The following is a 57671-nucleotide window of genomic DNA, read 5'->3' on the forward strand; positions in this document are numbered from 1 at the left end:
CTCTGTTTAATTAGTGTTATTTGGTACGGTCTTTCTGCTAAAGAGCATGTTATTCCTGCGGCGATTGAAAATAAATATCGATCATAAAAAGGCAGTGAAATAGCTAATAAAAACGCCGATAAATATAACTCTATCAGCGTTTTTTTTATTCAATTTAAAATCGAACTTTAATGAAAGTATTTTTACTGTAAATCTTGTGTAATAACAGCATGAGGACCAAAACATTCATAATGAAGTTTGTCACTATTAATACCTAATTCAATAAGTTGCTTAGCAACAGATTGCATAAAAGGTAAAGGGCCACAAAAATAGAAATGCATATCAGGAATAGTTAACCAATCTTCAACTTGTTTTAATGTCATTAAGCCTTCGAATTGATAATCTTTATTTTGCACGTCTTCCGCTCGTGGCGTGCGATACCATATCGCTTGTTGATAATGTGAAAGTTGATTGCCGACTTGATTAACTTCATCTTTAAAAGCATGAACACCACCATGTTCAGCCGCATGTAACCAATTGATATTAGCTTTATGAGCTGAAAGTGTGTGTAACATAGATAGCATTGGCGTTAAACCCACACCTGCTGAAATTAAGGTTACAGGTGTTGTTGGTGACACATCTAAATAGAAATCGCCCCCTGGTGCGGCGACGTGTAAAGTATCACCTTCTTGAATATGGTCATGCAGAAAATTCGATAAAATACCTTTATCTTCGCGTTTTACTGCGATGCGATAGGTTTTATTATTTGAAGAGTGAGTTAATGAATATTGACGTATTTCTTGGTTTTCAAGATGTTCATCACGGATATAAAGGCTTAAATATTGCCCTGCTTGATAAGGAGTAACCGCAAGTCCATCTTCAGGCTCTAATTCAAAACTGGTAATTACATCACTTTGTTTTACTTTATGTTTAACTTTAAAGTTTCGTAATCCTCTCCAACCACCATTTGTTTGTTCTTTTTGTTGATAAATTTGTTCTTCGCGATTGATAAAGACATCAGCCAATATTTGATAAGCCTCCCCCCAAGCATCTAGCACTTCTTGCCCAGGACTAAACATCTCATCAATTGTTGCTAATAAATTTTCACCGACGATGGGATAGTGTTCAGGAAGAATATTTAAACTGGTGTGTTTTTGTGCAATTTTTTCAACGGCAGGCAAAATAGTAGCTAAGTTTTCAATATTCGTCGCATAAGCGCATATTGCATTAAATAAGGCTTCACGTTGCGCACCACTGCTTTGATGGCTCATGGTGAAAATATCTTTTAATTCTGGGTGGCGAGAAAACATTCGATCATAAAAATGGGCAGTTAACGCAGGACCTGTTTTAGCAATGAGGGGAATTGTTGATTTAATTGTCGCGATAGTTTGTGCATCTAACATAATTGCTCCTGAAAAATTTTCAGTTTATTGTGAATTTTTATAAATTGCATTTTATATGCAACTTATCTCTTTTTGAGTATTTTGTAAATCTCTGTTTTTATTTTTTAACAAAAAATCTCAATTCTTAGAGAATGATGCGGGGTGTTTGCAAAATAAGGCGAGATGCACCTCAAAAAGAGGAATAAGTACAGGATAAAATGAGGTTGTTAAAAAGTAATAATATGCTGTTATAGTTGGATGGCAAACGATTGCGTATTTTTTCATTAGGGGCTATCTCAATGAAGAAAAAGAGTTTACACTGTATGCCATTCTTTCTCCCGCATGGGAGTTTGTCTTTAGTGAAGTTAGCTGAGTCAGGAGATGTGAATGTTAAAACGTGAAATGAATATTGCTGATTACGATCCAGAATTATGGAATGCAATGGAAGGTGAAGTGACTCGTCAAGAAGAGCACATCGAACTTATTGCTTCTGAAAACTATACCAGCCCTCGTGTTATGCAGGCGCAGGGATCTCAGCTGACAAATAAATATGCTGAAGGCTATCCGGGTAAACGTTACTACGGTGGTTGTGAGTATGTGGATGTTGTAGAGCAACTGGCTATCGATCGTGCAAAAGCATTATTTGGTGCAGATTACGCTAACGTACAGCCTCACTCAGGCTCTCAAGCGAATGCCGCTGTCTATATGGCATTATTAAAACCAGGTGATACCGTTTTAGGTATGAACCTAGCGCAAGGCGGTCACTTAACTCATGGTTCACCAGTTAACTTTTCTGGTAAACTGTATAATATCGTACCTTATGGTATTGATGAATCAGGTAAAATTGATTACGAAGATATCGCTATTCAGGCTAAAAAACATCAACCAAAAATGATCATCGGTGGTTTCTCTGCTTATTCTGGTCTGGTTGATTGGGCTAAAATGCGCGAAATTGCAGATAGCATTGGTGCATTCTTATTTGTTGATATGGCACACGTAGCAGGTATGGTTGCAGCGGGTGTTTATCCTAACCCAGTTCCTCATGCACATGTTGTTACAACAACAACCCACAAAACTTTAGCGGGTCCACGTGGTGGTCTTATCCTTGCTAAAGGTGGCGACGAAGAGTTTTATAAAAAACTGAACTCTGCTGTATTCCCTGGCTCTCAAGGTGGCCCTTTAATGCATGTTATTGCAGGTAAAGCGGTTGCATTAAAAGAAGCTATGGAGCCAGAATTTAAAGTTTATCAGCAACAAGTTGCGAAAAACTCGAAAGCAATGGTAGAAGTTTTCTTAGATCGCGGTTATAAAGTAGTGTCTGGCGGAACTGAAAACCACCTGTTTTTATTAGATTTAGTCGATAAAGATATTACAGGTAAAGATGCAGATGCTGCACTGGGTCGTGCAAATATCACTGTTAACAAAAACAGCGTACCAAATGATCCACGTAGCCCATTTGTCACTTCTGGTGTTCGTATCGGTTCTCCAGCGATTACACGTCGTGGTTTTAAAGAAGCGGAAGCTCGTGAATTAGCCGGTTGGATGTGTGATGTCCTTGATAATATCAATGATGAAGCGAACATTGAGAAAGTGAAACAAAAAGTCTTGGATATCTGCGCTAAATTTCCAGTTTACGCATAAGTTTGTAACGATATAATAAAACCCGTTGTACAAGCCCGCTTCGAGAACTTGTTCTTGGCGGGTTTTTTTGCATCTTAAAAATGGGGGATTGGATGGTTATTCCATCAACATTGTGGCTTGCCTTAGATTATTTTACTTATTTCTTTTCATACGGCATTTTTTTACCTTTTTGGTCCATATGGCTAAAAGGAGAGGGTGTCGATCCGGCAATGATAGGTCTGTTATTAGGTGTAGGTTTAACTGCACGTTTTGTTGGTAGCCTAATTTTAACGCCTGCGGTAAAGGATCCGTCAAAACTTATCACTGCATTGAGATTATTTGCTTTTCTCTCATTACTTTTTACTGTTGCATTTATGATGGGTAGCCATTGGGCATGGTTATTCTTTGTAATGACAGGATTTAACGTTTTCTTTTCACCAATGGTGCCTTTAGGGGATTCCCTAGCGGGAACGTGGCAAAAACAGTTTCCTTTTGATTATGGAAAAATTCGCGTTTGGGGTTCAATCGCTTTTATTATTAGCTCATCATTGCTAGGTGTTTTAATTGATGCTTTTGGGCATCCCATTATTCTTTATGGATTGATTGCCAGTACTTTTGCTCTATTCCTGACATCTATGCTCCGCCCTAAAATTATGCCACAGGGTAAAGTAAAAAAAGCAGAACACAGCAATGTGTCCTTTATGAAACTCATTTCAGATGGGCCAGTTTGGCGTTTTCTGTTATGTGTCTCTTTACTGCAAGGCGCACACGCAGCTTATTACGGTTTTAGCGCACTTTATTGGGAAAAAGCAGGGTATGACACTGCAACAATCGGCTATCTTTGGTCATTAGGTGTGGTTTCAGAGGTAGTTGTTTTTATGCTGAGCCATCGTTTATTCCGTCGTTGGAGCGCAAGAAATTTACTTTTGCTTTCTGCTTTTGCTGGATTTTTACGTTGGGGATTAATGGGGAGTTTTACCGCATTACCCGCGCTTATTGTTGTTCAAATCTTACATAGTGGTACGTTTACAGTGTGCCATTTAGCCGCTATGCGCTTTATTAGTGCGCGTCAAGAGCATGAAATTATTCGCCTGCAAGCCGTTTATTCTGCTTTAGCAATGGGAGGAAGTATTGCGATTATGACGATAGTATCAGGTTGGCTATATGAGAAACTGCCAAATCAAGAATCATTAATTTTCTGGTTAATGGCGGCATTAACTATTCCTGCGATGTTTATAAGACCTCAAGTTAAACCTCAAAATAGTTAACTTGTTCTACATAAGAAAAAGTGCAATAAAAAAGACCATAATATTATGGTCTTTTTCGTTTATATTTTTTATTCGTATCAACGAAATTAACGTTTTAATGCATCTGTTAATTCGCTACGAATTTCAGCTAATAATGCTCTGACAACACGAGGGTTACCTGCAACAATATTACCTGTTTGTAGGTAGCCATGGTTACCTGTAAAGTCAGAAACGATAGCACCTGCTTCACGAGCGATTAATTCGCCACCTAAGAAATCCCAAGGTTTTAAGCCAATCTCAAAGAAACCATCAACACGACCTGCGGCAACATAAGCTAAATCTAATGCCGCTGAGCCTGTGCGACGGAAATCAGCACAAGGTACAAACAGTTTGCCTAACATGTTCATGTAAGCAGCTGAATGTTGCTTGCTTTTGAATGGAAAACCAGTCGCAAGAACAGCACCGTCTAAATCGCGAGCATTAGAGCCACGCAGACGATAACCATTTAATTGTGCGCCTTGACCACGAACGGCTGAGAATAATTCGTTACGCATAGGATCGTAAACAACAGCCACTTCAGTACGGCCTTTAATGCGTACAGCAATAGAAACAGAGAAGTGTGGAAGACGTTTAATGAAGTTAGTCGTGCCATCAAGTGGATCAATAACCCATTGTATGTCGTGATCTTCACCGAGTAACTCGCCACTTTCTTCCGTAATAATGGTGTGTTTGGGATAAGATTTACGGATGATTTCAATGATTGCTTGTTCTGCGTCACGGTCAACGTTAGTGACAAAATCATTGGTACCTTTCTGATTAGTTTCTACAGATTCAGGATTTTCGTAATTTTTGGCGATTAAATTACCAGCCTTACGTGCGGCACGTATGGCAATATTCAGCATCGGATGCATGGTTATCTTCCACAAGATGTTAAAGAACGGGGATAAAAAACGTGCCAGAGTATAACAGGCATTCGTGTTTCTGGCTACAATTGTGATAAAATAGATAGATCACAAAGCAATTAACAAGAAATCAATGTTAGAAAATATTCGCATCATCCTTGTAGAAACCTCGCATACAGGCAATATGGGCTCTACAGCTCGAGCTATGAAAACTATGGGATTAACCAATCTTTATTTTGTTAATCCAAAAGAAAAACCAGATTCGCATTCTATTGCCCTATCCGCGGGTGCAAGTGATGTTATTGGCAATGCACATATTGTTAATAGTATCGATGAAGCGATTGAAGGCTGTGGTTTAGTCATAGGAACAAGTGCCCGTAGCCGTACACTTTCTTGGCCAATGCTTGCACCGCGTGAATGTGGTGAGCGCTGTGTCATGGAAGCTAAAAATAAGCCTGTTGCTATTATTTTTGGTCGTGAACGCACAGGTTTAACCAATGAAGAATTACAAAAATGTGATTTTCATCTGTATGTTCCGACTAATCCAGAATATGGTTCTTTAAATTTAGCAATGGCTGTTCAGCTTGTTAGTTATGAAATTCGTATGGCAGCACTTGCCCAAGAAGAAAAACAAGAGGAAAATAACCCATCAGAGATTGATTATCCACCAGCTGATGATATAGAACGTTTTTACGTTCACTTAGAACAGGTGCTTAATGAATCTGGCTTTATTCGCCCTAAACATCCGGGACAAGTGATGAGCCGTTTACGCCGTCTATTTACGCGTGCGCGCCCAGAAACACAAGAGCTTCATATCTTACGTGGTATTCTGACGTCAGTTGAGAAATGGGCTAAGAAATAGAGGGCAAAGTTGATTAACTTAAGTCAACTTTGGGCTGAGTATAATACTTGACTAAAACACTCGGATAAATAGTTGACTAAATTACTCGGGAATGACACAATTTGATTATTGTTCACCACGGAGTATTTGTTATGAGACTGACATCAAAAGGGCGTTACGCAGTTACTGCAATGCTTGATGTTGCATTGCATTCACAGCAAGGCCCTGTCCCCCTCGCTGATATTTCAGAGCGTCAAGGGATTTCCCTTTCTTATCTTGAGCAGCTTTTCTCACGTTTGCGCAAAAATGAATTAGTCGCAAGTGTTCGTGGTCCTGGTGGCGGCTATTTATTAGGTCGTGATGCAGGGCAAATTTTTGTTGCTCAAGTTATTTCTGCGGTTGATGAATCTGTCGATGCTACCCGTTGTCAGGGTAACAAAGAAGGTTGTCAAGGTGGCGATCGTTGCCTGACTCATACTTTGTGGCGTGATTTAAGTGATCGTATAACCAGTTTCCTAAGCAGTATCAGCCTTGAAGAGTTAGTCAATAACGAAGAGGTTATGGATGTCGCCGATCGTCAAGACAATGAAAAACGCCATGCTATCAATGGTCGTTTACAAGAAACCATTGTTAATATGCGAGTTTAACGGCGATCTCTAGGTAGGCAAAAACAAAATTATTAAAGAAGATCCGTCGTCTTTGGAGTTAGTGAGCAATGAAATTACCCATTTATCTAGATTATTCAGCAACCACTCCCGTTGATCCACGAGTTGCTGAAAAAATGATGCAATGCCTGACTATTGATGGCATTTTTGGTAACCCAGCCTCTCGTTCACACCGTTTTGGTTGGCAAGCAGAAGAAGCTATCGATATTGCACGTAATCAGATTGCTGATTTAATCGGTGCAGATCCTCGTGAAATTGTATTCACATCAGGCGCAACTGAAGCTGATAACCTCGCACTAAAAGGTGTTGCTAACTTTTACCAGAAAAAAGGTAAGCACATCATCACTTCAAAAACTGAACATAAAGCCATTTTAGACACTTGTCGTCAACTTGAGCGTGAAGGTTTTGAAGTGACTTATTTAGCACCAAAAAGTGATGGTCTGATTGACCTGAAAGAGCTTGAAGAAGCGATGCGTGAAGACACTATTTTAGTTTCTATCATGCATGTAAATAACGAAATTGGTGTTGTTCAAGATATTGCTGCTATCGGTGAATTATGCCGTAGCAAAGGTATTGTTTACCACGTAGATGCAACACAAAGCGTGGGTAAACTACCGATTGATCTCTCTAAGTTAAAAGTTGATTTACTTTCTCTTTCTGCGCATAAAGTTTACGGCCCTATGGGTATTGGTGCGCTTTATGTTCGTCGTAAACCACGCATTCGTTTAGAAGCTCAAATGCATGGTGGCGGACATGAGCGTGGTATGCGTTCAGGTACATTAGCCGTTCACCAAATTGTAGGTATGGGCGAAGCTTACCGTATTTTGAAAGAAGAAATGGCTGATGAAACTAAACGCTTAAACGAATTACGTTTACGTTTATGGAATGGCATTAAAGATATCGAAGAAGTTTATATCAACGGTTCTTTAGAACATACTGCGCCAAATATTCTTAATGTGAGCTTCAACTATGTTGAAGGCGAATCATTAATGATGGCACTGAAAGATCTTGCTGTATCTTCAGGCTCTGCCTGTACTTCAGCTAGTTTAGAACCTTCTTATGTACTGCGTGCTTTAGGTTTAACTGATGAACTTGCACACAGTTCTATTCGCTTCTCTCTGGGTCGTTTCACCACTGAAGAAGAAATAGATTATGCAATTGAACAAATCCACAGTGCCATTGGTCGCTTACGTGATCTTTCGCCACTTTGGGATATGCATAAACAAGGTGTTGATATCAACAGCATCGAATGGTCTCACCATTAATCAGACGTTTTCAGGAGTTAAATCATGGCTTACAGCGAAAAAGTAATTGATCATTATGAAAACCCTCGTAATGTGGGATCATTTGATAATAATGACCCTACTGTAGGGAGTGGTATGGTTGGCGCACCTGCTTGTGGTGACGTTATGAAACTGCAAATCAAAGTTGACGATAATGGCGTAATTGAAGATGCGCGTTTTAAAACTTATGGTTGTGGTTCAGCAATTGCATCAAGTTCACTGGTAACAGAATGGATGAAAGGCAAAACATTAGATGAAGCCGAATCTATTAAGAACACAGCAATTGCAGAAGAATTAGAATTACCACCAGTGAAAATTCACTGTTCAATTCTTGCAGAAGATGCAATAAAAGCAGCGATTGCAGACTATAAAAGCAAACGCCAAGGCAAGTAATTGTCTTTTATAATAAAAAAATAAAATATTGGCGGATGCTGAAACTTTTTTTCAGTATCCGCTTTCGTTCTTTATGAGTGAGGTGTGCCATGTCAATTTCCCTTACAGAATCCGCCGCTAATCGAGTTCGCTCTTTCTTATCTAATCGTGGAAAAGGTGAAGGTTTGCGTTTAGGCGTAAGAACATCTGGTTGTTCTGGAATGGCTTATGTTCTTGAGTTTGCTGATGTCATCAATGACGAAGATACTGTTTTTGAAGACAAAGGTGTGAAAGTTATCGTTGATGGTAAAAGCATGGTCTATTTAGATGGAACAGAGCTTGATTTCGTCAAAGAAGGATTAAACGAAGGCTTTAAATTTAACAACCCAAATGTATCGAATGAGTGTGGTTGTGGTGAGAGCTTCACTGTGTAATTTGTGTTAAAACACAGTATTAACGTTAATTAATCCAAGAGTAGATGTATGGACTATTTCACACTATTAGGCATGCCTAATCGTTTTGATATTGATAAACAGCAACTTGCTACACGTTATCAAGATATGCAGCGTCAATATCACCCAGATCGTTTTGCAGGTCAGTCTGAAAAAGAACAGGCTCAAGCAATCTCGCTTGCTTCAACCATCAATCAGGCTTATCAGACCTTAAAAAATCCACTCTCAAGAGCTGAATACATGCTCTCATTACACGGTATCGATATTGCTAATGAGCAACAAACGATGCACGATACTGCATTTTTAATGGAGCAACTCACATTACGTGAAGAGCTGGATAACATCGAACACAGTGCTGAAGCCGAAAGTTTGTTAGCCGATTTTTCTGCGCGTTTAGAAAAAATGTACACAGTACGCCATGATGAAATGGTCAAAACGTTAGATAATCAAACTTGGGATATTGCTGCAGATAATGTGAGAAAATTGCGTTTTCTCGCAAAATTAAAAGAGCAAGTAGAGCAACTTGAAGAACGCTTGTTTGATGGTTTTTAAGGGAAATAGTTATGTCATTATTACAAATTAGTGAACCGGGTCAAACGCCTGCACCGCACCAGCGCCGACTTGCAGCGGGTATTGATTTAGGTACGACACACTCATTAGTTGCCACTGTACGTAGTGGGCAAGCCGAAGCGCTTTCAGACAGCGAAGGTCGCTATTTATTGCCATCTGTTGTGCAGTATCAAGTTGATAATATCAATGTTGGTTGGAATGCTAAAAAAGAAGCAGAAAAAGATCCTGCTAACACGATAAGCTCAATAAAAAGAATGGTGGGTCGCTCACTGAGTGATGTGACAAGCCGTTATCCAAACCTTCCTTACCATTTTCATGAAAATGACAACGATCTGCCATTAATTAAAACCGCAGCAGGTATTGTCGATCCTATCCAAGTCTCCTCTGACATATTAAAAACATTAGCAGAGCGCGCGATACAATCATTAGGTGGCGAACTTGATGGTGTTGTTGTTACTGTGCCTGCTTATTTTGATGATGCTCAACGTCAAGGCACAAAAGAAGCGGCTCGTCGTGCGGGTTTACATATTCTACGTTTATTAAATGAACCAACAGCGGCAGCTATTGCTTATGGTCTAGATTCAGGAAAAGAAGGCACCATCGTTGTTTATGATTTAGGTGGTGGTACTTTTGATATCTCTGTTCTGCGTTTAACTAAAGGCGTTTTTGAAGTCTTAGCGACTGGCGGTGATACTGCCTTAGGTGGCGATGATTTTGATATGATGCTGGCAGACTGGATAAGAGAACGTGCTGGTTTTGGACATCAAAAAGATGCTGTATTACAACGTCAATTACTAGATGTTGCATCAGAAACCAAAATTGCATTGAGTGATAACGATGTTGCAGATATCAACATTAATGGATGGAAAGGTGAGATCACTCGTGCTGAGTTTGAATCATTAATTCAATCATTAGTGAAACGTACATTATTATCTGTTCGCCGCGCATTAAAAGACGCGGATGTTGAAATAGATGAAGTTCTAGAAGTGGTTATGGTTGGTGGTTCAACACGAGTGCCATTAGTTCGTCAAATGGTGGGTGATTATTTTAAACGAGAACCGTTAACCTCTATCGATCCAGATAAAGTGGTTGCCATTGGTGCTTCAATCCAAGCTGATATTTTGGTGGGCAATAAACCGGATAGCGAAATGCTATTGCTAGATGTTATTCCACTTTCTCTTGGTCTTGAAACAATGGGCGGATTAGTTGAAAAAGTGATCCCTCGCAATACCACTATTCCTGTTGCCCGAGCGCAAGAATTTACGACATTCAAAGATGGTCAAACGGCAATGAGTGTTCACGTTGTTCAAGGTGAACGTGAAATGGTGAGTGATTGTCGTTCTTTAGCACGTTTCACATTACGTGGAATTCCTCCAATGGCTGCGGGTGGCGCACATATTCGTGTCACTTTCCAAGTTGATGCTGATGGTTTACTCAGTGTCAGTGCAATGGAAAAATCAACGGGTGTTGAAGCCTCAGTACAAGTCAAACCGTCTTATGGTCTTAGTGATACTGAAATCGCTAAGATGATCCAATCTTCGATGGAAAATGCCCAAGAAGATTTACAAGCTCGCCGTCTAGCTGAGCAAAAAGTCGAAGCAGCTCGCGTGTTAGAAAGTTTAACTGCAGCATTAGAAGAAGATGCTCATCTGTTAAATGAAGATGAGAAAATGGCTATCGACAAAGTTGTAGATACCTTAATAGAGAGCGTTGAAGGAACAGATCCTGTTGCTATTGAAAACGCGATTAAACTACTGGATAAGCAAACTCAGGATTTTGCAGCGCGTCGTATGGATTCATCTATTCGACAAGCGTTGGCAGGTCATTCTGTGGATGAGATATAACTATGCCTAAAATTGTATTTTTACCCCATAGCACACTGTGCCCTGAAGGTGCTGTTGTTGAGGCAACAGAAGGTGAGTCTATTCTAGATGTTGCATTACGCAACGGCATTGAGATTGAACATGCTTGTGAAATGTCTTGTGCATGTACAACTTGTCACTGTGTAGTGCGTGAAGGTTTTGATTCACTAGAAGAGAGCTCTGAGCTTGAAGACGACATGTTAGATAAAGCATGGGGTTTAGAGCCAGAAAGTCGCTTGAGTTGCCAAGCAAAAGTGACTGACGAAGATTTAGTTGTTGAGATCCCTAAATATTCGATTAATCACGCAAGAGAGCATTAATTTTAGGAGCCGAGCATGAAATGGAGTGACACGCGTGAAATAGGGGAAGCATTATTTGATCTTTACCCTGACACTGATCCTAAAACGGTACGCTTTACTGATATGCATCAGTGGATTTGTGATTTAGAAGATTTTGATGATGATCCACAGAAATCCAATGAAAAAATTCTTGAGGCTATTTTACTTGTTTGGCTTGATGAATTTGAATAATTGCTGACATCGTAAATTTAAAAGACTAGCTTATTGCTGGTCTTTTTGCATTATGGCCTTTCTCACTTTGCTTTATCAGTGATTTAAAAATAACCATAAAGAGGGAAGTATGGGGATTTTATTGTGCGATCTTCTTCGAGGAATATCATGTAAATACGTAAGATCACTGGATGATAATGGTGACCTCTTTGTTTTTGCAGTAAATTGATCACGCTAAACGGTAAATATCTGGTAGTCTGAATAGGTTAACTGCCACCAGTAATAATAAGTGAGACAATAAATGAATAAACAAATTATGCCTATCATGCTGTCAAATGAACCTGCTGCTGCATGTTGGGGTGAAAAAGCACTAATTAGCACTAGCGAAACCGGCATGACAATCCACTTAACGGAAGAAAACCGTTTAGGCGCTATTCAGCGTGGTGGACGTAAAGTTGATGGCCAAGGTATTCGTAATGTTGCACTTGTTGGCGAAGGCTGGGATTTAGAACGTAGTTGGGCTTTCTGGTTAGGATTTAGAGCACCTAAAGGCGCTCGTTCAATCGAATGGCCACAATTAAAGGATGCAGATAAACACGAACTAGAATCACGTATTCGCATCGTTGATTGGGTTAGAGATACCATCAATACACCAGCTGAAGAATTAGGGCCTGAACAACTAGCACAACGCACAGTTGATCTGTTCTGTGGTCTTGATAAAGAAGATATTAGCTATAAGATCACCAAAGGTGTTGATCTGCGCGATCAAAACTATGCCGGTATTTATACAGTAGGACGAGGCTCTTCTCGTGATCCTGTCTATTTAGCATTAGATTTCAATCCAACAAAAGATAGCAATGCCCCTGTATTTGCTTGTTTAGTCGGCAAAGGTATTACTTTTGACTCAGGTGGTTATAGCATCAAACCTTCATCATCCATGAATTCAATGAAAGCCGATATGGGTGGTGCAGCAACCTTAGCAGGTGCTTTAGCATTAGCGGTTACTCGTGGTTTAAATAAACGCGTAAAACTACTGCTCTGCATCGCAGATAATATGGTCAGCGGTAATGCCTTTAAATTAGGTGATATTATTCGTTACCGTAATGGCAAATCAGTTGAAATCATGAATACAGATGCTGAAGGCCGTTTAGTTTTAGCTGATGGTTTAATTGATGCAAGCAATATTGCACCAGAGCTGATTATCGATGCAGCAACATTAACGGGTGCAGCTAAAGTTGCAGTAGGTAATGACTACCACTCTGTATTAAGTTTTGATGATAAATTAGCAGCAGAGCTACTGACTAGCGCTGAACAAGAAAATGAATTGTTCTGGCGTTTACCATTAGCGGATTTCCATCGTAGTCAATTACCTTCTAGCTTCGCTGATTTAAATAATATCGCAGCACCTTCTCATACTGCAGGTGCAAGTACTGCGGCTGCATTCTTATCGCACTTTGTCACTAACTACAAAAAAGGTTGGGTACATATCGACTGTTCAGCAACGTACAGAAAATCTTCTGTAGAGCAATGGGCGGCAGGTGCTACGGGTTACGGTGTACGTTCTATCGCGAATCTGTTATTAGCAAAAGCAAAATAATAAACGTTATTTGATTTGGAGTTTGTAATGGGTGTATCTGAACAATTTGAGACACAAGAAATTGTTTCTGTTGAAGGTTCTTCTTTAAAGTTGAGTGTTCTAGAGCCACAACCTGAAAAATTAATAACCGCGCTTAGCGAGTTTTTTGGTGAACATAAACCGATCCGCCGCGCCTTTATTGTTAATGCTCAGGAGCAAGATGATGAAGAGTCATTTTATCTTATTGGTTTAGAAATAACGGGTGAAGAAGATGTGATCATGCAGATACTCCCACAAGCGGCTGAATCGGCTTTTGAATATTTAGAAGAAGGACAATCTCTAGATTTTTGCTTTGTGAATAAAGATGAAAAAGGCGTGAGTCATTTTATGATCCACCATGTATCACCTTTTTATCAACGCAAACTAGGGGGATTCTTAAGAAAAGGCATCCCAATAGTTAATTTGGATAGTTAATACAGCCCTCTAAATTTAGGCGATATCTCATCAGATATCGCTTTTTTTTATCTTATAATAGAAAATTGATTAAATTAGCAAATTGTTTGCATTTTTATATAACACTTTGTTTTAGATAGGTTTTATTTTTAAAGTAAAAATAAGACGACTTTGTTTTGTAATTTATTTCGTCTTACGCGGTAAAAGATAGCTTATTAAGTTATTCTTTATCTTATTAGCATAAAAAAATACATATATTATCTCTGCCTGCATAGAACATCGCATTATTCAGGGGTTGAATTAAAGGAAATGGATATGAACCAAAACCAATTTAGACAATATACAGAAAAGAGAGGCTATCGTTGGAGCTCTCTTGCTGTTGTATTGGCATCAGCATTGGCTCTTACAGGTTGTGATGATAAAACGGATGAAAACACATCATCTGCTGATAAGACGCAAAATACACAAGTGACAGAGCAAAAAGATACCGCTCAGAGCACATCAGGTACTGCAACTCAAATAAGCGAAAAACCAGCAGTTACAACAAAAACGAATAACGAAACTGCATTAAAAAGTAAAGAAGTCCGTGATGAGTTGGCAATGCGTTTTGCTGGAAAAGAAGTCACCGTATTAGATGCATCAGAATTACAGCGTGATGGTGCGAGCACAATGGTTGTGACTTTCTCTGTACCGCTTGATCCTGACCAAAAGTTTGATGATGTTATTCATCTTGTTGATACCAAAAAAGGGAAATTAGAAGGTGCGTGGGAGCTATCTGATAACCTAATGGAACTACGTTTCCGTCATTTACCACCATCAACAGAATTAAATTTAACTATTGATGAAAAAATAAAAGGTATTAATGAACGTACATTAACGACACCTTTTAGCCAGAAACTAACAACAGAAGAAATTTTCCCATCTGTTGGCTTTACCAGTAAAGGATCGTTACTGCCACTTGAAGCGGCTGAAGGTCTACCCATCATTGCGTTAAATGTGGGGCAAGTTGACGTAAACTTTTTCCGTGTTAAAGATGAGCAATTAGCCCAATTCTTAACGCAATGGGAAAGCCGTTCTAATATTAACTATTGGGAATCAGATGAGTTTTTATCTCAAGCTGATCTGGTTTATACCGGTCGCTTTGAATTAAACACAGAAACAAATACCCGTGAAAACGTGTTGTTACCGCTAAAATCAATAGATGCCCTGAAAAAAGAGGGTGCCTACATTGCGGTTATGCAACAAGCGGGTAAGTATTCTTATACGGTGCCAGCAACGGTATTTACATTTAGTGATATCGGACTGTCGATGCACAGTTATCTTGATACGTTAGATATCTTTACCCAATCACTTAAAAATGGTTCTGCATTAGATAAAGTAGAAATTCGCCTATTAGATGAAAAAGGTGGATTGATTTCTAAAGCACAGACAGATAGCCAAGGGCATGCCACACTTGAGAAAAGTGATAAAGCACGTTTATTAATGGCTATTCGTGATGGGCAAACCAGTATGATTGACTTGCGTAAACCTGCGCTTGATCTGTCTGAATTTGATATTGGTGGCCCACAAGGTTATAGCAAACAGTTTTTTGCTTTCGGCCCACGTGATCTCTATCGTCCCGGTGAAACATTGATCGTTAACGCATTGCTACGTGACGGTGATGGTAATCCTATTAAAGAGCAACCTGTTAAAGTCGATCTGCTTAAAACAGACGGGCAAGTGTCTCGTAGTTTTGTTTGGCAACCTGAAAAGGGGCTTTACCAATTAAAATTAGTTATTCCTGCGGATGAAAATACTGGTACACGTACCTTACGTTTTGATGTAGGCGATGGTACACCTCGTTTCTATGAGTTTCAGGTCGAAGATTTTATGCCAGAACGTATGGCATTAGAAATCACTGGTAAGAAAGGCATTTTATTGAGTGGTAATGACGCTTATTTTGACATTAAGGGTCGCTATCTTTATGGCGCACCAGCTGCCGATAATCGCTTACAAGGGCAAGTCTTCTTAAAAGCCTCTCGTGAAGCTGTCAGTAAATTACCTGGATATGAATTTGGTACTGTAAAAGATGAAAACTTCAGCCGTCTACTGGATGAGTTTGAACTTAATTTAGACTCTGATGGTGAAGGTGAGTTAAGTGTTGATAGTGAACGCTACGCTGAGTTGAAATCACCTATCAATATTATTCTACAAGCAAGCTTACTTGAAGCGGGTGGACGTCCTGTTACTCGTCGTTATCAACAAGCAGTTTGGCCTGCCACTCATCTTGCGGGTATTCGTCCTGTCTTTCCTAAAAAAGAAGTCTACGATTATCGTACAGACAAATATAAATCAGGTTATAGCGTTGATGAAAACTCAATGGCTGAATTTGAAATTGTCTATACAGACCAAGACGGCAAAAAACTACCTGCTAATGATCTGAAAGTGAAGTTTATCTATGAACGCCATGATTATTACTGGCGTTGGTCTAGTTCGAATGGCTGGGAATCTGGCTATAACGAAAAAGATCTGCAAATGGATGAGCAAACAATTAAGATTGCGAAAGATGGCACCGCAAAAGTGGCATTCCCTGTTGAGTGGGGCTCTTATCGTATTGAAGTTGTTGATCCTAAAACAGAATTAGTTAGTAGCCTACGTTTCTGGGCAGGTTATTCTTGGATGGATAACACTGGTGGAACAGGCGCGGTAAGACCAGACCAAGTTAAATTGAAACTGGATAAAGATGGTTATTTACCGGGCGAAAAAGTTAAGTTAAACATTGTTGCACCTCATCCGGGTAAAGGTTATGTGTTACTTGAATCAAGTAATGGACCTTTATGGTGGCAGGAAATTGATGTACCAGAAAAAGGGCTTGATGTTGAAGTGCCTATTAATAAAGAGTGGGCAAGACACGATCTCTATCTGACTTCTGTTGTTGTAAGACCAGGAGATACTTCAAAACAAGCGACAGTAAAACGTGCTGTGGGTATTTTGCATTTACCATTACAGGATAAAAACCGTCGGATTGATATTTCACTTGATGCACCTGAAAAAATTCGCCCTAACCAAGATTTAAAAATTCGTATTAAAGCGAATCCAGTTGCTGGTCAGCCATTACCTGAAAATATTAATGTATTAGTTTCTGCGGTTGATACTGGTGTATTGAATATCACAGAGTATAAAACCCCTGATCCTTACGATGCCTTCTTTGGTCGTAAACGTTATAGCATTGACCAATATGATGTTTACGGTCAATTAATTGAAGGGCAAGGTCGTTTAGCTAACTTGCGTTTTGGTGGTGATGGTGGTGAAGCTGCCGCATTATCTCGTGGTGGCAAAAAGCCATTAACTGATGTGCAAATTATTGCTCAACAAACAGCTCCTGTAAAATTAAATGCTCAAGGTGAGGGCGAAGTTTCTTTGCCTATTCCAGAGTTTAATGGTGAAGTTCGTTTAATGGCGCAAGCTTGGACTGCGGATAAATTTGGTAGTCAGGAAGGTAAAGTTGTTATTGCTGCACCTTTAGTGACTCAGCTTTCATTACCTCGCTTTATGGCTGGTGGTGATAATGCACTTTTATCGTTAGATTTAACCAATCTGACAGATGATGCACAATCTATTACCTTAAATTATACCGCTTCAGGGTTGGTGGGGTTAGGTGGCGCTGAAAGCAAAACTGTCTCGCTAACGAAAGGTGAACGTACTCAAATTCAAATCCCAGTAAAAGCGAAACATGGCTTTGGTCAGGGGGAATTCTCACTGTCTATTTATGGTATTAAAGTACCAGGTGAAGAGATTAAACCTTATCACAATACATGGAATATTGGTGTTCGCCCTGCATTCCCAGCAGAAACTATTCATTATGCAAGCACATTGCAAGATGGTGATACTTGGCGCTTACCATCAGAAATTTTAAGTCGCTTTAATAGCTCAACGCTTGAAGGTGAGTTATTACTAACAAGCCGTCCTCCGTTACAAGTGGCGCGTTATGTTAGAGAGCTATTTGCTTATCCTTATGGTTGCTTAGAACAAACAGTCAGCGGGCTTTATCCTTCACTGTATTCAACAGAAAAAGAGTTGAAACAGTTGGGAATTAAAACGCAAACTGATGCTGATAGAAAAGCGGCTATTGATAAAGGTATTGCTCATCTGCTGACGATGCAAAAGTCAGAAGGCGGATTCTCTTTATGGGATCAGGGGGGACGTGAAGAATATTGGTTAACCGCTTATGCGACTGACTTCTTATTCCGTGCGTCACAACAAGGTTATTCAGTTCCAACTGATTCATTAAAACGTGCGAATGATCGTTTATTACGTTATTTACAAGATAAAAGCTTAGTTAACTATGAATATGCGGTTAATCAAGATGCAGCACGTTTCTCAGCAAGGGCTTATGCCGCGTTAGTATTAGCTAATCAGCAAAAAGCACCTTTAGGTGAATTACGTCGTCTCTATCTTGAGCGTAATCAAGCAGGAAGTGGTTTAGCCTTAGTTCAGTTAGGTATCGCATTAAAACTGATGGGGGATGGCAGCCGCGCTGAAAGCTTGATTGCTGAAGGTGTGACAACAACGCGTAAATATAATTATGGATTGGGCGACTACGGTAGCACCATTCGTGACCAAGCATTAATTATTGCATTGTTAAGTGAAAATAACCTTGAAACACAATCTCGTGATGCAAGTGTGATGACACTATCTGATAACTTAACAAGCCGTGAATGGTTCTCAACCCAAGAAAGTAACTCGTTATACCTTGCTGGGCGCTTCTTTATTAATATGGCAGAACAGCCTTGGGAAGTTGCTGTTAATCGTCAAGTTCCCGCAATCAGTAGCGATCGTGCAGTCAATGAGACATTAACATCAGCACAATTACAAGAAGGCTTAGAGCTAAATAATCGTGGTGGTGCCGCGATTTATTCTCGTATGAATATCGTGGGCTATCCTAAAGTGGCTCCTGCTCCTTATAGTAATATATTAAATATCCATCGCAGTTATTATGATTTGAAAGGAAACCGCGTTCATCCTAATCGCTTACAAAGTGGTGAAATGCTGGTGGTTAAACTGGAAGTTTCTGCTGATAGAGACGTACCTGATGCATTAGTTGTTGATTTATTACCAGCTGGTCTTGAAATCGAAAACCAAAACTTAGCATCAAGTAGTGCAAGCTTAAGTGATAGTGCTGCAGACTTGCAGGAATTTATCGACGATATGGGACAAGCGAATATCAAACATCTTGAGTATCGAGATGATCGCTTTGTTGCTGCTATCTCTGTTGATAAATATCGCCCTACGACATTGCTCTATTTAGCAAGAGCTGTAACACCAGGTAACTATCAAGTACCACCACCACAAGTTGAATCCATGTATGTGCCTTATTGGCGTGCAATAGGATCAACAGAAACCAAGATTGACGTTGTTCCTTAAATCTTGTAGCCCTTTCTTCGGAAAGGGCTTTTTCCTTTGAGTGATTGAATGAAACTAGGATATAAACGGCTTATTGCTGTTATCATTATTTTTTTGCTAACAACGCCAATTTTAGTCTGGATCGCAGATAAAATTTGGCCTCTCCCTGATCCTGAACCTCAAATTGCGACTATTGTTACAGCGCAAGATGGTACTCCTCTTTGGCGCTTTGCCGATAAAGAAGGGGTATGGCGTTATCATGTCAAACTTGCTGATGTCTCTCCTGAATATTTAGAAGCTTTAATCACTTATGAAGATCGCTGGTTTTATCAGCATCCTGGTGTTAACCCGATGGCGATATTACGTGCGGCGTGGCAAGATCTAAGTTCAGGAAGAATTGTGTCAGGCGGAAGCACGTTATCAATGCAAGTGGCTCGCCTTATTGATCCTCACTCCCATACTTTAGGGGGAAAAATCAAACAGCTTTGGCGCACCTTGCAATTAGAGTGGTATTACTCAAAAGATGAAATTCTGGAAATTTACCTCAATAGAGCACCCTTTGGCGGTACGTTAGAGGGCATTGGTGCTGCAAGTTGGGCTTATTTAGGCAAATCACCCGCTGATTTATCTGCGGGAGAGGCGACATTAATGGCTGTATTGCCACAAGCACCAAGTCGTTTACGACCAGATAGATATCCTGAACGTGCTCAAGCTGCCAGAGATAAAGTATTAGATAGATTGGCTGAGTATCAAATATGGCCACAAGAAAAAGTTGATGAAATCAAAGAAGAGCAGGTTTTATTAGCGCCAAGGCAAACACCGCAATTAGCACCACTGCTGGCTCGTCGTATGTATAACGAAAAGCGAGAGCCTGTTATTACCACCACGATTGATATCAATATTCAACGACAACTCGAAGATATTGCGAATCAATGGAAGTATCAATTAGCGGATAAAACATCCTTAGCCATCCTAGTTGTTGATCATACGGATATGAGTGTGAAAGGGTATGTTGGTTCTGCTGATTTTAATGACAATTCGCGCTTTGGTCATGTCGATATGATTAGCGCATGGCGTTCGCCAGGTTCAACATTAAAGCCATTTATTTATGCACTCGCATTAGATGAAGGGCTTATTCATGCAGAATCACTCTTACAAGATGTTCCTCGTCGATTTGATAATTATCGTCCTGGTAATTTTGACTCTGATTTTAATGGTGCGGTCAGTGCCAGTGAAGCACTAAGTCGTTCTTTGAATTTGCCAGCAGTACAACTTATCGAAGTGTATGGTGCAAAGAAATTTGCAGCGAAATTGCGTCATAACCATCTTGAAATGCGCTTTCCTTATGGTTCAGAGCCAAATTTAGCGCTGATCTTAGGAGGAACTGCAACACGAATGGATGAGCTCGTTTCCGCCTTCAGTGCATTAGCAAGGCAAGGAAAAACAGCACCGTTGCGTTTTAAGCCGGAACAAATAATAGAAAACCGAGTGTTGATGTCACAAGGTGCAGCATGGATTGTCAGACGCATATTAGCCGGAGAAGCCAGACCTCGCCCAGATAGTGCAATTTCACCCGTTGTTCCTTTAGCTTGGAAAACAGGGACAAGTTATGGCTATCGGGATGCGTGGTCTATCGGTGTGAATGCTCGCTACACCATTGGTGTTTGGGTGGGCAGACCTGATGGAACACCTGTTGCAGGGCAATTTGGCTTTGCAACGGCTGTCCCTATTATGAATCAGGTCAATAACTTATTAACTGGCTATTTCTATCAAAATAAACAAAGACCACCTACTGATTTACGTCCTAATAGTGTAACAGCAGCAACAATCTGTTGGCCGACAGGTAAGGCATTACCTAAAGAAGATAGTAACTGTCGAGTTAGTCGTCGAAGCTGGATCTTAGATAACACTATTCCGCCAACTTTATTGAATGATAGCCAAGAAGGTATTTTGGGGATCAACGAAAAAATTTGGTTAGATGATGAAGGTAAACGCACTGGGCCTAATTGTCCTAATGCAGAGTTAAAAGATATTGCTTTATGGCCGATAGCATTAGAAGCATGGTTGCCTGAAAAAGAGCGCAGAGCAAAACGACTGCCACCGATTTCTGAAACTTGCCCACCAATTAAAGAAGATATTATTCCCTTGTTTATCTCGGGTATTCGTGCGGGTGATTTATTAAGGCCATTACCTGGTGAAACTAATCTCGAAATAACAGTTTCTACGCAAGGAGGAAGTGGTATGCAATGGTGGTTTTTAAATGGTGAGCAAATAGGTAAAACAGAAAACGGAGAAACATTCTCTTATTTATTAGAAAAACGAGGTAAATATCAACTTTCTGTGCTTGATCTAAGTGGTCAAACGGATATGGTTAATTTTATATTTCGTTAAACTAAATCAATGGAATAAATGAGAACTGAGAGATTTTTCACTAAAATAGGTTTTTTAATAAAGATAATTAGACTATTTATCGAGTGTCATTTCGGTTCTTTTTTATTCTTATTTTCAAGTTTGAACATGGAATACGTCAAAAATGTGATTAGATCGATAATTTATAACTTTTTTGCCACAGTTTCTTAAAAAAAAGGATATTCAATCTGTGCAATTTATTTTTATCCTCCTATAATCGAGCCCTATTTTTTGCAGGGAATGCGGTTTTTGATTCGTTTTTCCATGATCTGCGATAAAAGAAATAACAAAAGTTATCATTAATAAAATAATTTAGAGGTAAGACATGGCTATTCAGCGCACATTTTCTATTATCAAACCAAACGCAGTGAAAAAAAATGTTATCGGCGCTATCTATCACCGTTTTGAAAGTGCAGGTTTTAGCATCATTGGCGCTAAAATGTTGCATTTAACGCGCGAACAAGCTGAAGGCTTTTATGAAGAACACAAAGGCCGCCCTTTCTTTGACGGTCTAGTTGAATTTATGACTTCTGGTCCAATCATGGTTCAAGTGTTAGAAGGTGAAAATGCGATTCAACGTCACCGTGATCTGATGGGCGCAACTAACCCAGACAACGCATTAGCAGGTACATTACGTGCTGACTACGCTGATAGCTTTACTGAAAACGCGGTACACGGTTCAGATTCAGAAGCTTCTGCTGCTCGTGAAATCGCATACTTCTTCACTGAAAACGAAGTTTGCGCGCGCTAATTTATTAGCATCTCTACGCGAAAAACAGTACAATGCGACGCCCTGTTTGATAATTAACAGGGCGTTTTTTATTATTGTTTATTATACAAATATATAAGTATCCCATTAGCATCAATGCTAATGCAGGCCGCATAGTGTAACAACGAGGCAATGTCATGACCCAATCTACCACTCCAGCGCCAAGCGCTTCTGTCGCTGTTTCTAAAGAAAATACTGTGAATCAAAAAACTAAAATTAATCTGTTAGATTTAAATCGTAAACAGATGCGTGAGCTTTTTGTCTCTATGGGCGAAAAACCTTTCCGTGCTGACCAAATTATGAAGTGGATGTACCACTACTGTTATGACGATTTTGATCAAATGACAGATATCAACAAGGTGTTACGCAATAAATTAAAAGAAATTGCTGAAATTAAAGCACCTGAAGTTTCTGAAGAACAACGTTCAACAGATGGCACGATTAAGTGGGCAATTAAAGTTGGCGATCAACAAGTAGAAACTGTGTACATTCCAGAAGATGATCGCGCAACATTATGTGTTTCTTCACAAGTGGGTTGTGCTTTAGAGTGCAAGTTCTGTTCAACTGCACAGCAAGGTTTTAACCGTAACTTGAAAGTGTCTGAAATTATTGGGCAAGTTTGGCGTGCAGCTAAAATTATCGGTTCATTAAAAGAGACAGGCCGTCGTCCTATTACTAATGTCGTGATGATGGGAATGGGTGAGCCATTACTAAATTTAAATAATGTTATTCCAGCACTTGAAATCATGATGGATGATTTTGGTTTTGGTCTATCTAAACGTCGTGTCACTGTCTCTACATCAGGTGTTGTACCTGCATTAGATAAATTAGGTGATGCTGTGGACGTGGCTTTAGCTATTTCATTGCATGCACCAACTGATGAAATTCGTGATGAAATCGTTCCAATTAACAAGAAATACAATATTGAAATGTTTCTTGAAGGTGTTCGCCGTTATATTGCTAAATCAAACGCGAACCAAGGGCGAGTGACTATTGAATATGTCATGCTTGATCATATTAATGACAGCACAGACCAAGCACACCAATTAGCTGAGCTTTTAAAAGACACGCCGTGTAAAATTAACTTAATTCCATGGAACCCGTTCCCAGGTGCGCCATATGGACGTAGTTCTAATAGCCGTATTGACCGTTTCTCTAAAGTATTAATGGAATATGGCTTTACGACGATTGTACGTAAAACCCGTGGCGATGATATTGATGCGGCTTGTGGACAATTAGCAGGTGATGTTATTGACCGTACAAAACGTACACTGAAAAAACGCCAACAAGGTGAACTAATTTCAGTAAAAGCAGTCTGATACAGTTGGATATCTCTTTCTTTGTGAAGTGTATTACATAATTACAATGTAGAGAGAACAAGGATGAATATATTTGAGGAATAAAACGATGATAAGGATATCATCAGTAGTTATAACTATTGGCTTGATGCTATTGACACTTGGTTGTCAATCATCAGCCAATCAAGAACGTGTTGCAGTGTCTACACGTTTACAATTAGGTGATGCTTATTTAGCTGAAAGACAATATCAAATAGCGCAATATCATTTCCAAAAAGTGTTATCAGTGATGCCAAATCATCCTGATGCAAATTTAGGAATGGCATTAACATCGCAGTTATTAGGAAATTCTATTCAAGCGTTAGATTATTACAAATTAGCGATGAACTCGAAGCCAGTAAATGTTAATGTATTAAGGCTTTATGGTAATTTCCTTTGTGAACAAAAACTATTAAACAATAATAGTGTGTTAATTGAGGATATACCGCCAGATTATTTGGTCTGTCAGCAAAGTGATAATAAAATATCAAAAAATTCGCGGTGATATACGTTAAGGTACTTTGTGCTTTTGCGAGTTCATCAATGTTAAACATCCAATAGCCACAGTGCCTAGATTGCTAATGAATACTGAAAACAAAACCGAAGAAGTGAAATTAACAGCAGGTCAACTTTTACGTCAGGCACGAGAAAAAGTAGGGCTAACACAACAAACTGTTGCTGATCGACTTTGTTTGAAGTTATCAACAGTGCGCGACATTGAAACAGATTCTGTTTCTTCTGATATTGCACCCACATTTTTACGCGGATATATGCGTTCTTATGCCAAGCTCGTTGGTGTTCCTGAAAAAGACATCCTTGGTTTTATCGACCAACAAGCGCCTGTTAAACAAATTAGAATGACAACCACACAAAATTACTCATTAGGCAAACGTCATAAAAAACGTGAAGGTTGGCTGATGAAAATCACTTGGGTGATTTTGATTGTTATGATTGCATTAGTAGGTGTTTGGTGGTGGCAAGGTCATCAGGCGGATCAACAAGAATTAGTCTCTATGGCATCTCAAGACGTAGGGCAAAATAGTACACAAGAAAACACCAACACGATAGATTCTCCTTTAGCAACCTTAGATAATACGTCAACATCTGAAGGTGATAATTTACAAGTACCTGCGTCGCCATTAGTTGATAATCAGGCGAATAATGTCGCTACATCACCAACGGCTGAAACGACGTCACCAGCACCAACAGAAGTGAGAACGGTTCCATTACCAGTCTCACCACTAACAACATCAACAACTTCTCGAGCAAATTCAACGCAAGAATCTACTTCATCGGAAGCTCCTGCTATTGCGAATCAATTGGTTCTTATGTTTGATGGTGAATGTTGGTTAGAAGTTCGTAATGCTCAAAATAAAGTCTTATTTAATGGTATTAAGAAAGCGGGTGATCGTTTGGAATTTGATGGTGAGCAACCTTATAAACTAAAAATAGGCGCACCTTCTGTTACTCGCTTACAGTTTAATGGTGAATCTGTTGATTTAAGCCGTTTTACTGGAAAAATAGCGAAAATAACAGTACCGAGCGCTTAATCTGACTACACCTTTGAGCAAGCATGGAAGCATGGGAGAATTAATCAATGCATAAAGAATCACCTATTATTCGTCGTAAATCGACACGAATTTATGTGGGCAATGTACCTGTTGGCGATGGCGCTCCTATCGCGGTACAGTCGATGACGAATACACGAACAACAGACGTAGAAGCGACTGTTCGCCAGATAAAATCTCTGGAACGTGTAGGGGTGGATATTGTTCGAGTTTCTGTACCCACAATGGATGCTGCGGAAGCATTCAAATTAATTAAGCAACAAGTTAATGTGCCTTTAGTCGCTGATATTCATTTTGACTACCGTATCGCATTAAAAGTCGCTGAATATGGTGTTGATTGTTTACGTATCAATCCAGGTAATATTGGTAGTGAAGAACGCATTCGCCAAGTTGTTGATTGCGCCCGTCACAACAATATTCCTATTCGTATTGGCGTAAACGGCGGTTCACTTGAGAAAGATATTCAAGAGAAATACGGAGAGCCAACACCTGAGGCGTTAGTTGAATCGGCGATGCGCCATGTGGATATCCTTGATAAGCTGAATTTTGAACAATTTAAAGTCAGTGTAAAAGCTTCTGATGTTTTCCTTGCTGTTGATTCTTACCGTTTGCTAGCAAAAAAAATAGATCAACCATTGCATCTTGGGATCACCGAAGCGGGTGGTGCAAGAGCGGGATCTGTTAAATCTGCGATTGGTCTTGGGATCTTATTATCAGAAGGTATCGGCGATACATTAAGGATCTCATTAGCTGCAGATCCGGTTGAAGAAGTTAAAGTCGGTTTTGATATTCTCAAATCCTTACGTATTCGTTCTCGCGGAATTAACTTTATTGCTTGCCCAACGTGTTCTCGTCAAGAATTTGATGTTATTGGAACAGTCAACGAATTAGAGCAACGTTTGGAAGATATCATCACACCTATGGATGTTTCTATTATTGGTTGTGTTGTTAATGGACCAGGCGAAGCTGAAGTTTCAACGCTAGGTGTAACTGGCGCTAAAACACGAAGTGGTTTTTATGAAGATGGTGTGAGACAAAAAGAGCGTCTTGATAACGTTAATATGATTGATTTATTAGAAGCGAAAATTCGAGCTAAAGCATCAATGCTTGATGATAGTATGCGTATAAATATAAATCAGCTGGACAAATAATACTCAAAAAACTGGCTCATTAATCAATGAGCCAGTTTTACTATTGATTTCACATTGAATACTGATTGATTTCGCTTCTATAATCAGCCTAACAATCAATTAATAACTATTAGAGAAGAAAAGTGGCACAAAAAATCCAAGCCATTCGTGGTATGAACGACTATCTACCTGCTGACACTCGTGTATGGCAGAAAATTGAAAATACGCTAAAACAAATTTTAGCGGGTTACGGCTTTAGTGAAATCAGAACACCTATCGTAGAGCATACCCCTCTATTTCAGCGAGCAATTGGTGAAGTGACCGATGTTGTTGAAAAAGAAATGTATACTTTTACCGATCGTGGCGAAGATGCTCAAAGTCTGACATTACGCCCAGAAAACACAGCAGGTTGTGTTCGTGCGGGTATCGAGCATGGTTTGCTTTATAACCAAGAACAACGTTTATGGTATTTAGGACCAATGTTCCGTTATGAGCGCCCTCAAAAAGGTCGTTATCGTCAATTTCACCAGTTAGGTGCAGAGGTCTTTGGTCTACAAGGCCCAGATATTGATGCGGAATTAATTATGCTAACTGCGCGTTGGTGGAAAGCGTTAGGTATTGCAGAACACGTAACATTAGAACTTAACTCTATTGGTTCATTAGAAGCGCGTGCTAAATATCGTGAAGCGTTAGTTGCTTTCTTAGAGCAGCACGTAGATAAGTTAGATGAAGACTGCAAACGTCGTATGTATTCTAACCCATTACGTGTTTTAGACTCAAAAAATCCAGAAATTCAGACTTTATTGAATGATGCGCCTGAACTTTTCGATTATCTTGATGACGAATCAAGAGCGCACTTTGATGGTCTTTGTGCTTTATTGGATGCTGTCGGTATTACATATCGTGTTAATCAGCGTTTAGTTCGTGGTTTAGACTATTATAACCGTACTGTTTTTGAGTGGGTAACTAGCGCATTAGGTTCACAGGGAACCGTGTGTGCGGGTGGCCGTTACGATGGCCTTGTGAAGCAACTTGGTGGACACCCAACACCAGCAGTTGGTTTTGCTATGGGGATGGAACGCATGATCTTATTAGTTCAAGCGGTTAACCCTGAATTTGTTGCAGATACTAATGTCGCTGATGTTTACCTTGCTTCATTTGGCGAAAAGAGTCAAAGCGCAGCATTAATGCTGGCTGAAGAAATTCGTGATCAATTACCAACATTACGTTTAATGACGAATCATGGTAATGGTAACTTTAAAAAGCAGTTAGGGCGTGCTGATAAACAAGGCGCTAAAATTGCTCTGATTTTAGGCGAAGATGAAATTAATGCCGGCACTGTTGCAGTGAAAGATTTGCGTTCAGGGGAACAAACAATCGTTGCTCGCAATGAGCTCGCTCAGCAATTGACTCTGTTATTAGGTTAAGGAGAGACTTGTGGAAGTTTATAGCACCGAAAACGAACAAGTTGATGCAATTAAACAGTTCTTTAAAAACTACGGCTTAACTATCGTTTTAGCCGCTGTTATTGGTTTTGGTGGTGTGTTTGGTTGGAAATATTGGCAATCACATCAAACAAATCGTCTGCAAGAAAGCGCAGGTGCTTTTGCAACAGTCAGCGAGGCACTTGCTAAGCCTACGCCTGAAAATATTGCATTAGCTGAAAAATTTGTTACTGAAACGAATGATATTTATGGCGCTTTAGCTTCATTAGAGCTAGCCCAAATCGCTATTGATGCTAATGATTTAGTCAGTGGTGAACGCCATCTAACGAATGCTGTGGCAAAAGTAAAAAATGACGCATTTGCAGATATGCTTAATCTTCGTTTAGCTCGTGTACAATTAGCATTAGATAAAACAGATGCTGCTTTAGTTTCGTTAGAGCAAGTGAAAGGCAAAGCATGGAATGGAATGAAAAATTATATCCGTGGCGATGTCTTAGCGAAAAAAGGCGATAACACGGGTGCTACAACCGCTTATCGTAGCGCATTAACTGATGAAAATGCGGGTGCTATTCGCTCACTGGTTGAACTTAAACTCAATAATTTATCCAATTAAAGGGATCTTCAGACATGCAACTGCGTAAAACTCTCCTGGTTGGTCTACTAGCATCTGCTTTGTTGGCAGGATGTTCTAGTGAACAGGATAATGTGACAATGTCTCCATTGCCTGAGGTGCAAAGCCAATTTACACCTAGAGCTGTTTGGGACAAATCAGTTGGAAATGGTATTGGTAAATACTATTCTCACTTGTCACCAACATGGGATGGCGCAGTTGTTTATGTCGCTGATCGCCATGGTTTAGTGAAAGCATTAGATGTAGAAACAGGTAAAGAGCTTTGGTCGCAAGATCTCTCTATTAAAACAGGTTTTCTTTCATCCAATGAGTCCGCATTACTTTCTGGTGGGTTAACAGTTTCAGGCACTCGCGTTTTTGTGGGAACTGAAAAAGCGAAAGTATACGCACTGAACACTGAAGATGGCTCCATTGATTGGGAAGCAGATGTTGCTGGTGAAGCCATTTCAAAACCTGTTGTTAGTGATGGTTTAGTACTTATTCATACCAGTAATGGTATGTTGCAAGGACTCGACTTGTTAAGTGGTGAGATTTCTTGGACTATTAACTTAGATACTCCATCATTATCTCTTCGTGGCGAGTCTGCACCTGCTGTTGCTTATGGCGCAGCTATTATTGGTGCAGATAATGGCCGTGTCAGTGCAGTTGTTCTTTCTCAAGGGCAGTTGATTTGGCAACAAAATATTTCACAAATTAAAGGCTCTACTGAAATTAGCCGATTAAATGATGTGGATATCACACCGATTATTGATGAAAATACTGTTTATGCAATGGCGTATAACGGTAATTTAGTTAGCCTTGATATGCGTTCTGGACAAATTCTTTGGAAACGTGAGTTAGGCTCAGTCAATGATATGGTGCTGTTGGGTGATAATCTTTACCTTGTTGACCAAAATGACAGAGTTTTATCTGTTCGTAAATCTGATGGTGTGACATTATGGACACAAGAAGATTTATTGCATCGCAATTTAACTGCTCCGGCTATTTTTGATGGTTATTTAGTGGTTGGTGATGCAGAAGGTTATCTCCATTGGATTGATACCAATACAGGTAAATTTATTGCACAAAACCAAGTGAACAGTTCAGGCTTATTAAGTCGCCCTCAAGCGGTACAAGATAAACTGATGATCCAAGCTCGCGACGGTAAGCTTTATCTTTATAGTCGGTAATTAATTGCTGACAAATCTATTTATTTTACGGCTCCTTTAAAGGAGCCGTTTCGTCTTTTTAGTAATTACATGTAAAATACAATCAGGTTTGTGATTGTATTTTTATGAGGCATCAAAAAATGATACCCGTTATTGCCTTAGTAGGGCGCCCTAACGTGGGTAAATCCACGTTATTTAATCGACTAACACGCACAAGAGACGCTTTAGTTGCCGATTTTCCAGGCCTCACCCGTGACCGTAAATATGGTCGAGCAGAGTTAGAAGGCGAAGAATTTATTATTATTGATACCGGTGGTATTGATGGTGCTGAAGAGGGTGTTGAAACCCATATGGCATCACAATCGCTACAGGCTATTCAAGAAGCCGATATCGTACTGTTTTTAGTTGATGCTCGTGCGGGCTTGATGCCAGCAGACCAAGGTATTGCAAAACACCTTCGTGGTGTTGAGAAAAAAACGTATTTAGTTGCGAATAAAACTGACGGTATCGATATTGATACTGCATTAGCTGATTTTTACTCTTTAGGATTAGGCGAAATCTTCCCAATTGCTGCATCTCATGGTCGTGGTGTTGCTCAATTGATTGAACAAGCACTCTTACCAATTACGGGTAAAGTAGTGGAAGAAGAGCTAGAGCTGACTGAAGAAGAAGAAAATGCGGCTTATTGGGCTGCATTAGAAGCAGAACAAGAAGCACAAGCGTTAGAAGAGGAAGAAGACGACTTTGATCCTTCTACATTACCGGTAAAATTAGCGATTGTTGGTCGTCCTAATGTCGGTAAATCAACATTGACAAACCGCATGCTTGGTGAAGATCGTGTGGTTGTTTACGATATGCCAGGTACAACCCGTGACAGTATCTATATTCCAATGGAACGTGATGAAAAAGAATATATCATCATCGATACAGCGGGTGTTCGTAAACGTGGTAAAGTAAAAGAAACAGTAGAAAAATTCTCTGTTATCAAAACATTACAAGCCATTGAAGACTCTAACGTTGCATTGCTGGTTATTGATGCCCGTGAAGGTATTTCAGATCAGGATCTTTCATTATTAGGTTATATCTTGAATGCAGGTCGTTCATTAGTCATTGCTGTTAATAAATGGGATGGCATGACACAAGACGATCGCGAACAAGTAAAAGCCATGCTTGATCTTAAACTAGGCTTTGTTGACTTTGCGCGTGTTCACTTTATTTCTGCATTACATGGTAGTGGCGTGGGTAATCTTTTTGAATCAATTCAAGAAGCCTATGTCTGTGCAACGCGTCGCGTAGGAACTTCTATGCTAACTCGCATCATGAAGATGGCAGAAGATGATCATCAGCCACCAATTGTTCGTGGACGTCGTGTAAAAATGAAATATGCACATGCTGGTGGTTATAATCCACCTGTTGTAGTTATTCATGGTAATCAGGTCACTGATTTACCAGATAGCTATAAGCGCTATTTGATGAACTATTTCCGCCGTACTCTGCAAGTGATGGGTACGCCAATCCGTATTCAATTTAAAGAGGGTGAAAACCCTTATGCGGATAAGAAAAATAAATTAACACAATCTCAGTTGCGTAAACGTAAGCGTTTAATGTCACATTTGAAGAAATCGAAATAAGTTAATTTAACGTCAAAAAATAAAAACTGAGTTCAATTTATAATGAACTCAGTTTTTTTATACCTGGAATTTATTGATTAGCTAACATTTTTTCTATCATGAGTTGAGCAACAATGGCTTGCTCTCCACTTGTCGATGGCTCTGTATTATTCGTAACACATTCAATAAAGTGTTCCACCGCCCCAATAAAACCTCGTTGTAATAAAATGGGGTCCCAATTTTCTGGATGTTTTTCAGTGAGCCTACTTCTGCTTTCACTGCGCCATAAATTCATATTTGTAATTTGATGGATTGCATCTTCATCAACGGCAATAATCTGCTCTTGCTGGCTTCCTGCTTTTCTGTGCATTGATGTTGTTATCCAGCAATCGTTGATTTTTAAATGGTGTTCAGCATAAAAAAGTGCATTTTCTTTTGTTTGGATAATACTACCACTCAATAATTTAGCGTTTGAACCTGCTAACCAAAGCGCTGTATCAACAACATGTAAATAGTCATCAAACAAGGTAAAACGAGTCTCTTTAGGGTCGACACTATCACATCGATGTTTATCAATTCTTAAAGAAGAAAGGTGGGTAATATTTTGTTTCAACTGATGATAAAAGGGGGCAAAGCGGCGATTAAAACCCACCATGAGTTTTTTATTTTTCTTGGCAGCAAGCTCAATAAGTGCCTCAGATTGGTGAATATGTTCTGTTAAGGGTTTATCAACATAAACATGTACACCTGCGTTTAATAAATAGTCTATAACTTCGAAATGACTTGAAGTTGTACTATGTACAAATATCGCATCACACTGTTGAGCTAAAGCACTTAAGCTAGTGAATAAAGGGATACGATAAGTGGCACAAATTATATTCCCTTTTTCCTGATTAGGTGAAAATGCGCCTATAAATTCCCACTTAGAAGCTTTACTTAAAATAGGTAGATAAACTTTTTGTGCAATTGATCCTAAACCGACCATACCAATACGTAATTTTCTCATTATTTACCTTCCTTATTTCTTAGATGGCATGATTAGTTTAAGACAAGAAAAATGATAAATTTTTCAATTTTATATTTTTTCAACATACTTGCATGATGGGAGCTTTGATATATTTTAGTGAGATAAATTATGAAAAATAGATATCACTGTCTTAAATGAGGTGTCACAGCTTATTTAACATTTAATTTGTCGTTTTTTATGCTCAATGATTATTCAATGAGATTAAGCTTCATAAAAAATTAATTATTTCTTTAAAAAAATAGCTAAAATGCAATTGATTCCCATTCGTCTTAATGAGCCATTACTTTGAAAAAAACGATCATCATTGCATCAATTTTTACGCTTTCTGCATGTGCAACACCTGAAAAATGGGAAGCAAAAACTACAAATCCATCACCGTTAGATATTGCTAAGAATATGTGTATGCAAGAAGCTAAAGCGCGATATCCCGCGAGATATGTGGCTTCAAGCCAGCCTTCTTTTGCTCCTATGAGTATAAATGGTAAAGATATTCCTAATTCAGGCGCAGGAGCATCTCTTCCTTCCGATGCTAATGAATGGGAACGTAAAGACTATTTCAATACCTGTATGAGAGCAGAAGGGTGGGAAAACAAAAATAAAGTGACAGGTTTACTGGCTTTTTTGTTTAATTGATTTTAGGAAATATTTGTTATTAAACTTCTCGTTTGATTCTAGTAAAGCCACATTTTTAATGTGGCTTTACTCTCAATGAATGAAGTATTTTATACCCACTCTTTTTGGATCAAAAAGTCACTGTATAACTTTGCTTCTGGGGTATTCGGTTCGGGTGAGTAATTGTACTCAAAACGGACTAAGGGAGGCATCGACATTAAAATGGACTCTGTTCTTCCGCCGCTTTGCAAGCCAAATAATGTACCTCTATCCCACACTAAATTGAATTCAACATAGCGGCCACGGCGATAGAGTTGGAACTGGCGTTCACGCTCTCCCCAAGGCATTGATTTGCGCTTTTCAACAATAGGCAAATAGGCATCAAGATAACCAAGCCCAACCTGTTGGACAAATTCGAAACAATGGTCAAAATCTGGAGTATTTAAATCATCAAAGAAAAGGCCACCTACACCACGAGGTTCATTGCGGTGTTTAATATAAAAATAATCATCACACCATTTTTTATAACGAGGGTAATAATCTTCACTAAAAGGAGTACAAACCGATTTAGCTACTTTATGCCAATGAATAACATCTTCTTCAAACCCATAATAAGGTGTTAAGTCAAAGCCACCACCAAACCACCAAACAGGATCTTCTCCCTCTTTTTCAGCAATAAAAAAACGCACGTTAGCATGAGAAGTTGGAATATAAGGATTAAGAGGGTGAATAACTAATGAAACACCCATTGCTTGAAAACGACGTCCTGCTAATTCAGGGCGATGTGCAGTGGCAGATTTCGGTAATGTGTCGCCATAAACATGCGAGAAATTGACGCCAGCTTGTTCAAAAAGAGCGCCATTGGTTAAAACGCGAGTACGACCACCGCCTCCTTCTTTTCTTTCCCAGTTATCTTGCTGAAAAGTGGCTTTTTGGTCTATGTTTTCAAGAGAGCGACAAATCGTATCTTGTAGTGATAAGAAAAATTCTTTAACGCGATGAATATCAGGCAAATTCATAATAACCTACAATTTTTATCATATTTATTAAAAATAGAACTCCATATTGTCTATGTTCTCATTTTCAAGTTGATTCATAAACTAAACAAGCGATAATAAATTCAGATTTATGTGACCGATAATGGGCAAAACCATGGAAATACGTGTATTTCGCCAAGATGATTTTGAGGCAATTATTACACTTTGGGAGCGTTGCGATTTGATATCGCCTGATAACGATCCTGAAATTGATATTGAAAGAAAAATAAACCACTCACCAGATTTGTTTCTGATCGCCGAAGTCGCGGGTGAACTCGTGGGTAGTGTGATGGGGGGCTATGATGGTCATCGTGGTTCTTTATACTATTTGGGCGTTCATCCAGATTTTCGAGGAAGAGGCATTGCGAATGCATTGATCTCTCGGTTAGAGAAAAAGCTGATCGCGAAAGGGTGTCCTCAAATTACATTAGTTGTACCAGAAGAAAATGATGCAACAATTTGTATGTTTGAGAAGTTATTGTATGAAGATCAAAACCAAGAAAGCACAACTTATACTAAACGATTAATTGTTGATCAGGATTTTGATCTTTAATTGTGTTTAAAACCCCTGATATCTTTAGGGGTTATTTCTCTTCCCTTTCTATTCTTCCCTTTATGCTCATCTCTTTTTTCTTTGTTTCTATTCTTACATTTGTACTTCTTATTTTATGCGTAAAATCTGATATTGCCTTTTCTGTGGAACAAAATGTTATGTTGATGGTCGTAACTAGGCTTTCTTTTCATGTGGTTATCTAAGATCAAATCAGTAAATATTTTGTTATGCTGACTTATCGCAACTGTTTTAGCCTGATGATTGAGACGATACAAAGAGTAAGATAAGGTGTACTTAATAACCTCAATATCTATTTTAATGTGTGACGAAAAAGTTTAACGGAGAAATAAATGATGCCTAAGTTTTGGTTACCCTTGTGTTTAAGCACAAGTGTTTTGCTATTAAGTGGCTGTTCATCCATGGGAGGAATGTCTTTTTCTGCACTAAATCCGATGAATTGGTTTTCAAATGATACGTTAACAATTTCTGCCAATGGATTAGGAAATATTACCAGCTCAACCAAAATAGCAGAAAGTGAAATAAAAAATGAGCTAGGGAGTAGCTTCAATTATCGTGAAGGCATGGAGATGCAAGGTAGCAATATTATTGTTGTAGTCCAAGCGCTTGAAGATAATAAAGTTCAAGTGGCTTTCTATGGCAAAGAAAAAGGCACTGTTGAGAAAATAGAAGTCTTTGATGCCAAGGCTACGACAGATTGGGGTACAACGATGGGTACACCATTTAAAGATATCTATAAAAAAGCATTTGGTGTGTGCAGCAAAGGTTCTAAAGATGAAAAACAGAGAACTATTTTATGTCAATCCACAGAAGCTAAATCGGTGAGTTATGTCTTTAGTGGTCAATGGGATGGTCCTGATGGATTAATGCCACCTGATGAAGTTCTATCTAACTGGACGTTAACGCAAATTATTTGGCAGAACAAATAGCCTTCACGCTATTCCTTATGCTATTCCTTATAAAACAAGGAAGATTTTATAATCAGACTGTCCGATTTTTGTTAAAAGGCAAATCTTCAGAAAAAAATATTCGATATAATTAACATCATTCTAGGTGTTTTGATTATTGATTAGGAAAGCAATATGTCTCATGCACAAAGTGGCATTTTAGTCGCACATAGTAAATTTGGTCTTTTTATCGAAGCAATGGTTGTCGGTGAATTAGAGGCTCTGCGTGAAGGATGTCAGAAATTCATGCAATCATTATCTGATTTACAAAAGCAATTTCCTGATGCATCACTAGGCGCAGTTGTTGCATTTGGTTCTGATCTCTGGAAAAAACTTTCCGATGAAAATAGCGCACCAGAGCTCAAACCTTTTCGCCCTCTAGGTAAAGGTTTAGCGCCTGCAACACAGCGCGATCTTCTTATTCATATCCAATCTATGCGTCATGATGTGAATTTCTCACTAGCACAAGCCGCAATTGCTGCTTTTGGTGATGCAATCAAAGTTGAAGAAGAAATACATGGTTTCCGTTGGATAGAAGAGCGCGATTTAAGTGGTTTCATTGATGGCACAGAAAATCCACAGGATGATGAACGTTATGGTGTTGCACTAATTAATGACGGCATTGATGCTGGTGGTAGTTATGTTTTAGTGCAACGTTATGAGCATAACCTGAAAAAATGGGCTCGTTTTAGTGAATCAGACCAAGAAAAAATGATCGGTCGCACTAAAAAAGACAGTGTTGAACTTGATGAATCTGAGCGTAATGTGACATCTCATGTTTCTCGTGTTGTGATTGAAGAAGATGGTGAAGAGCTAGCGATTTTACGCCACAGCCTGCCTTACGGTACTGCAAGCGGTAAACATGGTTTATATTTCTTAGCTTACTGTGGTCGTTTATATAACATCGAGCAGCAACTATTGAGCATGTTTGGTGAATTAGACGGCAAACATGATGACCTATTACGTATGAGTAAACCTGTAACGGGAAGTTATTACTTCGCACCTTCTTATGAAGTATTAAAATCACTGTGATTATTATCTAGTGTTAAATACGCTTTATTAATGAAATGCCTGCTTTAAAAGCGGGCATTTTTGTCTGAATTTTTTTCATATAAAGAGTAATTGATGCAAATTTAATTAATTAGCCTGAGTTTTATTCATTTTTAATATCTTATAGTTATATCAAATAACAAAAGCTAACTACACTGTTATAAATAAAGTCGATAGAGTAACCATTAGAATAAAACTTACAATGATGGGTACTTTTAATGAAGAAAAACATGATCAGAACCTTTGCATTACAAGCAACCGCAGCATTGTCTTTGGTGGTTAGTAGTTATGCAGGGGCGGCTCAATTACTTAATAGCTCTTATGATATCGCCAGAGAGTTATTCACACAGCTAAACAGCGACTTTAAAACGCAATGGGATGCACAACATCCTGACGATAAAGTCACCATCAAACAATCACATGCAGGCTCTTCTAAGCAAGCACTTGCAATATTGCAAGGTTTACCTGCGGATGTAGTGACCTATAACCAAGTTACTGATGTGCAAATTTTGCATGATAAAGGCAAATTAATTCCTGCTGATTGGCAACAACGTCTTCCTAATAATAGTTCACCTTATTATTCCACCATGGCGTATTTAGTACGCAAAGGAAATCCCAAGAACATTACTTCATGGGAAGATTTAACCCGTGAAGATGTCAAAGTGGTTTTCCCTAATCCTAAAACATCGGGTAATGGTCGCTATACCTATTTAGCCGCGTGGGGCGCTTTTGAAAAAGCTTATGGTAACGATGAGAAAACACAAGAAGCGATGAAGAAATTCCTCAAGAATGTTGAGGTGTTTGATACAGGAGGCCGTGGTGCAACGACTTCTTTTATTGAACGTGGACTCGGAGATGTATTAATAAGCTTTGAATCTGAAGTTAATAATATTCGTCAACAATATGGTGAAGATGAATATCAAGTCATTGTGCCACCTGTTGATATTTTAGCTGAATTTCCAGTCGCTTGGATTGATAAAAATGTTCAACGTAACGACACCGAAGCACTGGCAAAAGCTTATCTAAACTATTTATACAGCCCGAGAGCACAAGAGATCATCACGCAATTTAATTATCGCGTAAATGATAAAGCGGTCATGGCTGAAAAAACAGCACAGTTCCCCGCAACGTCACTATTTACGGTTGAAGAAGTATTTGGTGACTGGAATAACGTGATGAAAACACATTTCACGACAGATGGCATGCTTGACAAGTTATTAGCGCAAGGACGTCAATAATGTTTACCACAACCAGCAAACGGGTTTTACCGGGATTTGGATTAAGTTTAGGTGGAACACTGTTTTATACCTGCTTGATCTTACTGTTACCAATGAGTGCGCTGGTTGTGCAACTTTCTGATATGAGTTGGGCTCAATATTGGGCAGTAATCACGCATCCACAAATTGTGGCCGCTTATAAAGTCACGCTATTAGCGGCGGCAGTTGCCAGCATTTTTAATGCTATTTTCGGTATGTTGCTTGCGTGGATCATTACTCGTTACCGTTTTCCAGGTAGACAACTGCTTGATGGTTTAATGGATTTGCCTTTCGCTTTACCTACGGCTGTTGCTGGTTTGACACTCGCAACGCTTTTTTCAACACAAGGCTGGTACGGTTTTGTATTGGATAAATTTGATATAAAAGTCATTAATACATGGATTGGCATTGCCGTTGCTATGGCTTTTACCAGTTTACCTTTTGTTGTAAGAACGGTTCAGCCAGTTCTTGAAGAGTTAGGCCCTGAGTATGAAGAAGCGGCTGAGACGCTAGGAGCGAGTCGTTGGCAGACTTTTCGTAAGGTTGTATTACCTGAGTTATCACCGGCACTAATAGCGGGAACCGCGCTCTCTTTTACGCGCAGTTTAGGTGAGTTTGGCGCCGTTATTTTTATTGCTGGCAATATTGCATGGCAAACAGAAGTCGTTTCTTTGATGATTTTTATTCGATTGCAAGAATTTGATTATCCTGCGGCAAGTGCCGTTGCTTCTGTAATTTTACTTGTTTCATTAGTCTTACTGTTTTCAATTAATGGATTACAAAGCCGATTTGGTCAACGGTTAAGGGGGCATTGATGTCAGATATTATGCAACAACGCTCGGTATATCGTCGCCAAATTGATTGGGTAAAGTGGGGGTTAATCTTTACTGGCGTTGTGTTATCCATTTTATTTTTAGTTGTGCCTATTGCGTGGATCTTTATGACCGCGTTTTCAAAAGGCGTTGAAATATTTACTGAGAATTTATTAGACAGCGATATGTTACATGCTGTCTGGTTAACGGTTCTCATCGCGCTAATCACTGTACCTGTCAATATGTTGTTCGGTGTCAGTATGGCATGGCTTGTCACGCGCTTTCGTTTTCCGGGGCGCCAACTGTTAATGACGTTGATAGATATTCCATTTGCAGTATCTCCAGTGGTTGCTGGATTACTTTATCTGCTTTTTTACGGTAGTAATGGCTGGGCTGGGCAGTGGTTATCGCAATTTGATATCCAGCTTATGTTCTCATGGCCGGGAATGGTATTAGTTACGGTGTTTGTCACTTGCCCTTTTGTAGTCAGAGAACTGGTGCCAGTGATGATGAGCCAAGGTAGCCAAGAAGATGAAGCCGCCGTGTTATTAGGAGCGAGTGGTTGGAAGATGTTTTGGCGAGTGACGTTGCCTAATATTCGCTGGGCATTGCTCTATGGTGTTGTATTAACGAATGCTAGAGCAATTGGTGAATTTGGTGCGGTTTCTGTGGTGTCTGGTGCTATTCGTGGCGAAACCTATTCACTACCGTTACAAGTGGAATTACTTCATCAAGATTACAATACCGTTGGTGCATTTACGGCGGCTGCATTACTCGCCATGATGGCAATATTCACTTTAATGTTTAAAAGTGCATTGCAATGGCACTTAGCTCGTCAGCAATGACATCATTATTTACACAAAAGTAGAGGCAAAATATGAGTATTGAAATTAATAGTGTCACAAAATATTTTGATCGCACTGAAGTGTTGCATGATGTCAGTCTTGATGTGGCTTCAGGTGAAATGGTGGCGCTGTTAGGGCCTTCAGGATCGGGGAAAACGACACTTTTACGTATTATTGCAGGTCTTGAACATCAAACCCAAGGAAGTATTCGTTTCGAAGGGCAGGATGTTAGCCGATTACATGCGAGAGATCGCAAAGTCGGTTTTGTTTTTCAGCATTATGCATTGTTTCGTCATATGACCGTATTTGAGAATATCGCTTTTGGTTTAACCGTATTGCCCCGTCGTGAGCGCCCTAGCAAAGACGCAATTCATAAAAAAGTTGAGCAGTTATTAGAGATGATCCAATTGCCTCATTTAGCTCAACGTTATCCTGCACAATTGTCAGGCGGACAGAAACAGCGTGTAGCCTTAGCAAGAGCATTGGCCGTTGAACCTCAAATTTTGTTATTAGATGAGCCTTTTGGTGCTTTAGATGCCAAGGTGAGAACCGAATTACGCCGTTGGTTACGTGAATTGCATGAAGAGCTTAAATTTACCAGTGTCTTCGTCACTCATGATCAACAAGAAGCGATGGAAGTAGCTGATCGCATTGTGATTATGGGAAATGGCAAAATAGAGCAAGTAGGAACACCACAAGAAGTGTGGCAATCACCAAAAAGTCGCTTTGTTTTAGAATTTTTAGGTGATGTGAACCACCTAAAAGGTGAAATTAATGGCGCTCAATTACAGATCGGGGGATATCACTTGCCATTATCTGTGACACCGCTTTATCAAGGTTCGGTAGATGTGTTCTTACGTCCGTGGGAAATTGCATTAAGTGCACATGCCAATAGTGTTTGCAGATTACCCGTTAAGGTTATTGAGGTATCACCCAAAGGGCATTATTGGCAGTTAATTTTACAGCCATTAGGATGGAGTGAAACACCTATTACTGCAATTTGGAATGATATTTCTTCGGCGCCAGCAAAAGGAAATACCTATTATATGGGAGGTGCTCAAGCCCGTTTATATACGGGAGATACTCCCTTAAATACAGTATCGTTAGCTTATACCGCTTAATTTTATTAATAGCATAGCCTTTTATTATTTCTCACCCATGCTTATTTTTAGCGTGGGTGTTTTGGTTTTTACGAAAGTGTAGAGACTTATCGAATTAACGTTAATGTTATTGCGTTAATAAGTTAAATGTGATTTCTTCATTAATACAGACAAACAAATGAGCAGGGACTTATTGTGGCAGGGTTAGAACAATTTATTGGTAATACACCATTAGTAAAACTACAACGACTTACACAAGAGGTAGACGCTGAAATATGGGTTAAGCTTGAAGGTAATAATCCCGCAGGTTCAGTAAAAGACAGAGCTGCATTATCGATGATTGAACAAGCGGAATTACGCGGTGAAATAAAGCCAGGTGATACGTTGATTGAAGCAACCAGTGGTAATACGGGGATTGCCTTAGCGATGATTGCGGCGGTAAAAGGTTACCGTTTAAAGCTGCTAATGCCTGAGAATATGAGTAAAGAGCGTCAAGCATCAATGCAAGCTTATGGCGCAGAATTGATTTTAGTGAGTCGTGAAATCGGTATGGAAGGTGCGCGAGATCTCGCACAACAAATGGAACAACAGGGCGAAGGTAAGGTATTAGACCAATTTAATAACCCCGATAATCCAAGAGCACATTTTATGTCAACAGGCCCTGAAATTTGGCAACAAACACAAGGTCGTATTACGCATTTTGTTTCGAGTATGGGAACAACGGGTACAATCACAGGTGTGGGAAGTTACTTAAAAACACAATCTAATAGTGTGCAAGTGATAGGCCTTCAGCCTGAAGAAAAAAGCCAAATTCCAGGTATTCGTCGTTGGTCACCAGCTTACTTGCCGGGTATCTTTAAAAAAGAGCTGGTGGATAGTGTGATAGATATGTCTCAAATCGAAGCAGAAGAGACGATGCGCCTTTTAGCTAGCCAAGAGGGTATCTTCTGTGGCGTAAGTTCTGGAGGGGCTGTTGCTGGCGCTCTGCGCGTTGCAAAAGAGAATCCTGGTGCGGTGATTGTTGCGATTGTGTGTGATAGAGGCGAGCGTTATTTATCTACGGGCGTTTTCTCGTCATAATTCAAGTTATAGCGTTGTTGACTGCGTTCACTCACCCTAGTCACATACTAATGTATGCTCCTAGGGACTTATTCACTTGTCGCCTAGCTACACCTTGAATTATTTAGAGTAAGAACATCGTCGAATGAGTTAGAGTAGTTTTTAGTTTGTGTTTTTTAAATATAAAAAACCGCCACATTATTGGTGGCGGTTTAAATAGAGAACATCACAGAAGATTATTTTTTAATCTGAATAATAACGGTTTCACCAACAGTAACTGGGCCTGTCATTTTGGTTAAACCTTGAATTTCATCCATATTAGAGATAACAACCGGAGTTAGAACTGATTTTGCTTTTTCTTCTAATACAGCTAAGTCAAATTCTAAAATCGTATCACCTACTTTTACTTGCTGACCTTCTTCAGCGATACGTTTAAACCCTTCACCTTTCAGTTCAACAGTGTCGATACCGAAGTGGACAAACAACTCGATACCGTTGTCAGACTCAATAGAGAAAGCATGGTTAGTCTCGAAAATTTTACCGATAGTACCATCGACTGGCGCAACAATTTTATTACCAGCAGGTTTGATAGCAATACCGTCACCTACGATTTTTTCAGCGAAAACAACATCAGGAACATCTTCGATATTGACGATTTCACCAGAAAGTGGTGCAACAATATCAATCGTGCCACTGCCTTTCTTTTCCTCTGAAACCAGTGATTTTAATTTATCAAACAGACCCATGAATCTTCTCCTAATTATTGTAGTTGGGACCGGGCTCTGGCTAATGCGATTAGCATAGTGTCTTTTCTTTAGTAAAAGTTTCTACTAAGTCCATCAATTCTTTTGCAGTTGGCTGAGCAAGTGCTTGCTCTGCTAGTGCTCTTGCATCATCGTAATTCGCATTACGGATCACTTTTTTGATGCGAGGAATTGAAATCGCACTCATACTAAACTCATCTAATCCCATGCCGAGAAGGAGCAATGTTGCTCGTTCATCTCCAGCAAGTTCACCACACATTCCAGTCCATTTACCTTCAGCATGTGATGCATCAATCACCTGTTTTATCAGGTTGAGTACTGCAGGTGACATTGGATTATATAGATGAGATATCAGCTCATTTCCACGGTCTACAGCCAGAGTATATTGTGTTAGATCGTTAGTCCCAATACTAAAAAAGTCAACTTCTTTTGCCATATGACGAGCCATCACTGCTGCGGCTGGGGTTTCTACCATCACACCGACTTCAATAGATTCATCAAAAGCTTTCTTTTCTTCACGAAGCTGGCTTTTCAGTATTTCAAGTTCTGCTTTCAATGCACGGATCTCTTCAACAGAGATAATCATTGGAAACATAATGCGTAGTTTACCAAAAGCAGATGCTCTTAAGATAGCACGTAATTGTGGATGAAGGATCTCTTTACGGTCAAGACAAATACGAATTGCACGCCAGCCTAAGAATGGGTTCTCTTCTTTTGGTAGGTTCATGTAAGGTAAGTCTTTATCGCCACCAATATCCATAGTACGAATAATGACCGCTGGGCTTCCTACAGCTTCAGCTACCGCTTTATAGGCTTGGAATTGCTCATCTTCTGTTGGTAAAGAGTCTCTATCCATAAATAAGAACTCTGTACGATACAGACCAACACCTTCAGCACCGTTACGTTCAGCACCAGCAACATCTCGAACTGTACCAATATTAGCGCAAACTTCGACTTGATGCCCATCAAGTGTAATAGCAGGTAAGTCTTTGAGTTTTGCTAATTCTTCTTTTTCGTGTAGATACTCTTCTTTGATAGCTTTTAATGCTTCGAGTTCCTCATCTGATGGATTAATAATGATTTTGTTATTAATCGCATCAAGAACAAGATAATCGTCTTTTTTAATGGTTTGTGTCGCATTAGATGTTCCCACGATAGCTGGAATTTCTAATGAACGAGCCATGATAGATGTGTGAGACGTTCTGCCACCTAAGTCAGTGATAAAACCTAATACGTTGTCTAAGCTTAATTGCGCAGTTTCAGAAGGGGTAAGGTCAGTTGCAACTAAAATAACTTTTTCTGAGATAGCACTTAAATCGATAATTGGCATCTCTAAGATATTGCGCATTAAGCGTTTTCCAATATCACGAACGTCAGCTGCACGTTCTTTTAGATATTCGTCATCTAACGCTTCTAATGCGGTTGCTTGATCTTCAATAACAGATTGAACCGCAGCTTCAGCGGTTTTTTTGTCACTTTTGATAAGAGTAACAATTTCTTGTTCTAACTCTTCATCTTCTAGCAACATGATATGGCCTTCAAAGATTTCGGCTTTATCCGCACCAAGGTTCTTTTCAGCACGCTCTTTAATAATTTCTAGTTGTTGTGCAGATTTGTTACGACCGTCTTTAAAGCGTTCGATTTGATTTTCAATTTCATCACTTTGGATCTTACGTTGGCTAATGATGATAGGTTCTTCTTTGAGGAGAAGGGTTTGACCAAATGCGATACCGGGTGACGCTAAAATTCCTGAAATCATAATTTATCCTACGACTTGCTGGTGATAATCTTAAAAGAATAGGATTGCAAAATACTGTTGTTTTAAAATCATCATTGAAATTAACTCCCCTGAATGGTTTCAGGGGAATAAATAGTGCGTTAATGCTTAATTGCGAATTACTCTAATTCCGCCATTAATTTTACCAAGGCTTCAACAGCTTGTTTTTCATCTTCGCCTTCAGCAGAGATAGTTACAACAGTACCTTGGGTTAAGCCTAAAGTTTGTAATTTGAAAAGGCTCTTAGCGCTGGCAGATTTACCGCTAGAGATAAGCGTGATATCAGAAGAAAATGTTTTGGCTTCTTTTACAAATTGTGCCGCAGGACGAGTATGTAAGCCGTTTGGTGCTGTAATAGTAACTTCTTGCTGGTACATAGGATTTTTTTCCTTTTATAACTCAATTGTTCACATTAAGTCAGGACTTAGTAAGTGTAGATGAATTTGTCCTGCTTTGCGTAGCAATATCAGATAATATTAAGCCGTAAAGCGTCATCTGATAAAAATAGTGTTCAGAAAGATAAAAGAGTTCGTTTTGTCATCTCGGTTATTTTCTGATTAATTTCGACCTTCGAAATAATTAATTGATTAAATACTAAACTCGAAGAAATAAATCACCTGTCTGGATAACAAACTTTGATCTCTACCACAAAAAAAGCACCATTGAGGTGCTTTTTTAATAAATATTTTACAATTGAGATGACGCGATTTAGCTGTCAGAAATGTCAGCAAAAAGTGGAGTGCTTAAATAACGTTCACCTGAAGAAGGTAAAATAACCACAATTTCTTTATTTGCAAATTCTGGTTCTTTTGCGAGTTTTACTGCAGCTGCAATAGCTGCACCTGAAGAAATACCCGCAAGAATACCTTCTTTAGTCATCAGTTCACGAGCAGTATCAAAGGCTTCTTCGTTAGTGATTTGAATAACACGATCCAGTAACGATAAATCTAGGTTTTCAGGAATAAAGCCAGCTCCGATACCTTGGATTTTATGTGGACCCGGTTTTATTTCTTCACCTGCGAGAGCTTGAGTTATAACAGGGGAGCCTACTGGTTCAACAGCAACCATTGTTACCGCTTTACCTTGTGTCTTTTTCAAATAGCGACCAATACCCGTAATAGTACCACCAGTGCCGACGCCAGCAATAACAGCACCTACTTCACCATCAGTATCATTCCAGATTTCAGGACCTGTGGTTTTTTCATGAATTTCAGGGTTAGCTGGATTACTAAATTGTTGTAGTAAAAGGTAACGCTTAGGATCGCTATCACGAATTTCATTGGCTTTATCAATGGCACCTTTCATGCCTTTTGCGCCTTCAGTCAGCACTAAATTAGCACCTAATGCTTTGAGTAATTTACGGCGTTCTACACTCATGGTATCTGGCATCGTCAGTGTTAATTTGTAGCCACGAGCTGCTGCAACATAAGCCAGAGCAATCCCAGTATTACCACTGGTAGGTTCTACAAGCTCAACGCCTTCTTTAAGAATGCCTTTTTTTTCTGCATCCCAAATCATGTTGGCACCGATACGGCATTTTACACTGAAGCTTGGGTTACGAGATTCCACTTTAGCCAGAATGTTGCCATTTCCGAAATGTTTTAAGCGAATTAAGGGAGTGTGCCCAATAGTTTGCGAGTTGTCTTCGAAAATCTTGCTCATTTTTATCCTCGGTACATAATTTTTATAAGGTCAGATGAAATTACCATACGCCATCAAGCTAAAGATGGAAATAAGCTTTATGAATATACTTATAACTTTTTTATCTTTTTATTCCAAAAGGTTCTAATCAAGAGTCAGTGAGACGATTCACAAATTAATAAATCAAGAGATGTACAGTATATTGATGGCTGATAATCTATTTTTAACCACATTTACTGCAAATACAGGGGTCATAATGGAAACCATTGAAGAGTTGATTAGTGCGCTTGAACTCGCCGTACCTGAATTAGATGCGCAAGCTTTGCGTGAAAATTTACCCGAGTCAGATGCTCAAGAAGATGTCCTTAATTGGCTATATGAATCACTCTCAGCTCAAGGATTAATGGACTATGTGGAGTGGACAGAATATTTCGGTGATATTCCTGATCTAAAATCGTTAGAGCACATCTCTTTGCCTGAATCACCGAGTGCGTTGATTTTATCTCAAGTTGAAAATATTGACTGGGATGAGGTGAGTGTAGATCCTTATATGTTGCCTTATGAACTACCTTATTTGGAATATATTAACCACTTTTTGACAGAAAAAGGGTTACGATTGGTCGATCTCACACCGTTTGAAAATGCTTATATTCTCTGCATTCGAGATGATGAAGAGATTATTGAAAAACTAGATGGCGCATTAAATATCTTTGAAATGGGTATTAATGAGCGTGAGCCGATGGATAGAGAAGAAACGAAAGATTATATTCGTTCATTAATTGAGTAGTCTGGTTAATAACAAAATAAGCTAAATCACATTTTAGAAAAACCATAAAATAAAACCCCGTCTAAGAAGAATAAAACGGGGTTTTTTTATATTTATCGATATGTCGCTAAATTAGGTTTACCACTGCCCATCTTGCACATGTTGTTTACGATAACGATCGCACCACATTGCTGTTGCACCACAGATCGCAACTGGCATGATGACTAAATTTAGAATAGGGATCATGGTAAAAATATTAATAATCATACCAAATTGAAGATTATTCCATTTATCCTGTTTAAGCGAAGATTTCATCTCTGCAAATGAAATTTTATGGTTATCAAATGGAAAGTCATTATATTGAATTGCCATCATCCAAGCACCAAAAGCAAACCATAAAACAGGCGCAACGGTTTGTCCGATAGCAGGAATAAAATAGAGCAATAACAAAACAATAGCGCGAGGTAAATAATAAGCTATTTTAGTTAACTCACGCTTTAAAATACGTGGAACATCTTTCAATATACCTGCAACACCCGTATCTGGTGGGGCAATGCCAGTTATTTGGCCTTCTAATTTTTCAGCCAATAATCCATTAAACGGAGAAGCAATAATGTTGGCTAAGGTGCTAAAGAAATAAGTGAACACTAATAAGATAAAAATAACGGATAATGGCCAGATCAAATAACTCAACCACTGTAACCAATCAGGAATTTTTTCCATCATCCAATTGACCATGCCATCAATTTGACCATATAACCACCAAAAAGCGCTTCCGAGAATAATAATGTTGGCAAGTAAGGGTAAGATAACAAAACGCTTCAGCCCTTTGCGTGTAATTAAACGCCAACCAAGAGCAAAATAATGAAATCCATTTAAATTTTTATTCGTTTCTGTCAAATTTGTCATACTTCCTATTCTCTCCAATGAGGGCAAGCTAGTATCATATAGGGAGATAATCAGCCTTACTAGTCATGAATTGTCTAAAAAACGCGCATAAGAGATTGAAGTGTGTATCTTTGTGACAAGAAAATTAAGTATTGGCTTGCACTTATGAGCATTGGCAAATACTCTTAGTAAAAAGTAATATTTGCCAACGTGGCTATTAAACCTCAAGACAACAGAGATAGAAATGATGCAGCAAAATTTGCGTCTGATATTAATCGTTGTTGGTGCGATTTTAATCATAGCTTTGTTATTACACGGCTTATGGATTGGTCGAAAAGAGCGTTCTAAGCTTTTCCGTAATCGCCCAGTAAAACGTCAGAAACAGAATTATCAGTCAGATGAGAACGATGACGAACCACAATATGCTGAGGTTAGTCATCAGACATCAACTTTATCCTCTACTGAAAAGCGGGAGAGTGAGCCACCGATAAAATCGGAGCCTCTACATGAACCTGAAATTTCAGTGGTAGATAGAGATCCATTAATGTCTGAAAACCAAACAAAAGGGAATTCTCACGACACTTCATTACAGCAAGAGCCAAGCCTTGGTGTTTTTGATGTTATTGAAAATGAGCCTGTACCGATTGTTAGGGATGAGCCAAAACAAGCTCCTGTGGTTAATGTTGCGAGTGAAATAAAATCACACGTTAATACAGTAAGCCCATCAGCGAGTTTTGAGCCTTCAATTTCAGAGACAACGGCTCATGTGACTCCTGTTGAAACTGAGGCTTCGCATCATGCTCCGGCTGAAGAGCCAAAAGTTGAATCTGCTCCGCAAGCAACAGAAGCAGAGAAAGAGCTGGTTATTGTTCTAAACGTAAGTGCACATCATGGCCAAATGCTGGATGGTGAAGTGTTGATGCAAAGTATCATTCAAGCTGGATTCCAGTTTGGCGAAATGAATATTTTCCATCGACATCTCAACCCAACAGCCAATGGGCCTGTGTTGTTTAGTTTAGCGAATATGGTGAAACCAGGAACATTTAACATTGATACGATGGCTGAATTAACGACACCAGGTGTATCGATGTTTATGATGGTGCCATCTTATGGTGATGCTAATCAAAACTTTAAATTGATGTTACTTACGGCTCAACGAATAGCATCTGATGTAGGTGGTGTTGTGCTGGATGATGAACGCAAACTCTTAACGCCACAAAAAATCGAGCTTTATAAATCTAGAATTCGCAGGACGCTGGATTTAAATCAATAGCTTTATATCTGTAAAAAAAGCCCCCGCTTGCGGGGGTTTTTCTTCTTTGGTGATAATCATGAATAAAAACACTCAACAAAAAATTGATAAACTTCGCGTTACTCTACGTCACCATGAATATCTCTATCATGTCATGGACGCACCTGAAATACCTGATGCTGAATACGATCGCTTAATGAATGAGCTAAAAGCATTAGAAGCTGAACACCCTGAATTAATTACCTCTGATTCGCCTACACAGCGAGTTGGTGCTTTACCCCTAACGGCATTTGAGCAAGTGAGACATGAAATTCCGATGCTCTCCTTAGATAATGCTTTTGATGAAACAAGCTATCTGGCTTTTGATAAGCGTTTACGTGATCGTTTAAAAAATAGTGAAGAGATCACTTTCTGTTGTGAATTAAAATTAGATGGATTGGCAGTGAGTTTACTTTATGAAAATGGAGTATTAGTACAAGCTGCAACGCGTGGTGATGGCACAACAGGGGAAAATATCACTGAGAATGTGAGAACAATCAAAGCTATTCCACTGCGTTTATATGGTGAAGATATTCCTGCTCGTATTGAAATTCGTGGCGAAGTCTTTATGAATGAAAAAGGCTTTGAATATTTAAACGAAGAAGCGCGCCGCACAGGCGGAAAAGTTTTTGCTAATCCTCGCAATGCCGCAGCTGGTTCATTAAGACAGCTTGATCCTCGTATTACAGCAAAACGTCCATTAACCTTTTTCTGTTATGGTGTCGGTGTACTTGAAGGTGGCGAATTACCTACAAGTCACTATGAGCGCCTACAACAATTTAAAAAGTGGGGATTGCCTGTTAGCGATGCTGTAAAACTTTGCACTGGTAGCAAAGCAGTACTTGATTTTTATCACCATGTAGAAGAAGTTCGCCCCAATTTAGGTTTTGATATTGATGGGGTTGTTATCAAGGTTGATGATATTGCATTGCAAGAGGAACTGGGTTTCGTATCAAGAGCACCACGCTGGGCTATTGCTTATAAATTCCAAGCTCAAGAGCAAATGACGATTATCAAAGATGTCGAATTCCAAGTAGGGCGCACTGGAGCGATTACACCTGTTGCACGTTTAGATCCTGTTCAAGTTGCAGGTGTTGTTGTGAGTAATGCAACGTTACACAATGCTGATGAAATTGAACGCTTAGGAATACGCATTGGCGATACGGTCGTTATTCGTCGAGCTGGTGATGTTATTCCTCAGGTTGTCAGTGTGATTGAAGAAAAGCGCCCTGATGATGCTAAAGAAATTGTCTTTCCGACACATTGTCCTATTTGTGATTCTGATATTGAGCGCATTGAAGGCGAAGCGGTTGCTCGTTGTACTGGTGGCTTAATTTGTGGAGCGCAACGTAAAGAAGCACTTAAACATTTTGTTTCACGTCGAGCTATGGATGTCGATGGAATGGGCGATAAAATTATCGACCAACTGGTTGAGAAAGAATATGTCAAAACACCAGCAGATCTCTTCCGTTTAGATGAAAAAATTCTATCTGGTTTAGAGAGAATGGGTGAAAAATCAGCTAAAAAATTGATCACTGCTTTAGATAAGGCTAAATCAACGACATTTGCACGTTTTATTTATGCACTTGGTATTCGAGAAGTCGGTGAAGCAACAGCAAGTGGATTGACAACACATTTCTCAACCCTTGATGAATTACGAAATGCAGATGTAGAAGCGCTAAAATTAGTCCCTGATGTGGGTGATGTTGTCGCTAAACATGTCGTTAATTTCTTCCAAGAGGAACACAATAGAACGGTTATTGATCAATTGATCAATGATGCCGGTATTACATGGCAAGCGCCTGTTATTGTGACTCATGAAGCGGGTGATAATCCTTTTGCGGGTAAAACCGTTGTGTTAACTGGGTCACTTGCACAGTTAACGCGTGATGAAGCAAAAGACAGATTAGTGGCGTTAGGCGCAAAAGTAAGTGGAAGTGTTTCTAAAAAAACTGACATGGTCATTGCGGGTGAAGCAGCTGGTTCTAAGTTAGTGAAAGCTAACGAATTAGGGATAACTGTTATCGATGAAGATGAAATGATACGATTACTTGATCAATCGAAATAATCATCCTAATATTTAATAAATGCTACTGGGGAAATCTTCTCAGTGGCATTTTCACTTAAGCTAAATTCACATTTAATGTTTCTTAAGTAACTTTCAAAGTGTGATCAACCTATCTTATTTAATAAATAGTGTGTATGCGGTTTCATGAGATTGTGACAGTAGTCACATCGTAATGTTACGCGTTACATAAAATGCTCTACAAGATTTATTTTTATTTTTGGAGCATGCATGTCCTCTATCATTCACTTCGTTTTAGCACTCGCCGTTATTGGCGCATTAGCATTCGTTGCGAGTAACAACCGCAAAGGGATCCGTCTGCGTTATATCGTGCAGTTATTAGTTATTGAAATCGCATTAGCATGGTTCTTCCTCAACTCTGATGTTGGTGAAGGCTTTGTTCGTGGCTTCGCAGGATTATTTGATCACTTATTAGGTTATGCCGCACAGGGTACTGAATTTGTATTCGGTGGCATGATGAAAGGTGGTTTAGCATTCTTCTTCTTGAATGTTTTATGTCCAATTATCTTTATTTCTGCATTAATTGGTATTCTTCAACATATCAAAGTATTACCTTTCGTGATCCGCATTATCGGTACTGTGCTTTCTAAAGTGAACGGTATGGGGAAACTGGAATCATTCAACGCGGTGAGCTCACTGGTTCTTGGTCAATCAGAGAACTTTATTGCCTATAAAGATGTATTAGGCAAAATGTCTCAGCGTCGTATGTACACTATGGCTGCAACAGCAATGTCGACAGTATCTATGTCAATTGTTGGTGCATACATGACAATGTTAGATCCAAAATATGTTGTTGCTGCTCTGGTACTGAATATGTTCAGTACATTTATCGTTCTTTCTGTGATTAACCCATATTCTGTTGAAAATGAAGAAGATATTCAAATGGGTAGTCTGCATGAAGGCCAAAGCTTCTTTGAGATGTTAGGTGAATACATCTTAGCGGGTTTCAAAGTTGCATTAATCGTTGCTGCAATGTTGATTGGTTTCATTGCATTAATCGCTGCTGTGAATGCGATTTTCAGCATGATTTTTGGTATCAGCTTCCAAGATTGTTTAGGTTACGTTTTCTATCCATTAGCATGGGTAATTGGTGTGCCAGAACAAGATGCATTACGTGTTGGTAGTGTGATGGCAACAAAATTAGTGTCTAATGAATTCGTTGCAATGGGTAGCTTACAAGATATCGCTTCTGAGTTAACACCACGCTCTGTGGGGATCTTATCTGTATTCTTAGTCTCATTTGCTAACTTCTCTTCAATCGGGATTGTAGCAGGTGCGATTAAAGGTCTGAATGAAGTACAAGGTAACGTTGTTTCTCGTTTTGGTCTGAAATTACTGTTCGGCTCTACATTAGTAAGCTTCTTATCAGCCGCTATCGCAGGTCTGTTTGTTTAATCTCTGAAGATAAAACAGATAGCATGTGAATAAAATAACAATGTAAACAGCGTCACTTGTTAATCAAGTAACAGAAAATAAAGCAGTACCTTTGGGTACTGCTTTTTTTATCTTTAAATTGCCCTATAATCGGTTCTATTCCTTCAATGACAACGTGGTAGAAAACATGCTAGAGAAACAGCATCTTATCGATATAGCAAACACTCAAATGCCATTTGGTAAGTACAAAGGGCGTATGTTGGTTGATTTACCTGAAGAATATTTATTGTGGTTTGCAAAGAAAGGCGAGTTTCCTGAAGGTAAGCTTGGTCAACTTATGGAGATGACCTTAGCAATTAAAATTGAAGGTCTAGAAGGGTTATTAAAGCCATTAAAGCGGTGATGCTAATTATTGTTTATACCTGATTTTTCAGGTGGTAATGCATTAATAATTTTTTGGCTTAATTCAATAAATAATGACAATACATTTTCTAATTCACTCTTTTTCATAAATATGCCATCTCATGAATTATGTTAACTAAAGTTAATATTATCAGGCCATTCATTTTTTATGGCTTGAATATGGGCTTACCCGCAATATTAAAAAGTAGAGGGAGTAGAAAACAAAAAATCCCGAAGATTTCTCTTCAGGATCTTAAAATTCTGGTGGAGCTAAACGGGATCGAACCGTTGACCTCTTGCATGCCATGCAAGCGCTCTCCCAACTGAGCTATAACCCCACATATTAGATTGTTCTAGAAGTATATTGGTGGAGCTAAGCGGGATCGAACCGCTGACCTCTTGCATGCCATGCAAGCGCTCTCCCAACTGAGCTATAGCCCCAACATACTGGAACGGGCTTGATAATAGGCAACAAGCACAATACTGTCAATCAGTTAATCTCACATTATTTATTGATTGCTGAAAAAGAGTACAAAAAAAAGATACATTCCCCATTTTAGGAATGTATCTTTCTTAATAAGCAAGATTAACGTGGCAATTAAGCTTGGTTTTCTCTTTCAGTAATAAAGTCTAATGCTTTATTAATACGTGCAATGCTACGCGTTTTACCAATAGCGTGAACGGTAACATCTAAGCCAGGAGATTGACCTGCACCTGTTACAGCAACTCGTAATGGCATGCCCACTTTACCCATACCCACTTCTAATTCATCAGCAGTATCTTGAATGGCTTGGTGAACATTTTCAGCCGTCCACTCTGTAATTGCTGATAACTTATCACGAACAACTTCTAATGGTTGACGAGCTACTGGGCGTAAATGTTTTTTCGCGGCAGCTTCTTCAAAGGTTTCGAAATCAACATAGAAGTAATGGCAACTTTCAGCCATCTCTTTTAATGTTTTGCAACGTTCGCCTAATAATTTGATCAGTTCAACCAATGATGGACCATTACTGGTATCAATATTTTGTTGTTTGATATGCCAATCTAAATGAACTGCAACTTTCTCTGCTGGCAGTGTATTGATGTAATGATGGTTTAACCAAAGTAATTTATCAGTATTAAATGCACTTGCTGATTTACTGATAGCTTCTAAAGTGAAGTGTTCAATCATTTCATCAATAGTAAAGATCTCTTGGTCACCGTGGGACCAGCCTAAACGTACTAAGTAGTTTAATAGTGCTTCTGGTAAATAGCCGTCATCACGATATTGCATTACGCTGACTGCGTTATAACGTTTAGATAGTTTTTTACCATCGTCACCTAAAATCATTGATACGTGAGCATATTCAGGTACAGGCGCACCTAATGCTTTGAGAATATTGATTTGGCGAGGTGTGTTATTGATATGATCTTCACCACGAATAACGTGAGTGATTTCCATATCCCAGTCATCAATAACAACACAGAAGTTATAAGTTGGAGAGCCATCAGTACGGCGAATAATCAGATCGTCAAGCTCTTGGTTACTAAATTCTATCGGGCCACGAATTTTGTCATCAAAAATAACAGAACCTTCTTGTGGGTTTAAGAAACGCACAACATGAGGCTCATCAGCGCTGTGATTATGGTTACCGCCACGGCAACAACCATCGTAACGAGGTTTTTCACCTTTCGCCATTTGATCTTCGCGTAGTTGTTCTAAACGCTCTTTAGAACAATAGCAACGGTATGCAGTACCCGCAGATAACATTTGATCAATCACTTGGTTATAGCGATCGAAGCGTTTAGTCTGATAATAAGGACCTTCATCCCAATTCAGATTTAACCAATTCATACCGTCCATGATTGCATCGATGGCTGGCTGTGTAGAGCGTTCTAAGTCGGTGTCTTCTATACGCAGTACAAATTCGCCCTTATTGTGACGGCTATATAACCAGGAATAAAGTGCGGTACGCGCACCACCAACATGTAGATAGCCAGTAGGACTTGGTGCAAAACGGGTTTTTATTTTACTCATTGGGATTGCCTTTGTACGTCTTACTTATATATAGATAAGTAATCGTGATTATCAAAAAAACGAAATGGTTGCCTTATTTTATCACTGGATGCTAATTCCTCAATGGCATTAAGCTTTTAACAGAGATAAATTTTTCAAATTGATGATTTTTTGTTTGACGAAGAGTATCCGTAGGATTACTTTGGTTAATTGCTGTGTCACTTATGGTGTTAAAAAAAGCATCTTGACTAAAAATAAAACGAACGATCATTTTCACGATAAAAAACTGATAAAAATCGTTGACTCATAGCGCAGTATCCCTATAATGCACCCCATCACGACGGGCGGTTAGCTCAGTTGGTAGAGCATCTCCCTTACAAGGAGGAGGTCGTTGGTTCGAGCCCAATACCGCCCACCATTATTTTTCGTTGTGATAAGTTGTATGATTTAGTGTAATTGGGCGGTTAGCTCAGTTGGTAGAGCATCTCCCTTACAAGGAGGAGGTCGTTGGTTCGAGCCCAATACCGCCCACCAATTACATTAAAGCGTGGTAGTGAGAATTTAGTCATCATGAAGTGGGCGGTTAGCTCAGTTGGTAGAGCATCTCCCTTACAAGGAGGAGGTCGTTGGTTCGAGCCCAATACCGCCCACCACTTCATCCGGTTATTTCGCGCAATATCACACAGTTAGGTATGGGTCGTTAGCTCAGTCGGTAGAGCAGTTGACTTTTAATCAATTGGTCGGGCGTTCGAATCGCCCACGACCCACCATTCCTAAAAATACAACATAAAGTAGTGAACATTGTGACGGGTCGTTAGCTCAGTCGGTAGAGCAGTTGACTTTTAATCAATTGGTCGGGCGTTCGAATCGCCCACGACCCACCATTCACAAAGCTACTTACAGATTTACGCAAAATTATTAAATGGGTCGTTAGCTCAGTCGGTAGAGCAGTTGACTTTTAATCAATTGGTCGGGCGTTCGAATCGCCCACGACCCACCATTTAATAATAAAGCGGGCGGTTAGCTCAGTTGGTAGAGCATCTCCCTTACAAGGAGGAGGTCGTTGGTTCGAGCCCAATACCGCCCACCACTTCTTTATTCCTTCGTTATAATTTCTTCTTTGTTCTCCCTAGTACTTCTCAAAAACAAGCAACAATAGTTATTTTGTTTTTAATACCTGTGTTATTGCCGTTTAGTTGCATTCTTTTAAGCCTTAATTGTTTTTTCTATATCTGTTGTTTTATCATCTTGCTCATACATGCCCCGTTCATGACCGCATATCCTTACTCACATACTTTCCTAATCCTTGTATTGGCATATACCCAAGGCAATACTTAGCGGCTTATCTTGTTCCTTTGGTGCTATTCGTTTCTAAGGCTGTTTTAACTTGCTATTGCATTGTGTTTTCTGTGAAAAGTGATCATTAGTCGGTTTCTTTATTACGCTTTTTTACATTCTGTTATGTTTTTATCATTTAAAGTGGAGGCGCTTAAAAAGAAAATCACTCTTCTATTGTTAAGTTAATCATTTGGGATGAGGGGGCTCAGTAGAAAGTATGTATTTATTTTTGAGTGGAGCTCAAATCTTGAGCCGAAAATATTAAAAAAATTACTCTAACTGAAAAAGAAAGATCTACTCTCTTTAGGCGTAGAAATAGGCATTTTCAGTTTATTAATAAAATTAAATAACCTCAGAGACACGGTTATAAATTATTTGAGCACTTTTTATGAGCAATATCTCTCATAAAATGAGTAAGTTAAAACATTTTAAATCAGCATTGAAAAATATGTGGCACGCATTTTTTAAGAAAAAATTCAGAAGATTAAAAGATAAAAATAGGGCTTTATAGTTAATACTTCTTACTTTTTATAAACTATAGGATAGCGCTAACAAGAAGAAAGATAAAATATAATGATGTTTTATCTTCTTTATTCTTCTTTTTTAAAGATATGATAGAACGGAATATCTTATTTAACTCCATGATTTAAAATAAATTAATCTTAAAATTTGATATTTATCAATTTTTTTCATCATAATGAACTGGATAGTAAATGATATAAAGCAAAAAACACTTGTTTCATCATTAAGTGATTTGTCCTGAAGTGGTTAATTTCATTTTTTACGAAAAATGGAGAAAATTGTGCATTTAGTAGGAATATAAATTATATAAAAATATTAATGTTTATTTTGCCCTAAGAATAACTCTTATATGGAATAGGTGTGATTACTTAGGACGTAAAAAGATTAATTTTTGTTTTTTTTAACAAAATTAGATCATGCTAAAGGCGATATTTAATAGTTCATTCCCTCGTTAATTTGGCTTAAGATGCGATGATTACACTATTTTTGTAATGCATCAAATACGGGTATTTGAGTGAAAAAGAAAGAATAGTATTTTATGCTCATAAAAAGAATGGTTTTTATGGTAATAAGCATAATCTTCAAATAACTTACTGATAAAACAAAAATATTTATATTAACATTCACCTTTTTTCTATTTCATAAAGAAGATTTTTAATCTAATTGAAAATTAAAATAAGTTATTCATTAATAAAAATTCAAAAAAAATGCGTAATTAAATCTATAATTTTTTATTCTGGAGTAATAAAGAATTGTGGATCTTGAAATATATTTAGTTGAAAGAGTAAGGGTTTATGCTTATATAAATTAATTAACAAATGTTTAAAATGAGATTTATATCCATATTTCAATGTAATGCATGTAATTCATTGAAATTAAAGTGTAATATTGACTTTTTTATAAACTCATCAGATTTCATTGATATTGCTTAAGCTATTTAATAAAAATAAGAAAATCGTTACCTTTATGAGGTTAATTTATTATTTTAAATAAATTAGACTGATATAAGTTGATTTATTTTTACACAATTCAAACAATCGCACTTTAAATTAAGCTTGTAGTAGATAATAATTCTAATTAATGAGTAAAGTTTAAGGGAAAAAAAGCGTAATTTTATAAATAAAATATTTTAAATGCATGAAAATAAAGGAAATATACCATTATCCTAGGTATTCTTTACTAGTGTGAGTAAATCATTGTGCTTGCACTGTCTTTTTTCGACTAGTTGAAAGTGTTTAAATGCGTAGTATATTATTTACATATGATAAGTCATGTTATGAATTGTAATATTTCTTATCTACTAAAAATAATATTTTATTAAAACAAAAAGGTGTCCTCGATAGTATATATTTTTATATATTATTACGC

At 38.8% G+C, this 57671-nt stretch carries 49 protein-coding genes and 9 tRNA genes (1 of these 58 only partly in view); 46 read left to right on the forward strand and 12 right to left on the reverse strand.

Annotation, left to right across the window (positions count from 1 at the left end):
• Positions 1–87, forward strand: the final stretch of a protein-coding gene (locus ACNARN_RS09340) for a hypothetical protein (RefSeq protein WP_198619728.1). The gene continues 561 nt to the left of window position 1, outside the view; the window shows 87 of its 648 coding nt (coding positions 562–648); its start codon lies beyond the left edge, outside the window; its stop codon occupies positions 85–87.
• Positions 88–182: 95 nt separating this feature from the next.
• Here ACNARN_RS09340 and hmpA read toward each other — a convergent pair whose 3' ends face one another.
• Positions 183–1382: an NO-inducible flavohemoprotein gene (hmpA, locus tag ACNARN_RS09345; RefSeq protein WP_198619729.1), complete on the reverse strand. Its 1200-nt coding sequence runs from the start codon at positions 1380–1382 to the stop codon at positions 183–185.
• Positions 1383–1748: 366 nt separating this feature from the next.
• Here hmpA and glyA point away from each other — a divergent pair, with 366 nt between their 5' ends.
• Entirely contained in the window at positions 1749–3002 is a 1254-nt protein-coding gene (glyA, locus tag ACNARN_RS09350; protein WP_088495048.1) for a serine hydroxymethyltransferase, read from the forward strand.
• A gap of 92 nt (positions 3003–3094) precedes the next feature.
• Positions 3095–4249 carry a 3-phenylpropionate MFS transporter gene (locus ACNARN_RS09355; RefSeq protein ID WP_368887573.1) on the forward strand — a complete coding sequence of 385 codons (1155 nt, stop codon included), beginning with the start codon at positions 3095–3097 and terminating at the stop codon, positions 4247–4249.
• Between the two features lie 86 nt (positions 4250–4335).
• Here ACNARN_RS09355 and suhB read toward each other — a convergent pair whose 3' ends face one another.
• Positions 4336–5139: an inositol-1-monophosphatase gene (suhB, locus tag ACNARN_RS09360; RefSeq protein ID WP_023581619.1), complete on the reverse strand. Its 804-nt coding sequence runs from the start codon at positions 5137–5139 to the stop codon at positions 4336–4338.
• 124 nt (positions 5140–5263) lie between these two features.
• Here suhB and trmJ point away from each other — a divergent pair, with 124 nt between their 5' ends.
• From trmJ to der, 22 genes are all read left to right on the forward strand, one after another.
• On the forward strand, positions 5264–5992 hold the full coding sequence (gene trmJ / locus ACNARN_RS09365; protein ID WP_109370966.1) for a tRNA (cytosine(32)/uridine(32)-2'-O)-methyltransferase TrmJ: 729 nt from the start codon (positions 5264–5266) through the stop codon (positions 5990–5992).
• A 131-nt stretch (positions 5993–6123) separates the two neighbouring features.
• Positions 6124–6618, forward strand: a complete 495-nt coding sequence (gene iscR / locus ACNARN_RS09370) for a Fe-S cluster assembly transcriptional regulator IscR (RefSeq protein ID WP_006533450.1) — start codon at positions 6124–6126, stop codon at positions 6616–6618.
• A 68-nt stretch (positions 6619–6686) separates the two neighbouring features.
• Entirely contained in the window at positions 6687–7901 is a 1215-nt protein-coding gene (locus ACNARN_RS09375) for an IscS subfamily cysteine desulfurase (RefSeq protein ID WP_100158398.1), read from the forward strand.
• 24 nt (positions 7902–7925) lie between these two features.
• Positions 7926–8312 (forward strand): Fe-S cluster assembly scaffold IscU, encoded by a 387-nt coding sequence (gene iscU / locus ACNARN_RS09380; RefSeq protein WP_006533447.1) that lies wholly within the window; start codon positions 7926–7928, stop codon positions 8310–8312.
• Between the two features lie 89 nt (positions 8313–8401).
• Positions 8402–8725 carry an iron-sulfur cluster assembly protein IscA gene (gene iscA / locus ACNARN_RS09385; protein ID WP_006533446.1) on the forward strand — a complete coding sequence of 108 codons (324 nt, stop codon included), beginning with the start codon at positions 8402–8404 and terminating at the stop codon, positions 8723–8725.
• A 48-nt stretch (positions 8726–8773) separates the two neighbouring features.
• Complete coding sequence (hscB, locus tag ACNARN_RS09390; RefSeq protein WP_100158400.1) at positions 8774–9295, forward strand: co-chaperone HscB; 522 nt, start codon at positions 8774–8776, stop codon at positions 9293–9295.
• An 11-nt stretch (positions 9296–9306) separates the two neighbouring features.
• The gene (gene hscA, locus ACNARN_RS09395; protein WP_416304395.1) at positions 9307–11157 is read left to right on the forward strand and encodes a Fe-S protein assembly chaperone HscA; all 1851 of its coding nucleotides are present in this window, start codon (positions 9307–9309) and stop codon (positions 11155–11157) included.
• A gap of 2 nt (positions 11158–11159) precedes the next feature.
• Entirely contained in the window at positions 11160–11495 is a 336-nt protein-coding gene (gene fdx, locus ACNARN_RS09400) for an ISC system 2Fe-2S type ferredoxin (RefSeq protein ID WP_198619730.1), read from the forward strand.
• Between the two features lie 15 nt (positions 11496–11510).
• Positions 11511–11705 carry a Fe-S cluster assembly protein IscX gene (iscX, locus tag ACNARN_RS09405; RefSeq protein ID WP_006533441.1) on the forward strand — a complete coding sequence of 65 codons (195 nt, stop codon included), beginning with the start codon at positions 11511–11513 and terminating at the stop codon, positions 11703–11705.
• 280 nt (positions 11706–11985) lie between these two features.
• Positions 11986–13281, forward strand: a complete 1296-nt coding sequence (gene pepB, locus ACNARN_RS09410) for an aminopeptidase PepB (protein ID WP_109370964.1) — start codon at positions 11986–11988, stop codon at positions 13279–13281.
• Between the two features lie 27 nt (positions 13282–13308).
• The gene (locus ACNARN_RS09415) at positions 13309–13734 is read left to right on the forward strand and encodes an enhanced serine sensitivity protein SseB C-terminal domain-containing protein (RefSeq protein WP_349442986.1); all 426 of its coding nucleotides are present in this window, start codon (positions 13309–13311) and stop codon (positions 13732–13734) included.
• A 288-nt stretch (positions 13735–14022) separates the two neighbouring features.
• Positions 14023–19116, forward strand: coding sequence for an alpha-2-macroglobulin (locus ACNARN_RS09420; protein ID WP_198632667.1), 5094 nt, complete (start codon positions 14023–14025; stop codon positions 19114–19116).
• 48 nt (positions 19117–19164) lie between these two features.
• Entirely contained in the window at positions 19165–21486 is a 2322-nt protein-coding gene (pbpC, locus tag ACNARN_RS09425; RefSeq protein WP_416304396.1) for a peptidoglycan glycosyltransferase PbpC, read from the forward strand.
• 343 nt (positions 21487–21829) lie between these two features.
• Entirely contained in the window at positions 21830–22255 is a 426-nt protein-coding gene (ndk, locus tag ACNARN_RS09430; protein WP_023581630.1) for a nucleoside-diphosphate kinase, read from the forward strand.
• A gap of 155 nt (positions 22256–22410) precedes the next feature.
• Complete coding sequence (locus ACNARN_RS09435) at positions 22411–23592, forward strand: bifunctional tRNA (adenosine(37)-C2)-methyltransferase TrmG/ribosomal RNA large subunit methyltransferase RlmN (RefSeq protein WP_023581631.1); 1182 nt, start codon at positions 22411–22413, stop codon at positions 23590–23592.
• Positions 23593–23680: 88 nt separating this feature from the next.
• A complete protein-coding gene (locus ACNARN_RS09440) occupies positions 23681–24115 on the forward strand; it encodes a hypothetical protein (RefSeq protein ID WP_198619733.1) in 435 nt (144 codons plus the stop codon).
• 76 nt (positions 24116–24191) lie between these two features.
• A complete protein-coding gene (gene rodZ / locus ACNARN_RS09445; protein ID WP_416304397.1) occupies positions 24192–25160 on the forward strand; it encodes a cytoskeleton protein RodZ in 969 nt (322 codons plus the stop codon).
• Positions 25161–25207: 47 nt separating this feature from the next.
• Positions 25208–26329: a flavodoxin-dependent (E)-4-hydroxy-3-methylbut-2-enyl-diphosphate synthase gene (gene ispG / locus ACNARN_RS09450; protein WP_196534106.1), complete on the forward strand. Its 1122-nt coding sequence runs from the start codon at positions 25208–25210 to the stop codon at positions 26327–26329.
• Positions 26330–26451: 122 nt separating this feature from the next.
• Positions 26452–27735, forward strand: a complete 1284-nt coding sequence (gene hisS, locus ACNARN_RS09455) for a histidine--tRNA ligase (RefSeq protein WP_036912557.1) — start codon at positions 26452–26454, stop codon at positions 27733–27735.
• A gap of 10 nt (positions 27736–27745) precedes the next feature.
• Positions 27746–28366, forward strand: a complete 621-nt coding sequence (locus ACNARN_RS09460; protein WP_109370956.1) for a YfgM family protein — start codon at positions 27746–27748, stop codon at positions 28364–28366.
• Positions 28367–28380: 14 nt separating this feature from the next.
• Entirely contained in the window at positions 28381–29553 is a 1173-nt protein-coding gene (gene bamB / locus ACNARN_RS09465) for an outer membrane protein assembly factor BamB (protein ID WP_109370955.1), read from the forward strand.
• A 119-nt stretch (positions 29554–29672) separates the two neighbouring features.
• Positions 29673–31163: a ribosome biogenesis GTPase Der gene (gene der / locus ACNARN_RS09470; protein ID WP_098942308.1), complete on the forward strand. Its 1491-nt coding sequence runs from the start codon at positions 29673–29675 to the stop codon at positions 31161–31163.
• A 70-nt stretch (positions 31164–31233) separates the two neighbouring features.
• Here the strand turns inward: der and ACNARN_RS09475 are convergent, their stop codons facing one another.
• Positions 31234–32148 carry a Gfo/Idh/MocA family protein gene (locus ACNARN_RS09475; protein ID WP_416304398.1) on the reverse strand — a complete coding sequence of 305 codons (915 nt, stop codon included), beginning with the start codon at positions 32146–32148 and terminating at the stop codon, positions 31234–31236.
• A gap of 306 nt (positions 32149–32454) precedes the next feature.
• Here ACNARN_RS09475 and ACNARN_RS09480 point away from each other — a divergent pair, with 306 nt between their 5' ends.
• Entirely contained in the window at positions 32455–32802 is a 348-nt protein-coding gene (locus ACNARN_RS09480) for a hypothetical protein (protein ID WP_232797509.1), read from the forward strand.
• A gap of 89 nt (positions 32803–32891) precedes the next feature.
• Here ACNARN_RS09480 and hemF read toward each other — a convergent pair whose 3' ends face one another.
• Positions 32892–33800 (reverse strand): oxygen-dependent coproporphyrinogen oxidase, encoded by a 909-nt coding sequence (hemF, locus tag ACNARN_RS09485; protein WP_198625814.1) that lies wholly within the window; start codon positions 33798–33800, stop codon positions 32892–32894.
• A 133-nt stretch (positions 33801–33933) separates the two neighbouring features.
• Between hemF and ACNARN_RS09490 the strand changes: the two genes are divergently transcribed.
• From ACNARN_RS09490 to cysM, 8 genes are all read left to right on the forward strand, one after another.
• Positions 33934–34371, forward strand: a complete 438-nt coding sequence (locus ACNARN_RS09490; protein ID WP_109371471.1) for a GNAT family acetyltransferase — start codon at positions 33934–33936, stop codon at positions 34369–34371.
• A gap of 350 nt (positions 34372–34721) precedes the next feature.
• Positions 34722–35318, forward strand: a complete 597-nt coding sequence (locus ACNARN_RS09495) for an RpoE-regulated lipoprotein (protein WP_416304399.1) — start codon at positions 34722–34724, stop codon at positions 35316–35318.
• 153 nt (positions 35319–35471) lie between these two features.
• A complete protein-coding gene (locus ACNARN_RS09500; RefSeq protein WP_109370951.1) occupies positions 35472–36368 on the forward strand; it encodes a Dyp-type peroxidase in 897 nt (298 codons plus the stop codon).
• A gap of 236 nt (positions 36369–36604) precedes the next feature.
• On the forward strand, positions 36605–37624 hold the full coding sequence (gene cysP / locus ACNARN_RS09505) for a thiosulfate ABC transporter substrate-binding protein CysP (RefSeq protein ID WP_198632665.1): 1020 nt from the start codon (positions 36605–36607) through the stop codon (positions 37622–37624).
• The gene (gene cysT / locus ACNARN_RS09510) at positions 37624–38457 is read left to right on the forward strand and encodes a sulfate/thiosulfate ABC transporter permease CysT (RefSeq protein WP_072068681.1); all 834 of its coding nucleotides are present in this window, start codon (positions 37624–37626) and stop codon (positions 38455–38457) included. Before cysP ends, cysT begins: the two co-directional genes overlap by 1 nt.
• Positions 38457–39299: a sulfate/thiosulfate ABC transporter permease CysW gene (gene cysW, locus ACNARN_RS09515; protein WP_196534097.1), complete on the forward strand. Its 843-nt coding sequence runs from the start codon at positions 38457–38459 to the stop codon at positions 39297–39299. Before cysT ends, cysW begins: the two co-directional genes overlap by 1 nt.
• A 32-nt stretch (positions 39300–39331) precedes the next feature.
• Positions 39332–40420 (forward strand): sulfate/thiosulfate ABC transporter ATP-binding protein CysA, encoded by a 1089-nt coding sequence (cysA, locus tag ACNARN_RS09520; RefSeq protein WP_198619739.1) that lies wholly within the window; start codon positions 39332–39334, stop codon positions 40418–40420.
• 174 nt (positions 40421–40594) lie between these two features.
• The gene (gene cysM, locus ACNARN_RS09525; protein WP_416304400.1) at positions 40595–41479 is read left to right on the forward strand and encodes a cysteine synthase CysM; all 885 of its coding nucleotides are present in this window, start codon (positions 40595–40597) and stop codon (positions 41477–41479) included.
• Positions 41480–41694: 215 nt separating this feature from the next.
• Here cysM and crr read toward each other — a convergent pair whose 3' ends face one another.
• The 4 genes from crr to cysK all read right to left on the reverse strand — a co-directional run bounded on the left by crr (position 41695) and on the right by cysK (position 45661).
• The gene (gene crr / locus ACNARN_RS09530; RefSeq protein ID WP_036935451.1) at positions 41695–42204 is read right to left on the reverse strand and encodes a PTS glucose transporter subunit IIA; all 510 of its coding nucleotides are present in this window, start codon (positions 42202–42204) and stop codon (positions 41695–41697) included.
• Between the two features lie 49 nt (positions 42205–42253).
• Positions 42254–43981: a phosphoenolpyruvate-protein phosphotransferase PtsI gene (ptsI, locus tag ACNARN_RS09535; RefSeq protein ID WP_198619741.1), complete on the reverse strand. Its 1728-nt coding sequence runs from the start codon at positions 43979–43981 to the stop codon at positions 42254–42256.
• Positions 43982–44118: 137 nt separating this feature from the next.
• Positions 44119–44376, reverse strand: a complete 258-nt coding sequence (ptsH, locus tag ACNARN_RS09540; protein ID WP_006533407.1) for a phosphocarrier protein Hpr — start codon at positions 44374–44376, stop codon at positions 44119–44121.
• A gap of 331 nt (positions 44377–44707) precedes the next feature.
• A complete protein-coding gene (gene cysK / locus ACNARN_RS09545; protein WP_109370945.1) occupies positions 44708–45661 on the reverse strand; it encodes a cysteine synthase A in 954 nt (317 codons plus the stop codon).
• A 235-nt stretch (positions 45662–45896) separates the two neighbouring features.
• Here cysK and ACNARN_RS09550 point away from each other — a divergent pair, with 235 nt between their 5' ends.
• The gene (locus ACNARN_RS09550) at positions 45897–46427 is read left to right on the forward strand and encodes a hypothetical protein (protein ID WP_232797507.1); all 531 of its coding nucleotides are present in this window, start codon (positions 45897–45899) and stop codon (positions 46425–46427) included.
• A gap of 117 nt (positions 46428–46544) precedes the next feature.
• Here ACNARN_RS09550 and cysZ read toward each other — a convergent pair whose 3' ends face one another.
• The gene (gene cysZ, locus ACNARN_RS09555; protein WP_198619742.1) at positions 46545–47315 is read right to left on the reverse strand and encodes a sulfate transporter CysZ; all 771 of its coding nucleotides are present in this window, start codon (positions 47313–47315) and stop codon (positions 46545–46547) included.
• Between the two features lie 226 nt (positions 47316–47541).
• Between cysZ and zipA the strand changes: the two genes are divergently transcribed.
• The 4 genes from zipA to ACNARN_RS09575 all read left to right on the forward strand — a co-directional run bounded on the left by zipA (position 47542) and on the right by ACNARN_RS09575 (position 52448).
• A complete protein-coding gene (gene zipA, locus ACNARN_RS09560) occupies positions 47542–48567 on the forward strand; it encodes a cell division protein ZipA (RefSeq protein ID WP_409281909.1) in 1026 nt (341 codons plus the stop codon).
• A 58-nt stretch (positions 48568–48625) separates the two neighbouring features.
• Positions 48626–50653, forward strand: coding sequence for an NAD-dependent DNA ligase LigA (gene ligA / locus ACNARN_RS09565; RefSeq protein ID WP_368887568.1), 2028 nt, complete (start codon positions 48626–48628; stop codon positions 50651–50653).
• 228 nt (positions 50654–50881) lie between these two features.
• Positions 50882–52066: a NupC/NupG family nucleoside CNT transporter gene (locus ACNARN_RS09570; RefSeq protein WP_099073755.1), complete on the forward strand. Its 1185-nt coding sequence runs from the start codon at positions 50882–50884 to the stop codon at positions 52064–52066.
• Positions 52067–52232: 166 nt separating this feature from the next.
• Positions 52233–52448 carry a DUF3820 family protein gene (locus tag ACNARN_RS09575; protein WP_023581656.1) on the forward strand — a complete coding sequence of 72 codons (216 nt, stop codon included), beginning with the start codon at positions 52233–52235 and terminating at the stop codon, positions 52446–52448.
• A gap of 261 nt (positions 52449–52709) precedes the next feature.
• Here ACNARN_RS09575 and ACNARN_RS09580 read toward each other — a convergent pair.
• The 3 genes from ACNARN_RS09580 to gltX form a co-directional block, all read right to left on the reverse strand.
• Positions 52710–52785, reverse strand: a tRNA-Ala gene (locus ACNARN_RS09580).
• A gap of 27 nt (positions 52786–52812) precedes the next feature.
• Positions 52813–52888, reverse strand: a tRNA-Ala gene (locus ACNARN_RS09585).
• A gap of 157 nt (positions 52889–53045) precedes the next feature.
• Positions 53046–54464 carry a glutamate--tRNA ligase gene (gene gltX / locus ACNARN_RS09590; protein WP_109370941.1) on the reverse strand — a complete coding sequence of 473 codons (1419 nt, stop codon included), beginning with the start codon at positions 54462–54464 and terminating at the stop codon, positions 53046–53048.
• A gap of 321 nt (positions 54465–54785) precedes the next feature.
• On the opposite strand from gltX, the gene ACNARN_RS09595 reads away from it, so the two are divergent.
• From ACNARN_RS09595 to ACNARN_RS09625, 7 genes are all read left to right on the forward strand, one after another.
• A tRNA-Val gene (locus ACNARN_RS09595) sits at positions 54786–54861 on the forward strand.
• Between the two features lie 40 nt (positions 54862–54901).
• A tRNA-Val gene (locus ACNARN_RS09600) sits at positions 54902–54977 on the forward strand.
• 43 nt (positions 54978–55020) lie between these two features.
• Positions 55021–55096: transfer RNA gene (locus ACNARN_RS09605), tRNA-Val, on the forward strand.
• Between the two features lie 41 nt (positions 55097–55137).
• Positions 55138–55213 (forward strand) — tRNA-Lys (locus ACNARN_RS09610).
• 38 nt (positions 55214–55251) lie between these two features.
• Positions 55252–55327: transfer RNA gene (locus ACNARN_RS09615), tRNA-Lys, on the forward strand.
• A 40-nt stretch (positions 55328–55367) separates the two neighbouring features.
• Positions 55368–55443, forward strand: a tRNA-Lys gene (locus ACNARN_RS09620).
• Between the two features lie 14 nt (positions 55444–55457).
• Positions 55458–55533 (forward strand) — tRNA-Val (locus ACNARN_RS09625).
• The last annotated feature ends 2138 nt before the right edge of the window (positions 55534–57671 follow it).

This window comes from Proteus sp. TSJ240517 (genome assembly GCF_047921575.1).
Classification (GTDB): domain Bacteria; phylum Pseudomonadota; class Gammaproteobacteria; order Enterobacterales; family Enterobacteriaceae; genus Proteus.

Bases quoted from the DNA above. Each gene is read 5' to 3' on its own strand.
- hscB (WP_100158400.1), top strand. From the start codon at position 8,774: ATGGACTATTTCACACTATTAGGCATGCCTAATCGTTTTGATATTGAT.
- ACNARN_RS09575 (WP_023581656.1), top strand. From the start codon at position 52,233: ATGCTAGAGAAACAGCATCTTATCGATATAGCAAACACTCAAATGCCA.
- ACNARN_RS09500 (WP_109370951.1), top strand. From the start codon at position 35,472: ATGTCTCATGCACAAAGTGGCATTTTAGTCGCACATAGTAAATTTGGT.
- ptsH (WP_006533407.1), bottom strand. From the start codon at position 44,376: ATGTACCAGCAAGAAGTTACTATTACAGCACCAAACGGCTTACATACT.
- cysZ (WP_198619742.1), bottom strand. From the start codon at position 47,315: ATGACAAATTTGACAGAAACGAATAAAAATTTAAATGGATTTCATTAT.
- hemF (WP_198625814.1), bottom strand. From the start codon at position 33,800: ATGAATTTGCCTGATATTCATCGCGTTAAAGAATTTTTCTTATCACTA.
- rodZ (WP_416304397.1), top strand. From the start codon at position 24,192: ATGAATACTGAAAACAAAACCGAAGAAGTGAAATTAACAGCAGGTCAA.
- hscA (WP_416304395.1), top strand. From the start codon at position 9,307: ATGTCATTATTACAAATTAGTGAACCGGGTCAAACGCCTGCACCGCAC.
- pepB (WP_109370964.1), top strand. From the start codon at position 11,986: ATGAATAAACAAATTATGCCTATCATGCTGTCAAATGAACCTGCTGCT.
- iscU (WP_006533447.1), top strand. From the start codon at position 7,926: ATGGCTTACAGCGAAAAAGTAATTGATCATTATGAAAACCCTCGTAAT.
- ACNARN_RS09495 (WP_416304399.1), top strand. From the start codon at position 34,722: ATGATGCCTAAGTTTTGGTTACCCTTGTGTTTAAGCACAAGTGTTTTG.
- ACNARN_RS09435 (WP_023581631.1), top strand. From the start codon at position 22,411: ATGACCCAATCTACCACTCCAGCGCCAAGCGCTTCTGTCGCTGTTTCT.
- iscX (WP_006533441.1), top strand. From the start codon at position 11,511: ATGAAATGGAGTGACACGCGTGAAATAGGGGAAGCATTATTTGATCTT.
- iscR (WP_006533450.1), top strand. From the start codon at position 6,124: ATGAGACTGACATCAAAAGGGCGTTACGCAGTTACTGCAATGCTTGAT.
- cysA (WP_198619739.1), top strand. From the start codon at position 39,332: ATGAGTATTGAAATTAATAGTGTCACAAAATATTTTGATCGCACTGAA.
- ACNARN_RS09440 (WP_198619733.1), top strand. From the start codon at position 23,681: ATGATAAGGATATCATCAGTAGTTATAACTATTGGCTTGATGCTATTG.
- cysP (WP_198632665.1), top strand. From the start codon at position 36,605: ATGAAGAAAAACATGATCAGAACCTTTGCATTACAAGCAACCGCAGCA.
- bamB (WP_109370955.1), top strand. From the start codon at position 28,381: ATGCAACTGCGTAAAACTCTCCTGGTTGGTCTACTAGCATCTGCTTTG.
- cysK (WP_109370945.1), bottom strand. From the start codon at position 45,661: ATGAGCAAGATTTTCGAAGACAACTCGCAAACTATTGGGCACACTCCC.
- iscA (WP_006533446.1), top strand. From the start codon at position 8,402: ATGTCAATTTCCCTTACAGAATCCGCCGCTAATCGAGTTCGCTCTTTC.
- cysT (WP_072068681.1), top strand. From the start codon at position 37,624: ATGTTTACCACAACCAGCAAACGGGTTTTACCGGGATTTGGATTAAGT.
- glyA (WP_088495048.1), top strand. From the start codon at position 1,749: ATGTTAAAACGTGAAATGAATATTGCTGATTACGATCCAGAATTATGG.
- trmJ (WP_109370966.1), top strand. From the start codon at position 5,264: ATGTTAGAAAATATTCGCATCATCCTTGTAGAAACCTCGCATACAGGC.
- crr (WP_036935451.1), bottom strand. From the start codon at position 42,204: ATGGGTCTGTTTGATAAATTAAAATCACTGGTTTCAGAGGAAAAGAAA.
- ACNARN_RS09375 (WP_100158398.1), top strand. From the start codon at position 6,687: ATGAAATTACCCATTTATCTAGATTATTCAGCAACCACTCCCGTTGAT.
- zipA (WP_409281909.1), top strand. From the start codon at position 47,542: ATGCAGCAAAATTTGCGTCTGATATTAATCGTTGTTGGTGCGATTTTA.
- cysW (WP_196534097.1), top strand. From the start codon at position 38,457: ATGTCAGATATTATGCAACAACGCTCGGTATATCGTCGCCAAATTGAT.
- ACNARN_RS09550 (WP_232797507.1), top strand. From the start codon at position 45,897: ATGGAAACCATTGAAGAGTTGATTAGTGCGCTTGAACTCGCCGTACCT.
- ptsI (WP_198619741.1), bottom strand. From the start codon at position 43,981: ATGATTTCAGGAATTTTAGCGTCACCCGGTATCGCATTTGGTCAAACC.
- ACNARN_RS09490 (WP_109371471.1), top strand. From the start codon at position 33,934: ATGGAAATACGTGTATTTCGCCAAGATGATTTTGAGGCAATTATTACA.
- suhB (WP_023581619.1), bottom strand. From the start codon at position 5,139: ATGCATCCGATGCTGAATATTGCCATACGTGCCGCACGTAAGGCTGGT.
- ACNARN_RS09415 (WP_349442986.1), top strand. From the start codon at position 13,309: ATGGGTGTATCTGAACAATTTGAGACACAAGAAATTGTTTCTGTTGAA.
- ACNARN_RS09475 (WP_416304398.1), bottom strand. From the start codon at position 32,148: ATGAGAAAATTACGTATTGGTATGGTCGGTTTAGGATCAATTGCACAA.
- ispG (WP_196534106.1), top strand. From the start codon at position 25,208: ATGCATAAAGAATCACCTATTATTCGTCGTAAATCGACACGAATTTAT.
- ACNARN_RS09420 (WP_198632667.1), top strand. From the start codon at position 14,023: ATGGATATGAACCAAAACCAATTTAGACAATATACAGAAAAGAGAGGC.
- der (WP_098942308.1), top strand. From the start codon at position 29,673: ATGATACCCGTTATTGCCTTAGTAGGGCGCCCTAACGTGGGTAAATCC.
- ACNARN_RS09570 (WP_099073755.1), top strand. From the start codon at position 50,882: ATGTCCTCTATCATTCACTTCGTTTTAGCACTCGCCGTTATTGGCGCA.
- fdx (WP_198619730.1), top strand. From the start codon at position 11,160: ATGCCTAAAATTGTATTTTTACCCCATAGCACACTGTGCCCTGAAGGT.
- ACNARN_RS09355 (WP_368887573.1), top strand. From the start codon at position 3,095: ATGGTTATTCCATCAACATTGTGGCTTGCCTTAGATTATTTTACTTAT.
- pbpC (WP_416304396.1), top strand. From the start codon at position 19,165: ATGAAACTAGGATATAAACGGCTTATTGCTGTTATCATTATTTTTTTG.
- ndk (WP_023581630.1), top strand. From the start codon at position 21,830: ATGGCTATTCAGCGCACATTTTCTATTATCAAACCAAACGCAGTGAAA.
- hmpA (WP_198619729.1), bottom strand. From the start codon at position 1,382: ATGTTAGATGCACAAACTATCGCGACAATTAAATCAACAATTCCCCTC.
- gltX (WP_109370941.1), bottom strand. From the start codon at position 54,464: ATGAGTAAAATAAAAACCCGTTTTGCACCAAGTCCTACTGGCTATCTA.
- ligA (WP_368887568.1), top strand. From the start codon at position 48,626: ATGAATAAAAACACTCAACAAAAAATTGATAAACTTCGCGTTACTCTA.